The sequence below is a fragment of the Ruegeria pomeroyi DSS-3 genome (assembly GCF_000011965.2).
GTDB classification, from domain to species: domain Bacteria; phylum Pseudomonadota; class Alphaproteobacteria; order Rhodobacterales; family Rhodobacteraceae; genus Ruegeria_B; species Ruegeria_B pomeroyi.
On the sequence record NC_003911.12, the window covers coordinates 111926 to 169129 of the forward strand.

General features: G+C 63.8%; 46 protein-coding genes and 4 pseudogenes (2 of these 50 only partly in view). 31 read left to right on the forward strand and 19 right to left on the reverse strand.

Annotated elements, in window-relative coordinates; genetic code table 11:
* The 5 genes from recQ to SPO_RS00555 form a co-directional block, all read right to left on the reverse strand.
* Nucleotides 1-358, reverse strand: the 5' end (the start) of a protein-coding gene (recQ, locus tag SPO_RS00540; protein ID WP_011045880.1) for a DNA helicase RecQ. Its footprint begins 1682 nt before the window's first position; the window shows 358 of its 2040 coding nt (coding positions 1-358); its start codon is at nucleotides 356-358; the stop codon falls past the left edge of the window.
* Between the two features lie 396 nt (nucleotides 359-754).
* Nucleotides 755-1027, reverse strand: a complete 273-nt coding sequence (locus SPO_RS23475) for an integrase core domain-containing protein (RefSeq protein ID WP_011045881.1) — start codon at nucleotides 1025-1027, stop codon at nucleotides 755-757.
* 186 nt (nucleotides 1028-1213) lie between these two features.
* A complete protein-coding gene (locus SPO_RS00545; RefSeq protein WP_011045882.1) occupies nucleotides 1214-2341 on the reverse strand; it encodes an ABC transporter permease in 1128 nt (375 codons plus the stop codon).
* Between the two features lies 1 nt (nucleotide 2342).
* On the reverse strand, nucleotides 2343-5069 hold the full coding sequence (rbbA, locus tag SPO_RS00550) for a ribosome-associated ATPase/putative transporter RbbA (protein ID WP_011045883.1): 2727 nt from the start codon (nucleotides 5067-5069) through the stop codon (nucleotides 2343-2345).
* The gene (locus SPO_RS00555) at nucleotides 5066-6130 is read right to left on the reverse strand and encodes an HlyD family secretion protein (RefSeq protein ID WP_011045884.1); all 1065 of its coding nucleotides are present in this window, start codon (nucleotides 6128-6130) and stop codon (nucleotides 5066-5068) included. Before SPO_RS00555 ends, rbbA begins: the two co-directional genes overlap by 4 nt.
* 187 nt (nucleotides 6131-6317) lie before the next feature.
* On the opposite strand from SPO_RS00555, the gene SPO_RS00560 reads away from it, so the two are divergent.
* From SPO_RS00560 to SPO_RS00580, 5 genes are read left to right on the forward strand one after another with little or no spacing between them, the layout of a single operon-like run.
* Nucleotides 6318-8159, forward strand: a complete 1842-nt coding sequence (locus SPO_RS00560; protein ID WP_011045885.1) for a PHA/PHB synthase family protein — start codon at nucleotides 6318-6320, stop codon at nucleotides 8157-8159.
* A 30-nt stretch (nucleotides 8160-8189) separates the two neighbouring features.
* Nucleotides 8190-8954: an enoyl-ACP reductase FabI gene (gene fabI, locus SPO_RS00565; protein ID WP_011045886.1), complete on the forward strand. Its 765-nt coding sequence runs from the start codon at nucleotides 8190-8192 to the stop codon at nucleotides 8952-8954.
* Between the two features lie 17 nt (nucleotides 8955-8971).
* Nucleotides 8972-9172 carry a hypothetical protein gene (locus SPO_RS00570; protein WP_011045887.1) on the forward strand — a complete coding sequence of 67 codons (201 nt, stop codon included), beginning with the start codon at nucleotides 8972-8974 and terminating at the stop codon, nucleotides 9170-9172.
* 32 nt (nucleotides 9173-9204) lie between these two features.
* Entirely contained in the window at nucleotides 9205-10599 is a 1395-nt protein-coding gene (locus SPO_RS00575) for a bifunctional enoyl-CoA hydratase/phosphate acetyltransferase (protein ID WP_011045888.1), read from the forward strand.
* A complete protein-coding gene (locus SPO_RS00580; RefSeq protein WP_011045889.1) occupies nucleotides 10596-11780 on the forward strand; it encodes an acetate/propionate family kinase in 1185 nt (394 codons plus the stop codon). Before SPO_RS00575 ends, SPO_RS00580 begins: the two co-directional genes overlap by 4 nt.
* Nucleotides 11781-12093: 313 nt before the next feature.
* Here the strand turns inward: SPO_RS00580 and SPO_RS00585 are convergent.
* Nucleotides 12094-12282 (reverse strand): annotated as a pseudogene (locus SPO_RS00585) (IS3 family transposase); the annotation flags it as partial.
* 46 nt (nucleotides 12283-12328) lie between these two features.
* Here SPO_RS00585 and SPO_RS22365 point away from each other — a divergent pair.
* The 3 genes and pseudogenes from SPO_RS22365 to SPO_RS00600 all read left to right on the forward strand — a co-directional run bounded on the left by SPO_RS22365 (nucleotide 12329) and on the right by SPO_RS00600 (nucleotide 15553).
* A pseudogene (locus SPO_RS22365) lies at nucleotides 12329-13669 on the forward strand (IS30 family transposase).
* Nucleotides 13670-13730: 61 nt separating this feature from the next.
* Nucleotides 13731-14032, forward strand: a pseudogene (locus SPO_RS22370) (integrase core domain-containing protein); the annotation flags it as partial.
* 366 nt (nucleotides 14033-14398) lie between these two features.
* Entirely contained in the window at nucleotides 14399-15553 is a 1155-nt protein-coding gene (locus SPO_RS00600) for a hypothetical protein (protein WP_044027760.1), read from the forward strand.
* Between the two features lie 212 nt (nucleotides 15554-15765).
* On the opposite strand, the gene SPO_RS00605 is transcribed toward SPO_RS00600, so the two are convergent.
* Nucleotides 15766-16269: an Lrp/AsnC family transcriptional regulator gene (locus tag SPO_RS00605; protein ID WP_011045891.1), complete on the reverse strand. Its 504-nt coding sequence runs from the start codon at nucleotides 16267-16269 to the stop codon at nucleotides 15766-15768.
* A 92-nt stretch (nucleotides 16270-16361) separates the two neighbouring features.
* On the opposite strand from SPO_RS00605, the gene SPO_RS00610 reads away from it, so the two are divergent.
* Entirely contained in the window at nucleotides 16362-17276 is a 915-nt protein-coding gene (locus SPO_RS00610) for an EamA family transporter (RefSeq protein ID WP_230981757.1), read from the forward strand.
* A gap of 53 nt (nucleotides 17277-17329) precedes the next feature.
* Here SPO_RS00610 and SPO_RS22375 read toward each other — a convergent pair.
* A pseudogene (locus SPO_RS22375) lies at nucleotides 17330-18093 on the reverse strand (IS5 family transposase).
* Between the two features lie 142 nt (nucleotides 18094-18235).
* A complete protein-coding gene (locus tag SPO_RS00625) occupies nucleotides 18236-18523 on the reverse strand; it encodes a YggT family protein (RefSeq protein ID WP_011045893.1) in 288 nt (95 codons plus the stop codon).
* Between the two features lie 153 nt (nucleotides 18524-18676).
* On the opposite strand from SPO_RS00625, the gene SPO_RS00630 reads away from it, so the two are divergent.
* The 9 genes from SPO_RS00630 (at nucleotide 18677) to idi (ending at nucleotide 26285) form a co-directional block, all read left to right on the forward strand.
* Complete coding sequence (locus tag SPO_RS00630; protein WP_011045894.1) at nucleotides 18677-20041, forward strand: MFS transporter; 1365 nt, start codon at nucleotides 18677-18679, stop codon at nucleotides 20039-20041.
* Nucleotides 20042-20088: 47 nt separating this feature from the next.
* Nucleotides 20089-20922: a penicillin-insensitive murein endopeptidase gene (mepA, locus tag SPO_RS00635; RefSeq protein WP_413243709.1), complete on the forward strand. Its 834-nt coding sequence runs from the start codon at nucleotides 20089-20091 to the stop codon at nucleotides 20920-20922.
* Nucleotides 20895-21779 (forward strand): esterase-like activity of phytase family protein, encoded by an 885-nt coding sequence (locus SPO_RS00640; RefSeq protein WP_011045896.1) that lies wholly within the window; start codon nucleotides 20895-20897, stop codon nucleotides 21777-21779. Before mepA ends, SPO_RS00640 begins: the two co-directional genes overlap by 28 nt.
* Before the next feature lie 90 nt (nucleotides 21780-21869).
* Nucleotides 21870-22520: a queuosine precursor transporter gene (locus SPO_RS00645; protein WP_044027763.1), complete on the forward strand. Its 651-nt coding sequence runs from the start codon at nucleotides 21870-21872 to the stop codon at nucleotides 22518-22520.
* Between the two features lie 258 nt (nucleotides 22521-22778).
* A complete protein-coding gene (gene arfB / locus SPO_RS00650) occupies nucleotides 22779-23198 on the forward strand; it encodes an alternative ribosome rescue aminoacyl-tRNA hydrolase ArfB (protein WP_011045898.1) in 420 nt (139 codons plus the stop codon).
* A gap of 53 nt (nucleotides 23199-23251) precedes the next feature.
* The gene (locus tag SPO_RS00655; RefSeq protein ID WP_044027765.1) at nucleotides 23252-23998 is read left to right on the forward strand and encodes an SDR family oxidoreductase; all 747 of its coding nucleotides are present in this window, start codon (nucleotides 23252-23254) and stop codon (nucleotides 23996-23998) included.
* A 27-nt stretch (nucleotides 23999-24025) separates the two neighbouring features.
* Entirely contained in the window at nucleotides 24026-25033 is a 1008-nt protein-coding gene (locus SPO_RS00660; protein WP_011045900.1) for a P1 family peptidase, read from the forward strand.
* A gap of 122 nt (nucleotides 25034-25155) precedes the next feature.
* On the forward strand, nucleotides 25156-25569 hold the full coding sequence (locus tag SPO_RS00665) for a c-type cytochrome (protein ID WP_011045901.1): 414 nt from the start codon (nucleotides 25156-25158) through the stop codon (nucleotides 25567-25569).
* A 173-nt stretch (nucleotides 25570-25742) separates the two neighbouring features.
* A complete protein-coding gene (idi, locus tag SPO_RS00670; RefSeq protein WP_011045902.1) occupies nucleotides 25743-26285 on the forward strand; it encodes an isopentenyl-diphosphate Delta-isomerase in 543 nt (180 codons plus the stop codon).
* A 12-nt stretch (nucleotides 26286-26297) separates the two neighbouring features.
* Here idi and SPO_RS00675 read toward each other — a convergent pair whose 3' ends face one another.
* Nucleotides 26298-28517, reverse strand: coding sequence for a response regulator (locus SPO_RS00675; RefSeq protein ID WP_011045903.1), 2220 nt, complete (start codon nucleotides 28515-28517; stop codon nucleotides 26298-26300).
* Nucleotides 28518-28649: 132 nt separating this feature from the next.
* Here SPO_RS00675 and SPO_RS00680 point away from each other — a divergent pair, with 132 nt between their 5' ends.
* From SPO_RS00680 to pbpC, 3 genes are read left to right on the forward strand one after another with little or no spacing between them, the layout of a single operon-like run.
* A complete protein-coding gene (locus SPO_RS00680; RefSeq protein WP_011045904.1) occupies nucleotides 28650-34076 on the forward strand; it encodes an alpha-2-macroglobulin family protein in 5427 nt (1808 codons plus the stop codon).
* Complete coding sequence (locus SPO_RS00685) at nucleotides 34073-34639, forward strand: putative glycolipid-binding domain-containing protein (protein WP_011045905.1); 567 nt, start codon at nucleotides 34073-34075, stop codon at nucleotides 34637-34639. Before SPO_RS00680 ends, SPO_RS00685 begins: the two co-directional genes overlap by 4 nt.
* Entirely contained in the window at nucleotides 34629-36668 is a 2040-nt protein-coding gene (pbpC, locus tag SPO_RS00690) for a penicillin-binding protein 1C (RefSeq protein WP_011045906.1), read from the forward strand. Before SPO_RS00685 ends, pbpC begins: the two co-directional genes overlap by 11 nt.
* Nucleotides 36669-36674: 6 nt before the next feature.
* On the opposite strand, the gene SPO_RS00695 is transcribed toward pbpC, so the two are convergent.
* The 4 genes from SPO_RS00695 to SPO_RS00710 are packed head-to-tail and all read right to left on the reverse strand — an operon-like array spanning nucleotide 36675 to nucleotide 43355.
* Nucleotides 36675-38720 carry a membrane protein gene (locus SPO_RS00695; protein WP_011045907.1) on the reverse strand — a complete coding sequence of 682 codons (2046 nt, stop codon included), beginning with the start codon at nucleotides 38718-38720 and terminating at the stop codon, nucleotides 36675-36677.
* A complete protein-coding gene (locus SPO_RS00700; protein WP_011045908.1) occupies nucleotides 38717-41479 on the reverse strand; it encodes a DUF4159 domain-containing protein in 2763 nt (920 codons plus the stop codon). Before SPO_RS00700 ends, SPO_RS00695 begins: the two co-directional genes overlap by 4 nt.
* Nucleotides 41476-42351, reverse strand: a complete 876-nt coding sequence (locus SPO_RS00705; RefSeq protein WP_011045909.1) for a DUF58 domain-containing protein — start codon at nucleotides 42349-42351, stop codon at nucleotides 41476-41478. The genes SPO_RS00700 and SPO_RS00705 overlap by 4 nt, the downstream gene beginning before the upstream one ends.
* Nucleotides 42348-43355 (reverse strand): AAA family ATPase, encoded by a 1008-nt coding sequence (locus SPO_RS00710; protein WP_011045910.1) that lies wholly within the window; start codon nucleotides 43353-43355, stop codon nucleotides 42348-42350. Before SPO_RS00710 ends, SPO_RS00705 begins: the two co-directional genes overlap by 4 nt.
* Nucleotides 43356-43420: 65 nt before the next feature.
* Between SPO_RS00710 and SPO_RS00715 the strand changes: the two genes are divergently transcribed.
* Nucleotides 43421-44002 carry a DUF1285 domain-containing protein gene (locus SPO_RS00715; protein ID WP_011045911.1) on the forward strand — a complete coding sequence of 194 codons (582 nt, stop codon included), beginning with the start codon at nucleotides 43421-43423 and terminating at the stop codon, nucleotides 44000-44002.
* 18 nt (nucleotides 44003-44020) lie between these two features.
* Here SPO_RS00715 and SPO_RS00720 read toward each other — a convergent pair whose 3' ends face one another.
* Nucleotides 44021-44590, reverse strand: a complete 570-nt coding sequence (locus SPO_RS00720) for a helix-turn-helix domain-containing protein (protein ID WP_011045912.1) — start codon at nucleotides 44588-44590, stop codon at nucleotides 44021-44023.
* 136 nt (nucleotides 44591-44726) lie between these two features.
* On the opposite strand from SPO_RS00720, the gene SPO_RS00725 reads away from it, so the two are divergent.
* Both SPO_RS00725 and SPO_RS00730 read left to right on the forward strand, forming a co-directional pair.
* A complete protein-coding gene (locus tag SPO_RS00725; protein WP_230981758.1) occupies nucleotides 44727-44945 on the forward strand; it encodes a DUF6525 family protein in 219 nt (72 codons plus the stop codon).
* A 92-nt stretch (nucleotides 44946-45037) separates the two neighbouring features.
* A complete protein-coding gene (locus SPO_RS00730; protein WP_011045913.1) occupies nucleotides 45038-46213 on the forward strand; it encodes an acetyl-CoA C-acyltransferase family protein in 1176 nt (391 codons plus the stop codon).
* Nucleotides 46214-46282: 69 nt separating this feature from the next.
* Here SPO_RS00730 and SPO_RS00735 read toward each other — a convergent pair whose 3' ends face one another.
* From SPO_RS00735 to ubiE, 3 genes are read right to left on the reverse strand one after another with little or no spacing between them, the layout of a single operon-like run.
* Nucleotides 46283-47269, reverse strand: a complete 987-nt coding sequence (locus tag SPO_RS00735; protein ID WP_011045914.1) for a 4Fe-4S dicluster domain-containing protein — start codon at nucleotides 47267-47269, stop codon at nucleotides 46283-46285.
* A 38-nt stretch (nucleotides 47270-47307) separates the two neighbouring features.
* Nucleotides 47308-48837 carry a 2-polyprenylphenol 6-hydroxylase gene (gene ubiB / locus SPO_RS00740; RefSeq protein WP_011045915.1) on the reverse strand — a complete coding sequence of 510 codons (1530 nt, stop codon included), beginning with the start codon at nucleotides 48835-48837 and terminating at the stop codon, nucleotides 47308-47310.
* A gap of 3 nt (nucleotides 48838-48840) precedes the next feature.
* Complete coding sequence (gene ubiE / locus SPO_RS00745; protein ID WP_044027772.1) at nucleotides 48841-49593, reverse strand: bifunctional demethylmenaquinone methyltransferase/2-methoxy-6-polyprenyl-1,4-benzoquinol methylase UbiE; 753 nt, start codon at nucleotides 49591-49593, stop codon at nucleotides 48841-48843.
* Nucleotides 49594-49678: 85 nt separating this feature from the next.
* On the opposite strand from ubiE, the gene mutM reads away from it, so the two are divergent.
* The 7 genes from mutM to SPO_RS00780 all read left to right on the forward strand — a co-directional run bounded on the left by mutM (nucleotide 49679) and on the right by SPO_RS00780 (nucleotide 56969).
* Nucleotides 49679-50530, forward strand: coding sequence for a bifunctional DNA-formamidopyrimidine glycosylase/DNA-(apurinic or apyrimidinic site) lyase (mutM, locus tag SPO_RS00750; RefSeq protein WP_011045917.1), 852 nt, complete (start codon nucleotides 49679-49681; stop codon nucleotides 50528-50530).
* A 66-nt stretch (nucleotides 50531-50596) separates the two neighbouring features.
* Complete coding sequence (locus SPO_RS00755) at nucleotides 50597-51373, forward strand: enoyl-CoA hydratase (RefSeq protein ID WP_011045918.1); 777 nt, start codon at nucleotides 50597-50599, stop codon at nucleotides 51371-51373.
* 219 nt (nucleotides 51374-51592) lie between these two features.
* Nucleotides 51593-51856, forward strand: coding sequence for a 30S ribosomal protein S20 (rpsT, locus tag SPO_RS00760; RefSeq protein WP_011045919.1), 264 nt, complete (start codon nucleotides 51593-51595; stop codon nucleotides 51854-51856).
* Between the two features lie 549 nt (nucleotides 51857-52405).
* The gene (dnaA, locus tag SPO_RS00765) at nucleotides 52406-53812 is read left to right on the forward strand and encodes a chromosomal replication initiator protein DnaA (protein WP_011045920.1); all 1407 of its coding nucleotides are present in this window, start codon (nucleotides 52406-52408) and stop codon (nucleotides 53810-53812) included.
* Between the two features lie 261 nt (nucleotides 53813-54073).
* Complete coding sequence (gene dnaN / locus SPO_RS00770; RefSeq protein WP_011045921.1) at nucleotides 54074-55192, forward strand: DNA polymerase III subunit beta; 1119 nt, start codon at nucleotides 54074-54076, stop codon at nucleotides 55190-55192.
* Between the two features lie 59 nt (nucleotides 55193-55251).
* Nucleotides 55252-56352, forward strand: a complete 1101-nt coding sequence (gene recF, locus SPO_RS00775) for a DNA replication/repair protein RecF (protein ID WP_011045922.1) — start codon at nucleotides 55252-55254, stop codon at nucleotides 56350-56352.
* The gene (locus SPO_RS00780) at nucleotides 56349-56969 is read left to right on the forward strand and encodes a LysE family translocator (RefSeq protein WP_011045923.1); all 621 of its coding nucleotides are present in this window, start codon (nucleotides 56349-56351) and stop codon (nucleotides 56967-56969) included. The genes recF and SPO_RS00780 overlap by 4 nt, the downstream gene beginning before the upstream one ends.
* On the opposite strand, the gene SPO_RS00785 is transcribed toward SPO_RS00780, so the two are convergent.
* On the reverse strand, nucleotides 56962-57204 hold the 3' end of the coding sequence (locus SPO_RS00785; protein WP_011045924.1) for a TetR/AcrR family transcriptional regulator. The gene runs 345 nt beyond the window's last position; 243 of the gene's 588 nt are visible here — the last part of the coding sequence; its start codon lies beyond the right edge, outside the window; it ends in the stop codon at nucleotides 56962-56964. The two genes, SPO_RS00780 and SPO_RS00785, sit on opposite strands and share 8 nt — an antisense overlap.

The window sequence follows — 57204 nt, forward strand, 5'->3', positions numbered from 1 at the left end:
CCGATGCGAGCCGTTCGGGGGCCATGTAAAGCAGCTTCAGCCGCCCCGCCTCCAGCGCCTGCCAGACCGCCTCGGTCTCCTCGGGTGTGTTGCCCGAGGTCAGCGCCCCCGCCTCGACACCCGCCTCTTGCAGGCTGCGCACCTGGTCGCGCATCAGGGCGATCAGCGGCGAGATCACCACCGTCACCCCCTCGCGCATCAGCGCCGGCAGTTGGAAACACAGCGACTTGCCGCCCCCCGTCGGCATGATCGCCAGCACGTTCTCGCCCTCGGCCACGGCCTGCGCGATCTCCTCCTGCCCGGGGCGGAAGGCGTCGAATCCAAACACATCTCGCAACAGCGGTGCGGCGTCGAACATCTGGGGGTGGCCTGTCCTGATTGTACGCTCTGCTCTTTGGCGCCACCTTACACGTGCGCAGGCGTCGGAAACAATAGCGCCGGCGCCCGTCTTCTTCTGTTCGAAAACATCTGTCGTGTTGTTTTGGTCATACGATTTTCAGCAGAGCAGTCGTTTGTCTTTTGTACGGCGGATTCGACGAGAGAGCCCATCCTGTGAGTTCACTTTTTGCGCTGCGTGCGCATGCAGTATGAAGATCGGGGCTAGTGCTTGGCAAAGGACGCTGCTGTGCGGCTGAAAAACCGGTCATTCATGCTTGCTGCAGCAAGGATGGGTTGGGCAAGGATCGCGTAGCTGAAGTGGTCCCATCTTTTGGGACAGGTTTGCAGCTTTGCTAAGGTGTATCGTGTTTAGATGTCATGCTGCGTTTCGCTCGTTCAAGCCTGGCCGATATGCGTCGTCCGGTGTCTGCCGATCAAGCGCGGAATGGGGGCGGGTGTTGTAGAAAGCCATCCAGCCCTTGCTGATGCGTCGGACCTGGAAGCTGTCAGTGATTTCTTCGAGATAGATCGCCTCCTGCTTCAGGCTGCGCCAGAGTCGTTCGATGACGATGTTGTCGAGGTGTCTCCTGCACGGTCTTGTCGCCCCGCAGCGCTGCCACCGCCACCTTGGCCTTTTACTGATCTGCAAAACTCCGGAGCTTTGCCATTCTCGTATCCCCTCGAAGGTTCGGGATACACCTTAGCTGACTGTCCAGTTTTCTGGGACCTCTTCAGCCGGCGACTGCAGTTACCAAAGCGACAAGTACGATCTGAGTCAGTGTTTTCAAGGCATTACCTTTCACCGGACCTTGTTCTCTGGATCAGTCAGGTGGGTTTAGCGAACTGTGGCCATGGTCACCCTGAATCGCTTGAGCGCGATGAAGAAAAAGACCGCGCTGAGCGCGACCATGACCACCATGTCGGGCCAGACGATATCCAGTCCGGCATCGCGATAGAGAATGGCTTGAGAAAACGACACGAAATGTGTCGACGGTGACAACTGCATGACGTTCTGAAGCCAGACCGGCATGCTTTCCATCGGCGTCGTACTGCCGGACAGCAAATTCATGATCACGAGAACCGGGAGCGACAACAGACCGAATTGCGGCATCGACGTGGTGAAGGTGGCCAGCAGGATACCGAGCCCCGTGACCGAGGCAAGGTAAAGCACCGCCCCGCATACGAAGAGCGGGATCGAACCCGCGATCGGAACCGCCAACACGGTCTGCACGACGATCCAGAGCGACAGGATGGCGGCGACAACGATCACAAGGCCGTTGGCCCATATCTTGGCAACCATGATCTCGGACGGGGTGACCGGCATCACCAGCAAATGTTCGATCGTGCCATGTTCGCGCTCGCGGATCAGCGCGGCGCCGGTCAAAAGTACAGACAGGATGGTGATGTTGTTGATGATCTGCATCACGGATGAAAACCAGATGGAATTCAGGTTCGGATTGAACTTTGTCCTGACGACCAGGTCGATCAGCCGAGTGGTTGTGATGTCGTCGCCGGAAACGAACTTGGCGACTTCAGCGAGGATGATCTGCTGAAGGAACACCGAACCGTTACCGGCCTGTGCCATTGCGGTGGCATCCACGTTGAGCTGTATCTGAGGTTTGTGGCCGCTCAGCACATCCGCCTCGAAACTGGGTGGAAATGACAGGACAAACACGAACTTGCCGCTGTTCATCACGCTTTCAATCTCACCGGCCGAGATTTCCTGTGGCGGATTGAATTCGGGTGGAAGGATCGCGCCCAAAATGCGCCCCGTCAGTGCCGAACGGTCCTGGTCCACATAGGCGACAGAGGCGTTCGAGACCTCAAGCTTGGCACCGGTCGCAACCGAATAGACGGCGAAGCTGAACACATAGACGATCAGCAGAATAAGCACGGGATCGGCACGCAGGCTGTTGAGTTCCTTGAGGCCAAGCCGGAAGACATTGGTAAGCCATTGCCACATGTCATGTCTCCTGCTTGTTCAAGGCAAGGACCGACACCGCAATGAACAAGGCCGCAAAGCCCGCCAGAGCGACGTGGTTGAGCCAGAGTTCGGGGAATCCGAGGCCTTTGGTGAAGGTGCCCATACTGATCTGCTGATACCAGGACGATGGGAAGGACAGACCGATCAGACGGCCGCCACCCGAAAGCGAGGACACCGGCACCAGAAGGCCCGAGAAGTTGACAGCCGGAATGATCGAAATTACCGCGGCGGCAAAGGTTGCCGCAACCTGCGTGCGGGTAAATGTCGAGACCAACACACCAAAGCCCGTTGTCGCCAGCACGTAAAGCAATGTGCCGACAAGGAGCGCTAGGACAGAGCCTTTGATCAATACACCGAAGACGCCATAGGAAACGATGATCAGCGAGGCAAAGCTGAGCATGGCAATCGCGACATACGGCAGCTGCTTGCCCAGAATGAACTCGGTTCGCGTCACCGGCGTCGAGCGGAAATTGGCGATCGAACCGGTTTCCTTTTCCCGCACGACCCCCATCGCCGCCATCATTGCGGGGATCAGAACCAGCATCAGCATGATAACCGAAGGGATCAGCGCAAAGACGCTCTTGAACGCCTGATTGTAGCGAAACCGGGTTTCAACCGAGGCTGCCGACGGGTCGAAGGCATGGCCATAAAGCCGTTCAGTCTGATCGGACATGTAGGATGCCGCGAGCCCCTGCAGATAGCCGCGTGTCGTTTCCGCCCGGAATGGCATAGCTCCGTCAACGGCAACGCGGACTTCTGGTTGATCACCGCGCAGCAGGGATTTTCCAAACCCCGGCGGCACCTCGACAGCGATGACAAGTTCGGAGCTTCTCATGCGAATATCAAGCTCGGTCACACTGCCCGCAGCCGGCCTTTCAACGAAGTAGCGCGAGCCGGAGAAGCTCTGCATGAGGTTCCGGCTTTCTGCGCTCTTGTCACGATCGAGAACCGCATAGGGCAGTTCCTGCACATCGAATGAAATTCCATAACCGAAAGTGAGCATCAAGATGACCGGACCCAGAAACGCAAAGGCAAGGCGCATCGGGTCCCGCAATATCTCGATCGACTCGCGGCGCGCAAAGGCCCAAAGCCGGGCCAAATCGAAGAGGCGATCAGGTTTTTCCAGCCTGTCCGGCAATTTTGCCGCAGGTGTCTCGGACGCCCTGCCATCGGTATTGCCTGCCGCCTCGCGCAGATATCCGACAAATGCTTCTTCGAGGTCATCCGTATCTTTGCTTCGCGCCAGGTCTTCGGGCGTTCCCACCGCCAAAACCTTTCCCGCGTGCATCAATGAGATGCGGTCGCATCGCGCCGCTTCGTTCATGAAATGGGTCGAGACGAAGATCGTCACGCCGTCGTCGCGCGACAGCTTGATCAGGTGTCGCCAGAACCCGTCCCGTGCGACTGGATCGACGCCCGAGGTCGGCTCGTCCAGGATCAGAACCTCCGGGGAGTGGATCACCGCGACGGCAAGTTGCAGACGTTGACGGATGCCCAGCGGCAGGCCGTCCGGCCGTTTGTCCGCCTCCTCGGCCAGATCGAAATCATGCAGCATCTGTGCGACCCGCTCTGCGCGGGTCTCGATCGGCAACTGGTAGAGCCGCGCATGAAGCTCAAGGTTCTGGCGGACGGTCAATTCACCATAGAGGGAAAAGGACTGCGACATGTAGCCGACCTGCCGTCGGGTCGCCATGTCGTCCGGATTCAGCGCCTCTCCGAACAGAAGCGCCTTGCCTTCGCTGGCCTTCTGTAGCCCGGTCAGCATCTTCATGGTGGTGGTCTTGCCGCAGCCGTTCGAGCCGAGGAATCCGAAGATCTCGCCCGGCTCGATCTGGAATTCGACATGATCGACCGCGATGAAATCGCCGAAACGGCAGGTCAGGCCTTTCGCCTCGATGGCAGGTGGGCCGATGACAGGTCTGCGCGGTGGTACTTCGTCTATGCGGTGGCCTTGCCGGTCCGCCTCGGGCAGCATGGCAATGAAGGCCTTTTCCAGTGTCGGTTGCCCGGCAGCGTTCCGGATCTCGATCGGCGATCCCGTCGAGATCACCTGTCCCGCATTCATCGCGGCAAGCCAGTCAAAGCGCTCCGCCTCTTCCATGTATGCGGTGGCCACGATTACGCTCATCGCCGGGCGTTCTTCGCGGATATGGTCGATCAGATCCCAGAACTGCTGGCGTGACAGCGGATCGACCCCAGTGGTCGGTTCGTCAAGGATCACCAGGTCTGGATCGTGGATCAGTGCCGAGCAGAGCGAGAGTTTCTGCTTCATCCCGCCGGACAGCTTGCCTGCGGGCCGGTCCGGGAACGGATCAAGCCCGGTGGCGGTCAGAAGATTGTTGATGCGGGCGCGGCGTTCGGCTTCCGACTGGCCAAAGAGTCTGCCGAAAAAGTCCAGGTTTTCATAGACCGAGAGCGTCGGGTAAAGGTTCCGGCCAAGACCCTGCGGCATGTAGGCGATGCGATGGTTGCACGCCCTGAGGTGGTGGCGGTCGGTGATATCGCCGCCCAGCACGATCGCGCCGCCGGCTTGCAGTTTGCGCACGCCGGCGATCAACGCCAGCAAGGTGGATTTCCCGACCCCGTCTGGGCCGATCAGCCCTGCCATGCAGCCCGCCGGGATATCCAGCGTGACGTCGGACAGGGCCAACGTGGAGCCATAGCGGTGGGTAACCGCAGACAGGCTGGCGACAGGTGCGGGCGTCATTGCGGCAGCTTCACCGACAGCACGTCGGGCCAGGGGGCAGTGTCGTCGGTGCGGACATAGCCCACTCCGGCAACACCCGCTTTGGCCTGTTCCTGATATGCCTTCAGCAGGTCCTCGGGGATTGTCAGCTTGACGCGAAACATCAACTGATCGCGCTCATCCGCCGTCTCGACCGATTTCGGGGTGAATTGGGCTGTGCTGGCGACAAACGTGACGGTTGCCGGGATCACGTATTCTGGGATCGGATCCAGGACAATCCGCGCCTCGGAACCGATGGCCAGCAGACCGGCGTCGCGCGCGGGAAGAAAGATCGTCATGTAGATGTCGGTCAGATCGGTCAGCGTCACGACCCTGCCACCGGCGCCGACAACTTCTCCTGCCTTGGCGAGGATGTATTGAACTCGCCCATCGTGCGGAGCCACCAGATCTGCATCGGCCCGGATGCTTTGCAGTCGTTCAACTGTTGCGTCTGCCGAGGCGATCGTAGCAGTTGCAAGATCGATGCCTGCTCGGGCGGCGGCCACTCCGGCATCTGCGGTTGTCAGGGCGGATTTTCTTTGATCGACCAGTTCCTGTGGCGCGTGCCCCCTTGCGGCAAGTTGCTCGGCGCGGGCAAATTCCGCCTGCGCGAATTCCTGTTCGGACAGGCGTTGGTTCAGCAGGGCCTCGGTTTGCAGTTTCTGCTGCTCTGCCTGGGCGACGGCGGCCTTGGCTTGGCGCAACTGGGCGTCGATCTCGGCAGTATCCATATGCGCCACCAGGCTTCCTGCCTCGACCCACTGGCCCTCGGAAACGCGCACCTCGGCGATACGCCCCGGAAGCTTAGTCGCCACATCGATACGCTCTGCCTCGATCCGCCCGTTCGACCTGACGATGCCAGCCGGGAGCTCTGCGGTTTGGCTGTCCAACCAGAATACGTATGCGCCGCCCAAAAGCACGCTGAGGATGACAGCAACTGTGCCATAGCGTTTCCATTGCATTGGTCTTCTCCTCATCTCGGTGCCCGCTAAATCACCAAGGCTTCCTGAACTTAGTTTCGCTGCAGTGCCGCGTAAACACATGCTGCTGCGCAGAATTCGTATGGCCGGTATGCCAAACCGTCGGATGCGTCGGCGGGATCTCGTGCCTACCTTGAAACGAACAGTCTAGCGTCTAACGCCGCTTCAACTTTGGCGATTTGATCGAAATCAATGATCGTTTAACGGGAAACGCTAGACAGGCGCGAACCATTCAGAAGGAGCCCAAGCGATGGGCCAAGCGAGACTGAAAGCCGTCAATACGCCCCGTGAACTCGGCGCCAAGACTGGGTCGGGCGGAAAGCCTCTTACTCCACCAATTTCGCTGGATTCGCCAAAACAGAAAACTGGAAGTAAGCCATATCCGGATACCGGGTTGCCTGAGTTTCTGGACCGCGCGCTGAAAGCCCGAATGGCGAGAGTTACAAAGGGCCTGTCGCCCGCGGCGCTTGCTGGTGCCTATCTGGACTGGATCGTGCATCTGGCGACATCACCCGGCAAGCAGATCGAACTGTCGGAAAACGCGTATCGGAAATGGCTGCGGCTTTCACGCCATGCGGCGACCTGCTCTGTTAACAGCAATGACACCGCTCCGTGCATCGAGCCATTGCCGCAAGACCGGCGGTTCCGCAGCGACGCCTGGCAGAAATGGCCTTACAACCTGATCTACCAGTCTTTCCTGCTCAATCAGCAATGGTGGTACAACGCGACAACAGGCGTGCGCGGTGTAACCAGACAGCACGAAAACGTCATGGAATTCGCAACCCGGCAAATCCTCGATATGTTTTCACCGTCGAACTATCTTCTGACCAATCCGGAAGTGCAGGAAAGAACCCTGAAGGAAGGCGGGTTGAACCTGCTCCGCGGCTTTCAGAACTGGCTCGACGATCTGGATCGACTGCAAAGCGGCAAGCCCCCCGCCGGGGCCAAAGCATTCCGGCCCGGTCAGGAAGTTGCCGTGACACCCGGCAAAGTGGTCTATCGCAACCATCTGATCGAACTCATACAGTACACGCCAACCACGGACACCGTCAGGCCGGAACCGATCCTGATCGTGCCGGCGTGGATCATGAAGTACTACATCCTCGATCTTTCGCCGGAAAACTCGATGGTGAAGTTCCTGGTCGACCAAGGCTATACGGTCTTCATGATCTCGTGGCGCAACCCGAGCGCCGAGGATCGCGATCTGGGGCTGGACGACTACCGAAAGATGGGCGTCGTGGATGCAATCGGCGCGGTGCAGGGCATTGTGCCGGATCAAAAAATCCACGGCGTCGGGTATTGCCTCGGTGGCACGTTGCTTTCAATTTCCGCCGCAACCATGGGCCGCGACGGCGGCGATCCGTTCGCATCACTCAGCTATCTTGCCTCGCAAATCGACTTCACCGAGCCAGGCGAACTGCAGCTGTTCATCAACGAAAGCCAGCTTACATTCCTTGAAGACATGATGTGGGATCACGGATACCTCGATACCACCCAGATGTCCGGAGCCTTCCAGATGATCGGATCCGCCGATCTGGTCTGGTCGCGGAGTCTCCATAGCTACCTGATGGGCGACGAACCGGCGATGTTCGACCTTCTGGCCTGGAACGCGGATGGCACGCGGATGCCATACCGGATGCATTCGGAATACCTTCGGTCGCTCTACCTGAACAACGAACTGACCGAAGGGGCGTTCGTTGTCGAGGGACGTCCGATTTCGGTGACTGACATCCGGGTTCCGGTGTTTTCCGTCGGCACGGTCAAGGACCACGTGGCACCCTGGCCATCGGTCTACAAGATGCATCTCTATCTCGATACCGACCTGACCTTCGTTCTGACCAGCGGCGGGCACAACGCCGGTATCGTGTCCGAACCGGGACACAGGAACCGCAGCTATCAGATTGCCACCGCGCGGCATGGTGATCGCTATGTCGATCCCGAGACATGGGCCGCACAAACACCGAAGAAGGATGGCTCGTGGTGGCTGGAATGGATGTCCTGGCTTGGGGAACGGTCAGGCAAGCCTGTCCCCCCGCCCGCCATGGGCAACGCCTTGACCGACGCGCCGGGGACGTACGTTCACCAGAAATAGGCGCGTGCCGCACAAGGTAAGGAAAAACAGATGGGCTTGCTTGACGGAAAGCGCGGTCTCGTGGTCGGGATCGCCAACGAACGCTCGATCGCCAGCGGTTGCGCGCAAGCCTTCCATCGGGAAGGTGCCGAACTTGCGGTTACTTATCTCAACGAAAAGGCGCGGCCGTTCGTGCAACCGGTCGCCGAGGCGCTGGACGCTGAAATCTTCATGCCGCTGGATGTCACAGCCGATGCGGAGATGGATGCGCTGTTCGAGGCCATTGCCTCCTCATGGGGGCGCCTCGATTTCATCCTGCACTCGGTCGCCTACTGTCCGAAGGAAGATCTGCACGGAAATGTTCTCGATTGTTCGCGGGAAGGCTTTAGCGCGGCGATGGACATTTCGGTTCACTCGTTCATGCGGCTTGCTCGCAGGGCACGACCGCTGATGCAGAACGGCGGTTGCCTGCTGACGGTCAGCTATTACGGCGCAGAAAAGGTGGTCGACCATTACAATGTGATGGGTCCGGTCAAGGCCGCCCTGGAATCGACTGTCAAATACATGGCGGCTGAACTCGGACCGGAAGGCATCCGGGTCAATGCGCTGTCGCCGGGCCCGCTGATGACCCGTGCCGCCTCTGGCATTGCACATTTCGATGCGCTGATCGACGAGGCACGCGCGCGCGCGCCGCAGCAGCGGCTGGTGACCATCGAGGATGTCGGCAACATGGCCGCGGGCCTTGTGAGCGATGCCGCGCGCAATGTGACCGGCAACATTTCTTACGTCGACGCCGGATATCATGTCATGTCCTGAACCAAAGTAGAAAAACTATGATCAAGATGTCTTTCAACTGTACGCCGGACGCCACCTTTCCGACCGGCAAAGGCGCCACCGAACAACGTTTTACCGCGACTGTAGGTGGCGATGAGTTGGAAATCGACACGCATCCCTGGGGTGAAGCCGACCTGAAGATCAACGACAAGCTTGTTGCCCATGTCGACGGCGACCGGTCCGGCGTGAGTTCGGGATAGCGTGAGTGTGTTCCAGGCAAAGGAGTAGTCCGATGCAGTACATCGAAAACAAGACGTTCGACGAAATCAGGATTGGCGACAGTGCCGAACTGACCCGCAAGCTAAAGGCCGATGACATCGAGCTTTTCGCGGTGATGTCGGGCGATGTGAACCCGGCCCATGTCGATGAGGAATACGCCAGGTCGGACATGTTTCACGAAGTCGTCGCACACGGCATGTGGGGCGGCGCGCTGATTTCGGCGGTTCTGGGCACCGAACTTCCCGGCCCCGGCACGATCTACCTCAACCAGAACCTCAGCTTTCGCCGCCCCGTGGGGTTGGGCGATACCGTGACGGTTCGCGTGACCGTGGCCTCGAAGGATGCCGGGACCAAGCGGCTGAAGCTTGACTGCCTTTGCGTCAATCAGGACGGAGAGACCGTTATCAAAGGGCAGGCCGAGGTCATCGCGCCGTCCGAGAAGGTCCGTCGCCCCCGCGTGGTCCTGCCCGACGTGCATCTGCACGAACGGGGCGCGCGCTATCGCGACCTGATCGCGGCGACACATGCGATGGCGCCGGTGCGCACCGCCATTGTCCATCCCTGCGACGCTCTGTCACTGACCGGCGCGCTGGAGGCGGCAAGCCAGGGGCTGATCGTCCCGATCCTCGTCGCACCCAGGGTGAAACTCGAAGCCGTGGCCGAAGAGGCCGGCCTTGTCCTTGACGGTGTCGAGATCGTGGATGTCCCGCACAGCCACGCGGCCGCCGAACGGGCTGTCGCGCTGGTCCGCTGCGGCAAGGCCGAAGCGTTGATGAAAGGCAAGTTGCACACCGACGAATTGATGGATCCGGTGGTTGACCGCGACACGGGCCTGCGCAGCGAACGCCGGATGAGTCATATTTTCGCTCTCGACGTGCCGCACTATCCCAAGCCTCTTTTCGTGACCGACGCGGCGATCAACATCTTTCCCGACCTCGATACCAAGCGAGACATCGTGCAAAACGCCATCGATCTGGCGCAGGCGCTGGGGATCGACCGGCCAAAGGTCGCGATCCTTTCTGCGGTGGAAACGGTCTATCCCAAGATCCCGTCCACTATCGAGGCCGCTGCACTGTGCAAGATGTGGGACCGTGGCCAGATCACCGGCGGCGTGCTCGACGGCCCCTTGGCCTTCGACAACGCCGTGTCGAAGTCAGCGGCAAAGGCCAAGGGCATCGTCTCGGAAGTGGCGGGCGATGCCGATATCCTCGTCGTGCCTGATCTCGAGGCGGGCAACATGATCGCCAAGCAACTGATCCATCTTGCGGGTGCCGAGGCTGCAGGGATTGTCCTCGGCGCTCGCGTACCGATCATTCTGACCAGCCGGGCGGATGGCGTGATGTCGCGGCTCGCATCATCGGCAATGGCACAGCTTTACATCCACCACGCGAAAAAGGTCGTGTCATGACGGACGTAGTACTGGTTCTCAATGCCGGTTCGTCGAGTATCAAGTTCGCCGTCTACCCGAGTGGTACGAACACGGTTCCCCTGATCCGCGGCAAGGTGGCCGGTGTCGGACGTGATCCCGTCTTCTCCGCAGTTCGCGCGGACGGTACTGCAATCGACATGGTCATGCCAAAGAACATCGACGCCGCAGCCGATCATGAAGCGTTGATATCACTCCTTCTGGATTGGCTGGCAGAGCATCGCGCGGACAGAAGACTTGTCGCCGTCGGGCACAGAGTCGTTCACGGTGGACGTGATTTCCTCAAGCCGGTTATCGTCGATGACTCAGTTCTGAGCCAGTTGGAACAACTGATTCCGCTCGCACCGCTGCATCAGCCGCACAACCTTGCTGCCATCCGCGCAATATCGCGGTTGCAGCCGACAGTACCCCAGGTCGCCTGCTTCGACACGAGCTTTCACCAGACCCAGGACCGGCTTGCCCAACTATTCGCCCTGCCTCGGGATCTGAGCGATGAAGGCATTATCCGCTATGGCTTTCACGGGCTGTCCTATGAGTATATCGCAGGAATTCTGCCCGATCATCTTGGCGAAAGGGCCGAGGGCCGGGTGATCGTTGCTCATCTCGGTAACGGCGCCAGCATGTGCGCGATGAAGAACCGGCAAAGTGTCGCGACAAGCATGGGGTTTACGGCGCTTGACGGGCTGATGATGGGGCGGCGCTGTGGCGCGCTCGACGCGGGCGTCGTTCTCTACCTCATGCAAAGCAAGGGTCTGAACGCGACCGAGATCGAAACGCTGCTCTATCGACGCTGCGGCCTTCTCGGTGTCTCGGGGATCAGCAACAACATGCGGGAGCTGGAACGGAGCGACGACCCGAAGGCCCGCGAGGCGATCGAGCTATTCTGCTTCCGGGCGGCGAGCGTTCTTGGCGGCCTGGTCACGGCGCTTGGCGGGCTTGACGCGATCGTTTTCACTGCAGGGATTGGAGAGAATTCGGCGCTGGTTCGCAAATTGATTTGTGACCGGCTTGCGTGTTTTGGCGTCGATCTGGATCCAAACAGCAATGAAGGCAACTCGCCTCGCATTGGTTCGGTGCAATCTTCTATTGACGTGCTTGTTCTGCCGACCGACGAAGAAATCGTCATATCCAATGCCACGAACGAAACGGTCGCGCTCGGGTAGAAGTGCAATAGGTATCCGGGCTAGCGGACAGGACCGCCGAGCTGGTCACAGAGATATGTGGCGAACCTCTGGCTTCGTATCTTGGAGGCCCAGTCGCAAATGGCGGGAAAACCAGCGAACCGGAGACCGCCGATATTGATGATACTGCGGAATGCATGAATGATCGCTCTTGCCGCTGTGTTGTGGCTCAGTTTCCTACCGCTGCGCAGCAATAAACTTTCTGCGAGCGCAAACAGTACGATTTCGTCGCTTCTGAACCGCTCCGGGTTTTCCTGAGGCTGATTGTCATTAGTTACGCGGCCATGTTTTCAGTTTCCCGAGTCGCGTATTCCACTGCCTCGAAGCTGCGCCAAGGGCTGAGGCGAAGGATGACCTCAGCCTTGAAGAGGCCATTGATCGTTTCGGCCAAGGCATTGTCATAGCTGTCGCCAACGCTTCCCACGGACGGTTCGATGCCCGCATCCGCCCGAGGCTCGGTGTAGCGAATGGACAGATATTGGGCGGATTCAATCGGTCGTCGCAACATTCTGATTTTGGAGTTGTTGATTATGGTAGGAAGGCGGAAGTCAGAGCGTTCGACGCGGCGCAAATTGTGCTCGCCCGGTCGGCCGCCAGTCTGGCAACGTGAGCATCTATGCCGGTTCTGGCGGGAAATCGCAGCAGGGCTATCCAGCGAAGAGGCTGCTGTCGTGGCGGGTGTTTCACCACTCGTCGGAACCCGGTGGTTTCGGAGTTCTGGCGGAATGCCTCCCACACATCTTGCGCCATCGGCGGCTGCGCCGAAGGGCCGTAGTCTTTCATTCGCGGAACGCGAGGAAATAGCCCTCGAATGCGCTCGGGTACCGGCGTACGGGCAATTGCGCGGAAGCTGGGCCGTTCCCCAGCACGATCTTACGCGAGATCAGGCGTAACTCGGCGACGCGCGGCGGAGAGTTCGACTATCGCGCCATTGCCGCGCAGTGGCACGCGTATCGTGCGGTCAGACGGCCCAAGGCCAGCAAGCTGGCGCTCAACCCAGCTTTGCGTGGCTACGTGCAGGATCGGCTGTCCGGGATCATTGCCACACCGGACTGCATCGCCTTCGATGGGCCTGTTGTGGTATGGAAGGGGCGGCGGGCCGTTCACCGGCAAAGCCGACGCTGGTCATCTGCCTGGAGCCCGGAGCAGATCGCGCTACGCCTGAAGGTGGACTTCCCCGAAGCTCCGACCATGCGCATCAGCCACGAAGTCATTTACCAGGCCCTGTATATTCAGGGACGCGGGGAGCTGAGGCGAGAGCTCTCTGCCTGTCTTAGGTCCGGACGTGCGCTTAGGTTGCCCCGCGAACGCGCGCGGAGCCGGGGCAAGGCGTTCATCGCCGATGCCCTAATGATCGGTGACCGCCCGGCGGAGATCGGCGACAGGGCCGTTCCCGGCCATTGGGAGGGAGATCTCATTCTCGGCCTCGGCAGTTCGGCGATCGGCACGCTGGTCGAACGCACGACCCGCTTCAACATGCTCCTGCACCTGCGCATGGAGGGGCACGGGGCTGGCAAGTCTGTAAAAATGGACTCGCCCTTGCCGGTCATGGTGCCGAGGCTGTCCGGGATGCCACCGTAGAGACGATCAGCAGCCTGCCTGCCCATCTGCATCGCCCATTGACTTGGGACCAAGGGGCCGAGGTGGCTCAACACGCGCAGCTGCGGATCGATACCGGTCTCGAGATCTACTTCTGCGACCCTCAGAGCCCATGGCAACGTGGCAGCAACGAGAACACCAACGGCATGCTTCGCCAATACTTTCCCAAGGGCACGGATCTCAGCCAGCACGGTGCCGAAGAGCTGAGCGCCGTTGCAGATGCGCTGAACACGCGACCTCGGAAAACGCTGGTCTGGCAAACACCGGTCTAGGTTCTCGACCAGCTGCTCAAACAGGATATGGACGAAGATGTTGCGACGACCGGTTGAATCCGCCCAATATCTGTCCATTCGCTACACCGAGCGCCTGGCGGATGCGGGCATCGAACCATCCGTGGGAAGCGTTGGCGACAGCTATGACAATGCCTTGGCCGAAACATCAATGGCCTCTTCAAGGCTGAGGTCATCCATCGCCGCGGCCCTTGGCGCAACTTCGAGGCAGTGGAATACGCGACTCTGGAATGGGTCGGCTGGTTCAACAACCGCCGCCTTCCCGAGCCCATCGGGAACATCCCGGCAGCCGAAGCTGAGGCAAACTTCTACGCGACTCGGGAAACTGAAAACATGGCCGCGTAACTAATGACAATCAGCCTCAGGAAAACCCGGAGCGGTTCAAACCGCGTGGTTTTACAATCTGAGCGAAAGACCGGTATCAGAGACAGTTGAGGTTTTGCATAACTGCGTCAGCAATAGGCGGCAGAGAGCCCATTTTTGACCGATAGCGAACGAGACACAAATGTTCAGGAAACGAAAAAACCGCCTTTGAAAATGCTGCCCGGTTGAAACAGTGAGTGGGGAAGCACGGCTACATCCGACCCATTTGTCCTTCAACTCGCTTGCTTCTGGCACTACTCGGTGTCGCAGAAATATCAGCTGCAAACTCTCGCGCGATTTTCGTCGTTGGTCCTAGTTTCGTCCTATTTCCGCGGTAGGCGATTGGCCATGAAAACACTGCTGACTACCCTGTTCTCACTGTCTGCGCTCGCCGCTGCGCTATCGATCGTGGCACTATTTACAGCCGAGGCGCAGATCTCGGACTATGGTGTTGCCGCCTTCTTTTTCGCCATGACCATTGCGTTGTATCTGCTCGCGAGATGGTACCTGATCAGGTTTGGGCGCATTGGCCTGTTGAAGCCTAAACTGTTCAGAAGAGAGCCACGCGGCAATGCCCTCAAGGCTCAAACGACAATTTCATCCGCCGGTTGGATCACCGACAGCCTGAGCGCGGTGATGCGAAAGCGGAATGGGGTGGACCTTGATATTCACACTTTGGTCCGGCTGGAGATCGCTAAAATAAAAGAGGTCGGTCTTCACGGCAAAGCGCGTACATTTGAGGAGATTTTGACGGAGACGCTATTGCTTCGATTTGTTGAAACCGACAACAGAGATCGCAGCAAACCGCCAATATCGATCCTGCGACAGGTCAGGGATACCAAGGACTTTTGGCGCCTGCGCGAAATGGTGGATGAGCACTATGCAAAGAGCGCGGCGAAAGGCGCAGCCTACCGCGCTTGGGAGGATGCAGTGGGCGATGTCGATCAGAGCCACCTGCTCAAGGATGGCTGGATCCCGTTCCTCAAGTCGCTTCCCGGACCCGACATCAACCTCTGGCACGGGGTCGCGACCGATTTCCATGAAATCTCAGAAGATCGCTTGGACGCTGCATTTTGGATCGTCGAGCAAGACGCATGTGACCGCACAACCGCGTCAGAGTTCATCATGGGGTTTCTTCAGGCGCGGATGGACATCGGCATCTACGATCCCGACGGCACTAGAGGTCGTTTGCCGCCCGATCCACGCCTGGAGCGTTTTGTGGGTGTCATCAATCTGTACAATGACGGCTTCTACAAGTTTCATTCTCTAAACGCGGGTGTTTTTTCCGCGGTAAACTTGGAAGATCAGGTCGCAAATGACCTGCTGACCAATAACGAAAAGTACACCGGGCTTAGCGGCCTGCCGCGCCCTCGCAAGATCGTCAAAGAGGGTGAAAAACCGGTTCATTCGGGGCCTCGGGGCTACGATTCTCCGTATGCCTATTGGGATGAAGCCGGTCTACACTTGAAGTACCCCGGGGACGATTGGCAAAAGACGGGTTAACCGCTGCGTGTTTGCACAAGAGTATGCGGCTAAAGGTTGAACGACGACCTTTTCGACCCGAAAGCGGCCAACGTCTTCGCAGGTGCAATGTCCGCTTCGTCAGATTTACTAACGCGGGCCACATCGCCCCAACACAAACCTAACGCATTGGCCCGCATCAAAAAATCTGAGACAGAGCATTCGTTAGCAGAGCGTCTACTATCGGCGATTGCTCAGAGTTCAACCAATCGCTCTTCTACAGGTGACGATTGCACGATTGAAGAGTTCGTCGCGCCGAAGGGCACGATCCGGTCGATGACCGCTTCCATTTCCGCGACGTCACGGACGTGCGCACGCGCGACGAAGCAGTCTTCACCTGACACACGGTCGCAAGCGACAATTTGAGGCGTGTCCTGAATGGCTTCGATCATATTTGCCATTTCACCCGGCAAAGGGCGGGCACGGATCAAGATCGTCAAACCATAGCCGAGACGCGCGGGGTCGATGCGCGCCCCGTATCCGGTGATGATACCGATATCTTCGAGACGCCGCACACGGTCTCCCACACTCGGGGCAGAGAGGCCGACGCGGCGGGACAGTTCCGCGCGTGGAATACGGGCGTCAGCACAGAGTTCGCGCAGAATCGCCGCATCGATGCTGTCGAGAACGCTTTCTTTGGATCGAAGGTTTGAGGGTTCTTTTTCCTTCTTTCGGGAGTTTGATTGCGCCACATACATATCTGATCTCCATATCGAAAGTCGCAAATACCTTGGATCATGGCGGCATGTCTAATCAAGCCCGCACAAACTCTGCCAGCGCCCCCGGAACCATGTCCCGCATGTCAGAGGCCGTTCCTCCACACGCATGGTTCGGCGTCTCAGCCGTTTTCCACTATCTCGGCCCCGCTTTCGCGGTGTTGTTGTTTCCGGTGGTTGGTGTGCTTGGTGTCGCCTGGTTTCGTATCGCCTCGGCCGCCTTGATCTTCGCCCCGATCACGAAGCCCTGGCGGACCTTCAAGACATCGACGCCTCGTGAGCGTCTTCTTCTGCTGGCGCTTGGTGGTTGCCTCGCCGTGATGAACAGCTCTTTCTATCTGGCGCTCGACCGCCTGCCGATCTCTCTGGTCGCCGCCATCGAGTTCATGGGCACCATCGGTATCGCTCTTTGGGGTCTGCGCACGGGCCGCAACTATCTGGCTTTCGCCCTTGCCATCATTGGAGTGGCGCTCCTGATCGACGTAGCCTCACTTCGGGCTATGGACGGGCCGGACCCCACGTCTGACCTTCTCGGACTGTTCTGGGCGTTGCTGAACGGCTCGCTATTCGTCCTCTACATCATCCTCGGCCACAAGATTTCGGAAGGTGGCGCTTCGGGCGGTGTGGAGCGGCTAGGCGCTGCCATGACAGCGGCTTTCATCTTCGTGATGCCCCTCGGGTTCCTGCAAGCCCTCGAAGCGTTTGGTGCGCCCTTGCTGGTGCTGGCCGGGATCGGTGTCGGTATCTGTTCCTCGGTCATCCCGTATGTCTGCGACCAGCTCGCCATGGCCCGCTTGCCACGCGCCAGCTTCGCATTCCTGCTCGCTCTCTTGCCTGCGACCGCCACGATCATCGGCGCAGTCGTCCTGCGTCAAATTCCGAGCGCGATGGACGTCCTGGGCGTCGCCCTTGTCATGATCGGCGTGGCCGTTCACAAACCCGCGCCGATGGCTTCGCGTGCGGCGGCGGAGATGGGTTCGGCGTCGTGAACGTTAGGCGGCAGGCGATTTGCCTAGGGTCAGGATTCGTTCTCGCGTCATATCTAGAACATGACGGTAGCGGCGAGTGCGACGGCGGAGAGGAAGACCTTTGGGCACCTGTCGTATCGGGTAGCTACGCGTCGCCAGTCCTTCAGTCGCCCGAACATGATCTCGATCCGGTTGCGGCGTTTGTCGCGGCGCTTGTCGAGCTTCACGGGCCTGCCACGCGACTTCCGGCCCGGGATGCGTGGCTTTATGCCTTTGTCTTTACAACGCTTCTCTGAACCAGTCGGCGTCATAGCCTCGATCAGCCAGCAACCACTCCGCCTTCGGCAAGCCGCCCAGCAGGGCCGCAGCGCCGGTATAGTCGCTGACCTAGCCTGCGGTCATGAAGAAGCGGAGCGAGCGCCCATCGGCATCGGCGGCGGCATGCAGCTTGGTGTTCATGCCGCCCTTCGTTCGGCTGATCAAACGGCCGCGCTGGTCTTCGGGCCCCCTTTTTCGACCGCAGGCTGGTCGCCGCGCGGTGCGCCTTCAGGTAGGTCGCGTCGATCATCACCGTCTTCGGGGTGGCGGCCTCGGCGGCCAGGCCATCCATCATCCGGGCGAAGACCCCTTTGTCACTCCACCGCTTCCAGCGATTGTTGAGGGTCTTCGGAGGGCCGTATTCCCTCGGCGCATCGCGCCACCGCAACCCATTGCGATTGATGAAGATTATCCCGCTCAGTACACGCCGGTCATCAACGCGCGGCTTGCCATGGCTGTTAGGAAAGAAGGGCTGGAGCCGCGCCATCTGCGCCTCCGTCAGCCAGAAAAGGTTGCTCATTGCCGGTCTCCTTGCGGAGGCTGAATCGTGCCGCAACCGAATGATCAATGGGTCCTGACCCTACGGCACAGCGAAGGGCGGTTGTCGCTAAGGGGTGAATTGGCTGTCAGGTCAAAAGGGGGCAGCGCCCCCCCGGACCCGCTCAATAGAACAGTGCCGCGTTGTTGATCAGCACGATGCGCAGCGCCATGATCGCCAGCAGCACCACCAGCGGGGTCAGGTCGAGCCCGCCCATCGGCGGCAATATCCGGCGGATTGGGCCATAGATCGGCTCCAGCACCCGGTTCAGCCCGTACCAGATCTGCGCCACCAGCTGCTGGCGCATGTTCAGGACCTGAAAGTTGATCAGCCAGCTCATGATCACATGGGCCAGGATGAAGAACCAGATCACATCCAGGATCAGCATCAGGATTTGAAACAGCGACTGCATGGGGCCTCCTCGCGCACGAACCGCGATCAGACCTAAGAGCAGCGGGCCAAAGACGCAAGGGTTCAGGCGGGCCCGCGCAGGAAAGACTTGCCTCGCCCCCGAACCAGCCGCCATAACCGGAGCAAACACAAACAAATCGAAACGGGGACAGGCATGGCGGATATCTCGGCGCGCAAGCGTATCTGGGGCTGGTATTTCTTCGACTGGGCCAGCCAACCCTATCACACCCTGCTTGTGACCTTTGTGTTCAGCCCGTTCTTTGCCGCGGTGGCGGCGGATTACTTCCTGGGTCAGGGGATGGCGGACGAGGCCGCCAAGGCGCAGGCCCAGGTGGTCTGGTCGCAATGTCTGACCATCACCGGGCTGATCATCGGTTTCGGCGCACCCTTTCTGGGGGCAATGGCCGATATCTCGGGCCGGCGCATGACCTGGATCACGCTGTTCTGCGGCATGTATGTCGTCGGTGCCTGGGGCCTGTGGTACATGGATCCGACTGGTGGCAACCTGTGGTGGATGATGGCCAGTTTCGGCATCGGTTTCATCGGTGCAGAATATGCGCTGATCTTCATCAATGCACAGCTCCCCTCGCTAGGCACCAAGGAGGAGGTGGGCCAGATCTCGGGATCGGGGTTTGCCTTTGGGTATCTCGGCGGGGTGGTGGCGCTGTTCATCATGCTGCTGCTCTTTGTCGAGCAGGGCAATGGCAAGACGCTGGTCGGGCTCGACCCGGTATTGGGTCTTGATCCGGATACCCGCGAGGGGACACGCGCCGTTGGCCCGTTCACCGCGCTCTGGTTCGTGATCTTCATGATCCCCTATTTCCTGTGGGTGCGCGAACCCGCCGGCAGCGGACGGCGCGGCAGTTTTGCCGAAGCGGTTGCGATGGTGGTGCAATCGGTCAAGAACCTGCGCCACCGAGGCAGCCTGGCCAGCTATCTGGCGTCGTCGATGTTTTATCGCGATGCGCTCAACGGGCTTTACGGCTTTGGCGGGGTCTATGCCCGGCTGGTGCTGGGCTGGGAGATCACGATGATCGGCGTGTTCGGCATCATCGCGGCGATCTCGGCGGCGGCGTTCAGCTGGCTGGGCGGGCTGGCGGATCGCAGGGTGGGGCCAAAACCGGTCATCGTCGGCTCGATCCTGGTGCTGATCCTGGTCTGCGCCACCATTGTGGGCATGGACCGGACCCAGATATTCGGCATCCCGCTGGCCGAGGGCTCGGGCCTGCCCGATTTCGTCTTCTTCTTCTGCGGCGTGTTGATCGGCGGGTTCGGCGGTATCGTGCAGGCGGCCAGCCGGTCGTTGATGGTGCGCCATACCGATCCCGAAATGCCCACCGAAAGCTTTGGTCTTTACGGCCTGTCCGGCCGGGCCACCGCCTTTCTGGCGCCTGCCCTGATCGGCGCCGCGACAGCGGCGACAGGCTCGGCGCGCTTGGGGGTTTCGCCGGTCGTCGGCTTGTTTATTCTGGGCTTGATCCTGTTGATTTGGGTGAAACCGCAAGGGGACCAGAAATAGTGTTTTTTCAAGTCATTGCCGTTTTTCTGCTGGCGCTGATTCCGGTACTGGGCGCGGTACCTGCCCAAGCCGAACCGCTGGCAAAGGAGCTGTTTGGCGCGCAGAAAAGCGCCTCTCGGCAGAAACCCGCCGCTTATGGCAGCTATGCCAAGGGCTGCGCCGCCGGGCTCGAGCAACTGCCCGAAACCGGCCCCACCTGGCAGGCGATGCGCCTGAGCCGCAACCGCAACTGGGGCCACCCCGAGACCATCGACTTTATCCGTGATCTGAGCGGCTTTGCCGCCCGGCAGAAAGGCTGGAGCGGGCTCTATATCGGCGATATCAGCCAGCCGCGTGGCGGGCCGATGCTGACCGGGCATCGCAGCCACCAACTGGGGCTGGATATCGACATCTGGATGCTGCAGGCCAACAACCTGCGTTTGTCGGGTCAGCATCGCGAAAACATCTCGTCGATTTCGCTGCGCCGGGCCAAGGGGGCCTATGTCAACGACAACTGGACCCGCCAGCATCATGCGATCATGCGCGAGGCGGCGCGCGACAAGCGGGTGGCGCGCATCTTTGTCTTTCCCGGTGCCAAGGTCTGGATGTGCAACAACGAAAAGGGCGACCGCTCCTATTTGCGCAAGATCCGGCCCTGGTGGGGACATCATTACCATTTCCATGTGCGGCTGAGCTGTCCGCGTGGCTCGCGCGGCTGCGTCGATCAGACCCCGCCGCCGCAGGGGGATGGCTGTGCCGAGGCGCAGGAATGGGTCAACAACATCCTGAACCCGCCGCCCCCGAAGCCGCGTGACCCCAACGCGCCGCCACCCAAGAAACGCCGCGAATACGTGCTGGCCGACCTGCCGAAGCAATGCGCCTCCGTCTTGCGCTCGCAATAGCGGCGGCGCTGGTGCTGTCCGGTCCCGGCCTGGCCGTGGACCGGGGCGAGGCGCAGCATCTGGGCAGTTTCACCTGGCGCGGTTCGCAGCCCTGGTTCGGCGGTTTCTCGGCCATCGAGATGACGCCGGACGGCATGGGCATGACCGTACTGTCCGACCGTGCCACGATCCTGACCGCGCGGTTGCGGCGCGACGGCGACCAGATCATCGGTGTCGAGATCGACGCGGTGCACAAGGTCCGGTCGAGCAAGAACAAGGTTCTCAAGGGCCGGGTCGGCGACAGCGAGGGGCTGGCGATCGGGCCGGACGGGGTGATTTACATCTCGTTCGAGGGCGTGGCGCGGGTGGCCCGCTATGCCCGACCTGACGCCCCCGCCGTGGTACTGCCGCGCCCGGACGCGTTTCGCCACATGGCCCGCAACGGCGCCTTCGAGGGGCTGGCGATGGACGCGCGCGGGCGGCTTTATACCCTGCCCGAAAGCAGCCGCGCCGCCGATGGCTCGATCCCGGTCTATCGCTGGGATGGGCGGGCCTGGAGCACGGCGTTTCATCTGGAACAATTGGGCGGGTTCCTGCCCGTGGCCGCCGATTTCGGACCCGACGGGCGCTTCTATGTGCTGGAGCGTGATACCGGCGCCATCGGGTTCCGCTCGCGCCTGCGCCGTTGGAACGTGACTGCCAAGGGGATCACTGGCGAAGAGATTCTGTTCCAGAGCCGACTGGCGGCGCATGACAACCTCGAAGGGATGTCGGTCTGGCGCGACGGGCAAGGACGGTTGCGCGCGACGATGGTGTCTGACGACAATTTCCTGATGCTGCAACGGACCGAGCTGGTCGAATACCTGCTGCCGGATTGACAGGGCGGGGTGTTGCGGGCTAAACGCCCGGCTTGTCCGCGCTCAAGGCGGACCAAGTCGCCGCACCCTTGTCAAAACGGACCCCGAAACATGACCCGCGCATTCCTTCCCGGCATTCTCGCCATGGCCGCCATCGTGGTGGCGTCGAACATCCTCGTCCAGTTCCTGATCCTCGACGGATTGCTGACCTGGGGCGCCTTCACCTATCCGCTGGCCTTTCTGGTCACCGATGTGATGAACCGGGTCTATGGGGCCGAGGCCGCGCGGCGCGTGGTGTTTGCCGGTTTTGTGACCGGGGTGATCTGTTCGCTGATCGGCAGCCAGATCGTGCTGCAGGGCGATGGCTATACCTATGCTGCCGTGCCGCTGCGCATCGCGGTCGCCTCGGGCTCCGCGTTCCTGATCGCGCAACTGACCGATGTGGCGGTGTTCAACCGGTTCCGGGGCGGGCGCTGGTGGCGGGCGCCGCTGGTGTCGACCCTGATCGGCTCGGCGCTGGACACCGCACTGTTCTTTACCATCGCCTTTTCGGCCAGCATCACCCTGTTTGGACCCGATGCCGACACCGCCGTCAACTGGGCGTGGGAGGCGGTGCCCTTCATGAACAAGGGCGCGCCGATGCCGCTGTGGGTGACGCTGGCCTTTGCCGACTGGCTGGTCAAGCTGTCGCTGGCGCTGATCGCGCTGGTCCCGTTCCGCGTTATCGTTCAACGGCTTGCACCGGCCCGCGCGACCGCCTGAAGATTTCATTTGGCGCAAATCACTTCCTGTGGCAGGCTGAAGATGAGTTCAACAGCAAAGCAAAGGAGGTGGTCCAGTGTCGAGAAAGGGATTGGTAAGAGGTGCCGGAACCTAGGGGCAGGCGCCGGTCAAGGCAGTCCTTGGCGGGTCCCCGCCCCGGTCGAGCCTGTTGGCCCACTGGCACAGCTTCCTGAACTTTCGAAAGGCCGCCCGATGGGCGGCCTTTTTCATGTCCGCAAGGCCGGGTAAGGTGCCGCCATGCTGTATGTGACCGACGATATCGCGATCCAGGATTGGGAGCTGAGCGAAAGCTTCATGCGCGCCTCGGGGCCGGGCGGGCAGAATGTGAACAAGGTGTCCTCGGCCGTCGAATTGCGGTTCGAGGCGGCGCGCTCGCCCTCCTTGCCCGCTCCGGTCAAGGCGCGGCTGAAACGGCTGGCCGGGCGGCGCTGGACCGGCGAGGGGGCCATCGTCCTGCAATGTGACGAGACCCGCAGCCAGGCCCGCAACCGCGAGATCGTGCGCGCCCGCCTGGTCGAGCTGATCGCCCGTGCGCTGGTCGCCCCGAAACGCCGCATCGCGACCAAGCCCACGCGCGGTTCGGTGCGGCGCCGTCTCGACTCCAAAAAGGCGCGCGGCGAGGTCAAGGCCCTGCGTGGGAAGATCGGCGACGAATAGGCTGGCGTCTGTCCGCGCCGCTGCTAATCTCGGGCCAAGAGGGAGTGAACCATATGAGACTGGACGGAAAAACAGCCATCGTCACCGGTGGCGCGCAAGGGTTCGGCGCCGGGATCGTGGCGAAATTCGTGTCCGAGGGTGCCCGTGTCATGGTGGCCGATATCAACCTCGACACCGCGCGCGAGACTGCCGCGCAGATGGATGGCGATGCGTTTGCCCATCAGGTTGATGTGTCCGACGGCAACTCGGTCGACGCGATGGCGGCGGCGGCGCTGCGCAGGTTCGGCCATGTGGATATTCTGGTCAACAATGCCGGTGTCACCCATCTGCCGACCGCGATGGAAGATGTCAGCGAGGCGGATTTCGACCGGGTCTACCGTGTCAACATGAAGTCGGTCTATCTGACCGCCCGGGCGCTGGTGCCGCATATGAAGGATCGCGGCAAGGGCGCGATCCTGAATGTCGCCTCGACCGCCGGAGTTTCTCCGCGACCCCGGCTGAACTGGTACAACGCCTCCAAGGGCTGGATGATCACCGCGACCCGCACCATGGCGGTAGAGCTTGCGCCAAATGGTATCCGCGTCAACGCGCTCAACCCCGTGGCGGGCGAGACCCCGCTGTTGAAATCCTTCATGGGCGAGGACACGCCCGAGATGCGCGCCAAGTTCCTGTCCACCATCCCGCTGGGCCGGTTCTCGACCCCGCAGGACATGGGCAATGCCGCCTGTTTCCTGTGTTCGGACGAGGCCTCGATGATCACCGGCGTCGCGATGGAGGTGGATGGCGGCCGCTGTATCTGAGCGCCCGCCTCTGAAGAAAGGCAAGCCATGGTTCCCGGCCCCCGCAACCTGATCACCGATGTGCCCGGCCTGTTGGTCGGCAATGCGCAGGACGATGCGTTGAAATCCGGCGCCACCGTGCTGAGCGCCGAGGCGCCCTTCATGGCCTCGGTGCATGTGATGGGCGGGGCACCCGGCACGCGCGAGACCGATCTGCTGGCGCCTGACAAATCGGTGGCGCGGATCGATGCGCTGGTGCTGTCGGGCGGGTCTGCCTATGGGCTGGATGCCTGTTCGGGCGTCTCCGATGCGCTGCGGGCCGCTGGGCGCGGCTATCGCATCGCCGATGCGGTCATTCCCATTGTACCTGGCGCCATCATTTTTGACCTGCTCAATGGCGGGGACAAGGACTGGGCCGACAACCCTTATCGCGCGCTGGGCCGTGCCGCGTTCGATGCGGCGGGCAGGGATTTCGCGCTGGGCACCACCGGGGCGGGCACCGGGGCGCTGACCGCGATGCTCAAGGGTGGGCTTGGTTCGGCCTCGCTGGTGCTGCCCGACGGAACCACGGTGGGCGCGCTGGTTGCCGCCAATCCGATGGGCAGTGTCACCACCCCCGGAGATCGCCATTTCTGGGCTGCCCCGTTCGAGATCGACGGCGAGTTCGGCGGGCTGGGTCCCGACCCCAGCGGCGGGTTGGGCCGGCAGCTTGAAAGCCGCAAGATACGGATGATGTCCGCCCAGGCGCAGGACCGCGCCAATACCACCATCGCCATCGTTGCCACCGATGCCGACCTGACCAAGGCGCAATGCCAGCGGATGGCGGTGGCCGCCCATGACGGCATCGCCCGCGCCACGGTTCCGGCCCATTCGCCGGGCGATGGCGATCTGGTTTTCTCGGTTTCGACCGGCGCCCGCCCGATGGCCGCGCCCGAGCGTGACCTGACCTTGCTGGGTCACGCTGCCGCGCTGTGCCTGGCCCGCGCCATTGCCCGCGCCATCTATCTGGCGCGCCCGGCGCCCGGTGATCTGCTGCCCTGCTGGCATCAGGCGTGATCCTGCTGACAAGGCCGTGAGAAGGTGCGACACAGTGCCTGAATCCGACGATGGTGGTGTTGACTCCGGCGCGCTCTGCCTTCTCATTTGGCACAGCTAAGAAATCTCGTGGAGCTCCCAACATGAACCGATTTGTCGCCGCCGCCTTTGCCTGCGTTCTTGCCGTTCCCGCCCTCGCCGAGGGTGACGCCGCCAAGGGTGAGAAGGGTTTCAACAAGTGCAAGTCCTGCCACATGATCGAGAGCCCCGCGGGCGAGACCATCGTCAAGGGCGGCAAGACCGGGCCGAACCTGTATGGCGTCGTGGGCCGGGCCGCCGGCACCTATGAAGGGTACAAATACGGTGACAGCCTGGTTGCTGCCGGCGAAAAGGGTCTGGTCTGGGACGAAGAGAGCTTTGTCGCCTTCACCCAGGACCCCAAAAGCTTCCTGAACACCTATCTGGGTGAAACGGCGGCCAAGTCGAAAATGACCTTCAAGCTTAAATCGGGTGGCGAGGACGTGTTCGCCTATCTGCAAAGCGTCGCCGCCGAATAAGCCGCGCGATCAGGTACAAAGGTACCAGCAAGGCCGCAGTGTAGACTGCGGCCTTTTACACGCTTGATTGCCGGACCAAACGCGCACAGGTTTGTCCGGCAAGTCGGCAAGAGACCGGCAGGGCGGCCGCCCCTTGGCGCCGCGGTCACGGGAGAACACGACATGAGGATGGTATGGGCATCCTGATTCCGGCTTGGGTCGACGATAGGCTTGTTCCGGTGGACAAGCTCGAAGCGCATGAGAAGGGTCTGAAACACAAGGCGGTTTCGGTCTTTGCGGTGCGTGACATGGACATCCTGATCCAGCGCCGGGCGCTGGGCAAATACCACACGCCCGGCCTGTGGGCGAATACCTGCTGCACCCATCCCGACTGGGACGAGAGCGCCTCGACCTGTGCGGTGCGGCGCCTGCGCGAGGAGCTGGGGATCACCGGGCTTTATCCCGAGTACCGGCACCGGCTTGAGTACCACGCGGACGTTGGCAATGGCATGGTCGAAAACGAGGTGGTGGATGTCTTCCTCGCCCATGTGCGTGGCCCGTTGCAGGTGGTGCCCAATCCCGACGAGGTGATGGAGATCCGCTGGATCGGCTATCACGACCTGCTCGCCGAGGTGCAGCGCTATCCCGAGCGGTTCACGCCCTGGCTCAAGATTTATCTGCACCACCATGCCGACACCATCTTTGGCCCCGATCTGATCATCTCGGCCAAGGCCTGAGCCGGGGTCGGCTCACTCTCCGCTTTCGGGTTCGACCGGCAGCGCGCCCGCCGGGCAGGCTTCGGCGATGTGCTGGTGAATCAGCGCCTTGCGCAGGGGTTTGGTCAGATACTGGTCCAGCCCGGCGGCCAGGATGCCTTCGGCATCGCCGGCCATGGCATGCGCGGTCAGTGCAACGATCGGAACATGACGGCCGGTTCCGGCCTCGAGCCTGCGAATTTCGCCAGTGGCCTGTTTGCCGTCCATCTTGGGCATCGAGATATCCATGAAGATCAGGTCGGGCTGGAAGTCCTGCCAGATCTCCACCGCCTCGAGCCCGTTGTTGGCAAAGCGCAGGTCGATATCCAGCGTCTTGACCATCTTGCGGAACACCAGCTGGTTGGTGCGATTGTCCTCGGCGGCAAGAACCCGCATCTGCCGGCGCTCGGTCGGTTCGCCGGGGGCGTCCTGGGCGGGTTTGGTCACGGGTGCCGAAACGGCCGCCGGGTCCTGCACCGATGTGATCTCGGTCCTCATGTCGGACAATCGCGCGAACAATTCGGCCCGTGGGATCGGTTTTTGCAAAATACCCTGCACATGACGTTTGGCCGGGTCGGCATGGGCCATGCCGGGATTGGACGACAACAGAAAGATCGGCAGATCGCTCCAGCCCGCGCCGCGCAGCGCCTCGGCCAGTTCCAGCCCGTCCATCTCGGGCATGTTGTGATCGCTGAGAACCAGATCGACGCAATCGCTCATCTTTTCCAGCGCCTGGGCGCCCGAGGCGCAGCAGGTTACCCGGACACCCAACTGGGCCAACTGCTTTTCCAGGATCGCACGGTTCACCGCCAGGTCATCGACAATCAGGACATGTTGCAGGCGGCCCGGCAGGTTGGGTAGAACCGGTTGCGCTTCCTCGCTCATCGGCAGGGTGACGCGAAAGCCGAAGCACGATCCGCGCCCCTCTTCGCTTTCGACCCAGACGGTGCCACCCATCATCTGGATCAGCCGCTGCGAGATCGCCAGACCCAGTCCGGTGCCGTCGAACTGGCGGTTGCGTTCGTTCTCGACCTGATTGAACTCGCCAAAGATATGCGCCAGCTTTTCCCTGGGGATGCCGATCCCGGTATCCTCGATCGCCACATGGATGGCGCAGCGGCCAGTGGCCGGATCGGGCACACCGGTGACGCGGATCAGGATGTGACCCTTGGTCGTGAACTTGACCGCATTGCCCAGAAGATTGGTCAGCACCTGCCGCACCCGACCGGGATCGCCGACAAACAGGGTGGGCAGGAACAGGTCGTAATCCACCAGCAGGGTCAGCCCCTTGTCGCGCACGATGGGTTGCATCAGCATCGCGACCTCGTGAATGCAACGTTCCAGGTCAAAGGGCTCGGGATGCAGCATCATCTTCTCGGCTTCGATCTTGGAATAGTCGAGAACATCGTTGATGATCACCAGCAGCGCTTCGCCCGAATTCTTGATCGTGCTGGCATAAAGCTGCTGTTCCTCGTCCAGGGCGGTATCGCAGAGCAGTTCGGCCATCCCGACCACGCCATTCATCGGCGTGCGAATCTCGTGGCTCATATTGGCGAGAAAGGCGGATTTGGCGCGATTGGCGGCTTCGGCCTTCTCGCGCGCGGCGCGCAGCTCGGCCTCGTAGCGGACGGTCGAGGTGATGTTGAGCGCCAGGCTGACCACATCGCCGCCATGGCCGCGCTGGTCGATCATCTTGACATATTGATCGTTCCACATGCGGATCACCACCGGTTCGGGGGTGGGAGAGATCCAGCGCTCATGCATCATCTGGCGCCATTCCTCTGCCGCCAGTTCGCCGGTGTCGATGATGCCTTCCTCGGTCATCAGTTGCAGGATCCGCATGTACGAGATGCCCGGTGCCACCTCGTCCAGCCCGTCAAACACGTTGAGATAGGCGGTATTGGCGCCGATCAGCTTGCTGTCGGAATCGAAAAAGGCAAATCCGTCCTGAATGGTCTGGATCGAATGCCACAGGCGGCGTTCGGCCACCTCGATCTTGGCATTGGCGACGGTCAGGTCCGATTTGACCTTCTCGTTTTCGTCGCGAACGGTGGCCACCTCGGCCTGTTTCTCGCCGATCTGCTTGGTCAGCGCGAGCGCATGGCGCCCCAGCTTGCGATTGGCCGCCGACAGTTCGGCCTGCTTCAGTTCCAGCAGTCTTTCCGCGGCCAAACGCGCGCGCCGCTCTTCGGCAAGCTTGTTTACCAGGCTCATTCGTAACAGTCCCCAACGCTCAGTGGCGTCAGCATCCGGCAGATCGGTGAAAAAGAGCTTAAGCTCGCCGGGCCTGAATCCTTGCAATGGGTCAGGTGCCCATGCGACCCTTGACCCAAACAGGAGGTCGGCATGCGACGTTTTGGATTTCTTGCAATTCTTTCTCTTCAGTTGGCTTTTTTCGGGGTGTCGGGCCTCTCGGCACAAGAGGCCGCGCCCGGTTTTCGCTATCTCGCCACCCGCGACATGGATTTTTATGGCGAGGATCTGGACGCGCTGTTCGATACCGATCTGCAATCCTGCATCCGGGCCTGCTCGGCAAACAACGCTTGTAACGCTTTCACCTTCAACGCGCGCTCGAACGCCTGTTTCCCCAAACGCGGCGTCAGCGAGCAGACGCCTTATCAGGGGGCGCTGTCGGCGGTGAAACTGCCCAGCCCGGCGGCGGTGCGTGACCGGGCGCGTCAACAAGCGGCGCGGCTGGCTTTCCTCCCGGACCGCGACCTGACCCGCGCTGTCGCGCAGGCGCGCGATCTGGGACTGCGCTATGCCGCCGGCGGGATGGAGTTGGATCAGGTCATCGCTGCGATGCGCAACGCGGGCGAGGGGGCGCAGGCCGCCGGATGGGCCGGGCTGGCGGTGTCGCTGTCGGATCGTGCCGATCTGTGGGCCGAATACGCCCGCCTGCTGCTGAGTGTTCGCAGCGATGACAGCAGCATTAAACGCGACCATGCGCGCCGGGCGGTTTCGGCTGCGATCAACGCCTATTTGCGGGCGGATCGTCCCGGCGCCGAAGTTTCGGCGCTGGCCCTGCTGGCGCAGGCACTGGAACGGGACGGGCGCGGCCGTGACATGGTGCCGGTGCTGCGGCTGGCCAGTGACATCCAGCCGCGCGAGGACGTGCTGGCGGCGCTGGATAGGGCAATTGGCAAATACGGGTTCCGCGTGGTCGAGACCACGGTCGAAAGCGACAGCGCCCAGCCGCGCATCTGCGCCCAGTTCTCGGACCCGTTGGCGCGCAGCGGTGTCGATTACGAGCCCTTCGTTCACTCGCCCGAGGGGGATCTGGTCGTGCAGGCCGATGGCAACCAGCTGTGTCTTGACGGTGTCGAACATGGCAAACGCTATCGCATCACCCTGCGTGCGGGGCTGCCGGCTGGATCCGGTGAGGCGCTCTGGAAGGACGTGACGCTGACCCATTACGTGCGAGACCGCAGCCCGGCGGTGCGTTTCCCGGGTCGGTCCTATGTGCTGCCGAAATCGGCGGATGCGGCGATACCGGTCGAGACGGTGAACGCCACCACGCTTGATCTGATCTTGCGGCGGGTCAGCGACCGCAACCTGCTGCGCGCGGTGCAGGAGGGGTATTTCGCGCGCCCGCTGTCCTATTGGGAAGACGAGCATTTCGCTTCCGATATCGCGCAAGAGGTCTGGACCGGCAGTGCCGAAGTGGCCAGCACGCTCAACCGCGACATGACCACCCGCTTGCCATTGGCAGAGGCGATCTCGGGCCAGGCGGCCGGTATCTATACGCTGACGGCGCGGGTGCCGGGGGCTGACCCCTATGACAATCCCGGTGCCACCCAATGGTTCGTGCTGTCCGATCTGGGCCTGTCCTCGATCTCAGGCAATGACGGGCTGCATGTTTCTGTGCGCGGTCTTTCCGACGCGGCGCCCCGCGCAGCGGTTGACCTGACGCTGATCTCGCGTGCCAATGCGGTGCTGGGCCGGGTCCAGACCGATGCACAGGGGCTGGCGCGGTTCGAACCGGGGCTGACGCGGGGCACGGGCGCGGCGGCGCCAGCGTTGATCCTGGCAACGGCGGGCGACACCGATCTGGGGTTCCTGTCGCTGATCGACCCGGCCTTTGACCTGTCCGACCGGGGCGTCGAGGGGCGCAAGCCCGCGGGCCCCGTCGATGTGTTCCTGACCACCGACCGGGGCGCCTATCGTGCGGGCGAGACCATTCATGCCACAGCCCTCAGCCGCGATGGCACCGCGCGCGCCATCGACGGCCTGCCACTGACCGCGATCCTGACCCGGCCCGACGGGGTGGAATATGGCCGCAAGGTCTCGGATGGTGGCGTTGCAGGGGGGCATGTCTTTGCGCTGACCACCGGTGCCAGCGCCCCGCGCGGCACTTGGCGGTTGGATATCAAGGCCGATCCCGACGGGCCAGCGCTGGCCAGCCAGACCCTGCTGGTCGAGGATTTCCTGCCCGAGCGGATCGATTTTGACCTGGCGCTGCCCGATGCGCCGATCCTGCCCGGCGACAGCCCGCCGCTGAGCATCGAGGCGCGCTATCTGTTCGGGGCGCCGGGCGCCGATCTGAGCATCGAGGGACAGGTGCAATTGCGCGCCGCCGACCAGATCGCGGGCTGGCCCGGATACCGGTTTGGCCGCCATGACGCCGGGCTTCAGACCCGCACCAGCCATTTCGGCGATGCCCGCACCGATGCGGCGGGCAATGCCCGGCTGGCGGTCGAGATCCCGCAGATCGACGCCGAGGGCAAACCGCTCGAGGCAGTGGTGACGGCGCGGCTGGCCGATGGCGCCGCCCGCCCGGTCGAACGCCGGATCTCGGTGCCGGTCTCGCCGGCCACCCCCGTTATCGGCATCAAGCCGCTGTTCGAGGATGTGGTGAGCGAGGGTACCGAGGCTGGATTCCAGGTGATCGGCCTGACCCCGGACCTGACGCCCCAGCCCATGCGGATCAAATGGACGCTGAACCGGGTCGAGACGCGGTATCAGTGGTACCAGCTTTACGGCAACTGGAACTGGGAGCCGGTGACCCGCCGCACCCGCATCGCTACCGGCGAGGCCGATCTGGGCAGCGATCCGCTGTCCCTGTCGCAGCCGGTGGAATGGGGTGAATACGAACTCCTCGTCGAGCGGCTGGATGGGGCCTATGTCGCCTCCTCTGCCGATTTCTATGCCGGCTGGTATCAGGCCGCCGATGCGGCGGCGACGCCCGATCGGCTGGAGCTTTCGCTGGACAAGGACAGCTATCGCCCGGGCGACACCGCGCGGCTGCGGATCGTGCCGCGCATGGCGGGCACCGCGCTGGTCACGGTGCTGTCGGACCGGGTGATCGCGCGGCAGGCGGTCGAGGTGGCAGCGGGCGAAAGCGTGATCCCACTTACGGTGACCGAGGATTGGGGCACCGGCGCCTATGTCACCGCAACGGTGATCCGGCCGATGGACGTGGCCGCCGGGCAGAACCCGGCGCGTGCACTGGGTCTGGCCCATGCAACGATAGAACCGGTGGGCAAGGCGCTGACGGTTGCGATCGACGCGCCCGAGGTGGCCAAACCGCGCGCCACCCAGCCCGTGCGCCTGACGGTTGCGGGCGCGCAGGCGGGTGACGAGGTCTGGCTGACGCTGGCGGCAGTCGATCTGGGCATCCTGAACCTCACCGGCTTCCAGAGTCCCGATCCGCAGGGTCACTATTTTGGCCAGCGGCGGCTGGGGGTCGAGATGCGCGATGTCTATGGCCGGTTGATCGACGGCATGAACGGCGCCATGGGGATCGTGCGCTCGGGCGGGGATGCCGATAATGGCCTGCGGATGCAATCGCCGCCGCCGACCCAGGACCTGATGGCGGTGTTCAGTGGCCCGGTGCAGGTGGGTGCCGATGGCGGCGTTTCGGTCGATGTGCCCTTGCCCGCCTTCAACGGCACTGTGCGTCTGATGGCGGTGGCCTGGTCAGACCAAGCGGTCGGACAGGCCGAGCGGGACATGATCGTGCGCGATCCGGTGGTGGTGACGGCGACGGTGCCGCGCTTCCTTGCGCCCGGCGACAGCAGCCGGTTGCGGCTGGAGGTGGTGCATGCCGATGGCCCGCCGGGCGAGATGGCGCTGAAACTGGCCAGTGCCCCGGGCCTGCAATTGGGCGCCGCGCCCGACCGGTTCACCTTGACCGAGGGTGGCAAGGCCGTGTTCGAGGTGCCGGTCACCGCCACCGCGCTGGGCGATCCAGTGTTGACGGTCGAATTGGAGACGCCGGGCGGGCAAGAGCTGCGCCAGGTGCTAAGGCTGCCGGTGCGCGCCAATGATCCGGTGGTGGCCCAGACCCGGCGCTTTGCGTTGGGGGCAGGCGACAGTTTCCTGTTCTCGCGCGATGTCTTCACCGGGCTCAGGCCCGGATCGGCCCGCGCCATCCTGTCGGCCGGGCCGCTGGCGCGGTTTGATGCGCCGGGCCTGTTGGGGGTGCTCGACCGGTATCCCTATGGCTGCACCGAACAGGTGACCTCGCAGGCGATGCCGCTGCTTTACCTTGGTGCGGTGGCACAGGCGGCGGGGCTGGGCACCGGGCCGCAGGTGGCCGAGCGGATCGACGCCGCGATCCGGCGCATCCTGACCCGGCAAAGCGCCAATGGCGCCTTTGGCCTGTGGCGTGCCGAGAGCGGTGATTTCTGGCTCGACGCCTATGCCTCGGACTTTCTCAGCCGGGCCCGGGCCGAAGGCTATGCCCTACCGGACCGCGCCTTTGCCATGGCGATGGACAACCTGCGCAATCGGTTGAACTATGCCCCCGATTTCGACGAAGGGGGCGAGGATATCGCTTATGCCCTGATGGTGCTGGCGCGCGAGGGCGCGGCGGCGATGGGCGATCTGCGCTATTACGCCGACGTCAAGGCGGATGCCTTTACCACGCCGCTGGGCGCGGCACAGCTGGGGTCGGCGCTGGCCATGTATGGCGACCAGACGCGGGCCGACGCGATGTTTGCCCGCGCCGCGCGCATGGTCGCGGGGCAGCGGCCTGAGGCACCCGTCTGGCGGGCCGATTACGGTACCAGCCTGCGCGATGCGGCGGGCCTGTTGACGCTGGCCGCCGAGGCGGGCAGTGCGGTGATCGACCGGGATTCCCTGATCAGCCGCATCAGCCAGCCTGCGGGTGAGATGTCGACCCAGGAAGCGGCCTGGAGCCTGCTTGCGGCGCAGGCCCTGGTGAAACAGCCCGAACAATCGGGCCTGCGGGTGAATGGCGCGGCGGTGGATGGGCCCTTTGTGCAGGTGCTTGCAGGGACCAGCGACGAGGTGCTCAACATCACCGCCGTCGATGGTGGCGCCACCGATATCACCCTGACCATGCTGGGTGTACCCGAGGTTCCGCTGCCCGCCGGTGGTACCGGCTACACCATCACCCGCGCCCGCTACACGATGGACGGGGCGCCCATCCAGCGCGACGCTTTCGCCATTGGCGAACGGTTCGTGACGGTGCTGACCGTGACCCCGTTCGAGGCCTCGGGCGGGCGGCTGATGGTGAACGATCCGCTGCCCGCAGGGTTCGAGATCGATAACCCCTCGCTGTTGCGTTCGGGCGATGTGCGGGCGCTGGACTGGCTGTCGCTGGACGAGGCCAGCCATACCGAGTTCCGCAGCGACCGCTTCCTGGCGGCGGTCGATCTGTACGGCACCCGGCCCGTCACGCTGGCCTATGTCACCCGCGCGGTGAGCCCGGGCGCGTTCCACCACCCGGCGGCCTCGGTCGAGGACATGTACCGCCCCCGCTATCGTGCCCGCACCGACACGGGCCGCATCCGTGTCGGGCAATGAGCGGGCGCGAGGCGGTGGCCACCGCCCATTGGCGGCGGCTGGATGGCGAAGGCTCCGACCGCTGCACCCTTTCGCGGGTGGCGCAGGGCTGGATCATGGTGGGCCACGCCCATTGGCGCGACGAGGGCTGTGATACCACGCTCAGCTATGACATCCGCTGCGCACCCGACTGGCGCAGCCTGTCGGCGGATGTGGCCGGAGAGCGTGGTGGTCGCCCCCTGTCGATGCGGATCGAGGCGACGCCGATGGGCTGGCGGATGGACGACGTGCTGCAACCGGGCACCGAGGATTGCAGCGATCTGGACCTCAGCTTTACCCCGGCGACCAACCTGATGCCGATACGGCGGCTGGGGGCCTTTGCGGGCGACGAGTTGCGCGTTGCCGCCGCCTGGCTTATGCCCGACCTGGATTGCGTGGCGCGGCTGGATCAGATCTATACCCGGTTGCCGGATGGTCGGGTGCATTATGCCTCGGCCGGGTTTGCGGCGGATCTCGACCTGCATGGCAGCGGTTTTACCACCCTTTATCCCGGGCTCTGGCAGGGTTGGGTCGATGATGCCTAGGCCTGCGCGCTGGCTGATGGTGCTGGCGCTGGTCCTGTGGGCGGGCGCGGCGCTGCGTGATGGGGCAAATCGCTGGATCGACGCCACCCAACTGCCGCCGGTCCTGACTGAAACGGGCGTCGAGATACGCGACCGCAACGGCGCCCTGCTGCGGGCCTATCAGGTCGGGGACGGCATCTGGCGGCTGGCGCCGGGTGCGGTGGATTCAGGCTTTACCCGCATGCTGATCCGTTACGAGGACAAGCGCTTTGCCGATCATGCCGGGGTCGATCCGCTGGCGATGCTGCGCGCCGCCGGGCAAGCGCTGTGGTATCGCCGCCCCGTCTCGGGCGGGTCGACCCTGACGATGCAGGTGGCGCGGCTGATCGAGGATGGTCCTACCGGGCGCTGGGCGGGCAAGCTGCGCCAGATCCGGGTGGCGCTGGCGTTGGAGAGGCGGCTGGACAAGCAGCGGATCCTGGCGCTCTACCTGACGCATGCGCCCTATGGCGGCAATCTCGAAGGCGTTCGCGCCGCCGCGCTGGCCTGGTTCGGCAAGGAGCCGCATCGCCTGACCCCGGCGCAATCGGCGCTGTTGGTAGCACTGCCGCAGGCGCCCGAGGCGCGCCGCCCCGACCGCCACCCGCGCGCGGCGCGGGCGGCTCGCGACCGGGTGTTGCATCGGATGTTGGCGCAGGGCGTGCTGAGCGGCGAGGCGATGCAGGCTGCGCTGGGCGAAGCAATTCCACAGGCACAGCGCCCCTTCCCGCTGTTGGCGCCGCATCTGGCCGACCGCCTGCGCGCGGCCGATCCGGCGGCGCGGCGTCACGACGTCACGCTGGATGCCGGTTTGCAATCTCGGTTCGAAGATTTGCTGGCCAAGGCGGCGCTGGAGGCCGGAGGGCGCCTGTCGGCGGCGCTGATGGTGGTCGATCACCGCAGCGGAGAGATCTTCGCCTCGGTCGGCTCGGCGGGCTACAGCGCCGAGCGGCAGGGTTTCGTTGACATGACCCGCGCATTGCGCTCGCCCGGCTCGACCCTGAAACCTTTTGTCTATGGTCTGGCCTTCGATCAGGGGCTGGCGCATCCCGATACCCTGATCCTGGACAGTCCGGTGATGTTCGGCCGCTATGCGCCGCGCAATTTCGACGGCGAATTCCGCGGAGAGTTGCGGGTGCGTGAGGCGTTGCAGCTGTCGCTGAACATCCCGGTGGTGCGGCTGACCGACGATCTGGGTCCCGTGCGGCTGATGGCGGCGCTGCGGCGGGGCGGTGCCACGCCGCGCCTGCCCGGCGGCACGCCGGGTCTGGCGATTGCGCTGGGCGGGGTCGGTCTGACGTTGCAGGATCTGGTCCAACTCTATGCCGGTTTGGCGCAGGGCGGGCAGGGGCCGCTGCTGCGCCATGCTCTGGGTGAGGCAGCCCAACCGGCGGGGCGGCTGTTTTCCCCGTCTGCTGCGTGGCAGGTGGGCGATATCCTTGCGGGACTGGCGCCACCACCCGGGGCGCGGCGTGGTGTGCTGGCCTATAAGACCGGCACCTCATATGGCCATCGCGATGCCTGGGCGGTGGGGTTCGACGGCGCCCATGTGATCGGCGTCTGGCTGGGCCGGGCCGATGGCACTCCGGTGCCGGGCGCCTTTGGCGGCGATCTGGCCGCGCCGGTCCTGTTCGAGGCGTTCGGGCGGCTGAAACCCGCCTTTGACCCGCTGCCGCCGCCACCGCCCGACACGCTGATCCTGCCCACGGCAGAATTGCCGCTGCCGCTGCAACGCTATCGTCCGAGGGGCGCGGTATTCGAGGTCGAGCCGGATGCGCCTCAGCTGCTGTTTCCGCCCGATGGTGCGGTGCTGACCACCGACGGCGGGCCGGTCACGGTCAAGCTGCGCGGCGGTCAGGCACCCTTTACCCTGTTGGCCAATGGCAGGCCGCTGGCCACAGGCATCTTTGTGCGCGAATTCGACGTCCCCTCGCCCGGCAGCGGGTTTGCCACGCTGATCGTACTGGATGCGCGGGGCCGGGCCAGCCGGGCAGAGCTGCGGCTGGAGTGAGGGCTGTTAGCGACGCCCTTCGCGCAGCCAGCCGGCTATGACAAAGCCCGAGGCCAGCAACAGCACCAGCCAGGCCGGGGCCAGCGGAGTCTGCCGCACGTCGCGGGTTTCATAGGCGCCGCGCGGGGTCAGGCCCAGCCAGCCGCGCCCGGCGGCGGGCCGCCCCTCGCGCACGTTGCGGATGGTGGGCAAGCCGTCCTCCAGCCGGAAGATACCACTCTTGAGCGGGGTGATCAGCGGCTCCATCAGGGCGGCGGTGGCGATGGTCGCCTCGAACTCGCGCGGGGCCGCCGGACCCAGGCCGATGACCGCGCTCTGATCGCCTTCGCGCAGCCGGTAAAGGCCGATCTCAGGTCCCTGATACAGCGCCTCGAACCGGCCCGGAGACACCTCCTCCATCGGCAGCACATCCTCACCGCCATCGGGGCGGGTGATCGTGACCGAGCCGACCGAAGTGTCCAGCGTCCGCCGGATGATCCGCATGGTCTGGCCCTGCGCCTCGGCCCAGAGCGCGTCTTCCTCCAGTTCGGGTTCCTTCATCATCCAATGCGCCAGGCGGCGCAGCAGCTCCAGCTGCGGGCCGCCGCCCTCGTAACCACGCCCCCAGAGCCAGGCGTGATCGGTGGCCAGCAGCGCCACCCGCCCCTCGCCCACCCGGTCGAGCACCAGCAGCGGCCGGCCCTCGACCCCGCTCATCAGCACATGGCCTGAATCCTGCGTGACCTCGATCTGACGCAGCCAGCGGCCCCATTCCCCGGCGCTGTCCAGTTGGGCGGTGACCGGGTGGCGGGCGCCCTCTTCGGTGACTTGTGCGCGATAGGCCTCTTCGATCACCCGGGCGGTGGGGCGCGCGGGCAGGACCGGCGACAAGGGCGTGCGGTAGATGCTGTCGGCGGTGGCGAAATCCGGCCCCGCCGCCACCAGAACGGCGCCGCCCCGGTTCACGTAATTGGCGACATTGTCCAGATAGATCGCCGGCAGGATGCCGCGCCGCTTGTAGCGGTCAAAGATGATCAGGTCGAAATCGTCGATCTTTTCCAGAAACAGCTCGCGGGTGGGAAAGGCGATCAGGCTCAGTTCATCCACTGGCACGCCGTCCTGTTTCTCGGGCGGGCGCAGGATGGTGAAATGTACCAGATCGACCGAACTGTCCGATTTGAGCAGGTTACGCCAGGTGCGTCCGCCCGGATGCGGCTGACCCGAAACCAGCAGCACCCGCAGACGGTCGCGCACGCCGTTCATCTGGATCAGCGCGGTGTTGTTGCGGTCGGTCAGCTCGCCCTCGGCCACGGGGACCGAGAACTGCACCACGTTGCGCCCGCCATGGGGCAGGGTGACCGGCAGTTCCAGGTCTTGGCCGACCGGCAGGGTCAGCCGCTCGGGCGGGCCGCCATCGACCGAGATCTGCAACTCGGCCAGCGCCCCCTGCCCGGCGGGCACCGCGCCGGAATCCTCGATCCTGAGGCTCAGGGTCACCGGCTCGCCGATGATGGCAAAGGCGGGGGCGTTGCGCACGATCAGGCGGCGGTCCCAGTCGGTCGCCCGGCCCGAAAGCAGCAGATGCATCGGCGCCGGCAGGGCGGGCGCGCGGTCCAGATCGTGCACCTGACCGTCCGACAGGGCGAGGATACCCGCGATCCGGGCGCGCGGCTCTTCGTTCAGCGCCTCGTTCAGCGCCGCCATCAGCTGGGTGCCGGTATCGCCCTCGCCATCGCCGACAATGATGCGGCGCAGCTCGGTATTGGGGCGGCTCTCGATGCTGGCGGCCAGTTGGTCGGCGGCGCTTGTGGTCTGGTCCGGTCGGTCGGACAGGCCCTGGCTGGCGCTCTGATCTTCGACCATCAGCACGATGTCGGAAAGGGGCGCGCGGTCTTCGACCTGCCAGACCGGACCGGCGAGCGCGGCCAGCAGCACCAGCGCCGCCAGCCCGCGCAGGGCCCAGCCCGACAGACCCCGCCACAGCGCCAATGCGATACCGGCCAGCGACAGGGCGGCCAGCGCGATCAGCAGCGGCAGCGGAACAAGCGGATCGAGCAGGAGGTCTCCGGTCATTGTCCCAACCTGTCAAGCAGCGCAGGCACATGGACCTGATCGGATTTGTAATTGCCGGTCAGCACATGCATGACCAGATTGACGCCAAAGCGATAGGCAAGCTCGCGTTGCCGCTCGCCACCATACCCGCGCCCCACCGGCAGCATGGCGCGGCCATTGTCATCGACCGCCCAGGCGGCGGCCCAATCGTTGCCGCCGATCACCACCGGAGTGACCCCGTCATTGAGATTACGAAAGGGCATGCCCTCGATCTGTTCGGCATCGAGCGGGGCGGCCTCGACCCAGATATCGGCGCTGGCGTGACGGCCAGGGAAATCCTGAAGCAGGTAGAATGTGCGGGTCAGCACATGATCGCCCGGCACCGGCTCCAGCGGTGGAATGTCCAAAGGCGCCGCCAGTTGTTGCAGCTTGCGCCCGTTCGGGCTGCTGGCGCCAAAGCGGGCGATATCGGCGTCGCGGGTGTCGAACAGGATCATGCCGCCCAGCCGCAGATAGGTGTTGAGCCGGGCATAGGCCGCATCCGAAGGCTGCGGCTGATCGGGGGTGACCGGCCAATAGAGCAGCGGGAAAAAGGCCAGCTCGTCGCGTTCGAGATCGACGCTGAACGGCGCTGCGGGTTCGACCGAGGTGCGAAAGAACAACGTGTCCGACAGGCCGCGCAGCCCGGCCAGCGCCAGGTCGTCCACAGCGCGATTGCCGGTCAGCACATGTGCGAGCACCATCTCGCGGGTGGCGTCGCGGGCGAACATGTCGGCCTCGGTCAGTTGCGCCTCGGCCACGGGGGCGTGCAGCAGCAGGGCCAGCAGGGCTGCGGCGCGGCCAAGCGGGCCGAGGCGGCCCGATAGGGCCAAGGAGGCCGCCACATCCAGCGCCAGCAACACCAGCGCCAACGACAGTAGCCAGCCGCCCAGCGGTTGCTCGGCCGCGATGCTCAGACCCAGCACCGGAACCGATGCGGGCCACGTCGCCGGGGTCAGCACGCTGTCGGCGCCCAAGACGTTGCGCGCCAGCCGGCGAGAGTCATTGGCATAGACACCCGGGCGCATCTCGGGCCCGATCGGTGCCGTGGCCAGGGCGGTGCCGTCGATGCCGGGCAGGTTGCCGGCATCGTCCAACTGCCCGAACCCGTCCATCACCCGCAGGGGGCTCCATACCGTGCCTTCCATGTTGATGGCATCGGCGCTCTTGGCGGCCGAGGAGACGGCCAGACGATCCAGCATCTCGACATAAAGGCCTGACAGCGGCAGGCTTGACCATTCCGCGTCGGCGGTGACATGGAACAGCACCACCTGTCCCAGCCCCAGTGCCTTGCGGGTGACCAGCGGTGTGCCGTCGCTGAGCGCGGCGATCACCCGATCGGCCAGATCGGGGTCGGGCTGGGCCATGACCTGGGTCGACACGGTGACATCGTCAGGAATCGTGAGCCCGTAAAAGGGCGAGGTATCACCAAAGGGAGCCAGCGTCTTGGCCTCGCCCCAGCTCATGGCGCCGCCGACGGTTCGGCCGCCGCTGCGCAGGCGGACCGGCAGCAGCGGATCGGCATTGTCGCGGCCGATATCGCTGGCCGCCATGCGGGGACCGGCAAAGCGGACCAGAATGCCGCCCTGTTCCACCCATTCGGTTAGCGCGCTTCGTTCCAGCGTGGCCAGTGTCACCACATCGGCCAGCACCACGATATCGGGATTGGCGGGCAGCACATCCAGCAGAGCGCCGTCGATGAAATCGGAATTGGGCGCCAGCACCTGAGTCAGGTAATGCAGCGGCGAGAGCAGCTCCAGCCCCTCGCGATCTTGCCGCCCGGCATAAAGCGCGACCTCGTGCCGGGCCAGGCTGTCATCGGTCAGCGCCACCGCGCCGGCGGCGCGCTGTCCTTCAAGCTCGAACCGGGTGATGCGCGCCCGCAATTCCGAGGGGAGCGCCAGCGCCAGCTGCGCCTCGGTCTCGCCACTGGCAAAGCGCGCCTCGCTGCGATTGAGTACCCGCACCGTTCCGGCGGGATCGGGGCCCAGCGCCAACACCGGCTGGATGCGCTCCTCGCCCGCCTCGGCCCGCAGCAGCGTCAGCTGCACCGCGCCATCGGCGAAACTGGCCGGGCGCAGACCCAGTACCGGGTTAGGCGATTGATAGACGGTGACCGCGCCGCGCGCGCCCAGCGTGTCGAGCAGTTCGGCCCGCCCCGCGTAGTCCAACCCGTCGCTGAGCCAGAGCGTGTCGAACCCGCCCGTCTGTGCCGCGATCGCCTGTGTGGCGGCGGCCAGTTCCGCCGCGCCCGGTTGCCAGGGCATCGGCGACAGGCCGGGCAGCCGGCTGCGCCAGGCGGCGGCGGATTGAAACACCAGATCCTCAGGCGCGCCCAGCCGCAGCACCGCAACCGGGCGGCTGGCCCGGCCCGCTTCGGTCAGCCGCGCCTCGAGCAGGTCGATCTGTTGCGTCCAGCGCGCCGCCCCGGCCCAGCTGGCCTCCATCACCATCAGCAGGGGCTGGTCGCCCTCGGCCTGTTGCCGGGGATTGAGGACCGGTCCGGCCAGGCCAAGGATCACCGCCGCCACCGCCAGGACCCGCAGCAAGAGCAGCCACCAGGGGGTTCTGTCAGACACGCTTTCGTCGTCTCGCAGGCCCAGAAGCAGGCTGACCGCCGGGAACAGCCGACGGATCGGCGCCGGTGGCACCGCGCGCAGGATCAGCCAGAGGATCGGCAATGCCACCAGCGCCAGCAGCAGCCAGGGCGCGGTAAAGCCGATGCCGCCCAGAACCGTCATCGCACTCTCCCATCCAGGGCGCGCCACAGCCACAACAGTGCCGATTGCGCGCTGTCGCCGGTGTGGTGCAGGCCCAGTTGCCAGCCGGTCGCTCGGGTCAGCGCCATCAACGCGTCGCGGCGCTCGGCCAGCCGAACCAGGTACCGCTCGCGCAGCTCTCCGGCCTTGAGGGTTTCATGGCGCAGCGTGCCGCCGACGCTTTCGAACAGGGTACGCCCGCGATAGGGAAAGCTTTCCTCGGCGGGGTCGAGCACCTGCATCAACACCCCGCGCACCCCCCGGTCGGCGGCCTTGGACAGGGCCAGCTCGACCTCTTTGAGATCACCCAGAAAGTCGGAAACAAACAGGGCGCGGGCGTGCGGGATCATGGCCCGGTGCTCGGGCGGGGCATAGTCGGCCTCGGCATCGCGTGACCAGGCCTCGGCCAGACGGTGCACCTGGGCATTGCCGCGGCGTGGCGGCAGGGTGGTGCCAGTCAGGCCGACCCGCTCGCCGCCCCGGACCAGCAGGATTGCCACCGCCAGCGCCAGCAGGCGGGCGCGGTCGGCCTTGGCCTCCAGCCGCTTGTCCGAACTGAAACGCATCGAGGCGCCCTGATCGACCCAGAGCATCACCGATTGCGCGATCTGCCATTCGCGCTCGCGCACATATTGCAGGTCGCCCCGGGCCGATCGGCGGTGGTCGATCATGCGGCGGCTGTCGCCCGGCTGGGCCGGGCGGTATTGCCAGAAATCATCGCCCAGCCCGGCGCGGCGGCGCCCGTGATCGCCCAACAGCACGGTGCCCGCCAGATACTCGGCCCGCGCCAGCAGCGGCGGCAGCGGGGCGGCGGCGGTCTCGGCGCGATGCCTGAGGGCGGGGGCAGCGCTCACGCGGCGGCCTCGGTCCGGGTCAGGCTGGCGGCGGTCTCGTCGATCAGGCCGGCCAGGGTGTCACCGCGCGCCCGGGCGGCAAAGTTCAGCGCCATCCTATGGCTGAGAACCGGGCGGGCCATGTCCAGAACATCCTCGGGGCTAGGGGCAAGCCGCCCTTGCAGCAGCGCCCGCGCCCGCACCGTCAGCATCAGCGCCTGCGCCGCGCGCGGACCGGGACCCCAGGCCACGGTGTCGCGCACACGGTCGCTGACCCCCGGCTCGTCCGGACGGAAGGCGCGCACCAGATCGAGGATCATCTCGACCACCGACTCGCCGACCGGCATCCGTCGCAGCAGCACCTGTGCGCCCAGCAGATCGGCCTGGCTCATCACCTGATGCGCCTCGGCCTCTTCGACACCGGTGGTGGCAAGCAGAATCTCGCGTTCGGTCGCGCGGTCGGGATAATCGACGTCGATCTGCACCAGGAACCGGTCCAGCTGGGCCTCGGGCAGGGGATAGGTGCCCTCCTGCTCGATCGGGTTCTGGGTCGCCAGCACGTGAAACGGGGTGCCCAGCGGGCGGTTCTCGCCCGCCACGGTGACCGTCTTTTCCTGCATCGCCTGCAATAGCGCCGACTGGGTGCGGGGGCTGGCGCGGTTGATTTCGTCCGCCATCAGAAGCTGGCAGAAGATAGGGCCGGGAATGAAGCGGAACCGGCGGCTGCCATCCTCGGCGGTGTCCAGCACTTCGGAGCCGAGAATATCGGCGGGCATCAGGTCGGGCGTGAACTGGATGCGGTTGCCATGCAGGCCCATGACAGTCGACAATGTTTCGACCAATCGGGTCTTTCCCAGGCCCGGCAGGCCGATCAGCAGAGCATGCCCACCGCACAAAAGCGCGGTCAGGGTCAGGTCCACCACCCGCTCCTGGCCAATGAACCGGCGGGTGATCGAGGCCCGCGCTTCTTGCAGCTTGATGCCAAGCGCGTCGATTTCCCCGATCAGGTCGGCAGGTTCGGACATGGTTTTCCCTCCGCGGCAACTATATGGGTATGAGTGTATCGCGCTGACAGCAAATGGCAAAAACAATGAGCGGACAAAAGCCTGTGAAACCTTCGGCGGACGGCCTTCTTGCCTCGGCCCGGGCGATTAAATCCAAGGGGCCGGCGCCCGTGCATCTGTGGAACCCGCCTTTCAACGGGGATATCGACATGCGCATCGCGCGGGACGGGACGTGGTTCTATCAGGGCACGCCGATCAACCGGCCCGCGATGGTGCGGCTGTTCTCGTCGATCCTGAAACGTGAAGAGGACCGGTTCTATCTGGTCACCCCGGTCGAAAAGGTCGGGATTCGCGTCGATGACGCGCCATTTGTCGCCGTGGATGTCGAGGTTGCGGGCCAGGGGCGCAAGCAGGTGCTGACCTTTACCACCCATGTGGGCGACAGCGCGGTGGCGGGGGAGGGCAATCCGATCCGGATGGCACAGGACCCCGCAACCGGGGAACCCGCGCCCTATGTTCATGTCCGCGCGGGGCTTGAGGCGCTGATCGACCGCAAGAGCTTCTATCGGCTGATGGATCTGGGTGAGATCGAGGACGGCTGGTTCGGCCTGTGGTCTTCGGGCAGCTTCTTTCCCCTGATGACGGTCGAGGAGCTGGAGCGCGGCTGACCCGCGCCTGCGTGGCGCTCAGGCGGTCTTGACGATCAGGAACACCCGCGCCGGTCCGTCGCCGGAGGCAGAGATCTTGTGTGGAATGTCGGCGGCATAGCGCGCGGTATCGCCCGGCCCCAGGTCCTGCGCGGCGGCGCCCGATGTCACACGTACCGCACCGTCAAGCACGGTCAGCTGTTCTCGGGTGCCACGCGCATGGGGTTGGCTGTTCAGCGTGCCGCCCGGTTTGAAGCTGATGTCATAGACCTCGTGCCCACCCGCGTCTTCGGGCGGGGACAGGATGCGGATGCGGCAACCCTGGCCCATATTGTCGATGCTGGGCACCTCGGAGGCGCGCAAGGTGTCGATACGGTCGGCGGCCTCGGCGGCCTCGAGCAGGCCCGCGAAATCGACCTGAAGCGCGCGCGTCAGGTTCCACAGCGTGGCGATGGTTGGGCTGCTTTCACCTCGTTCGATCTGGCTGACCATGGAGCGTGAGACGCCGCTGAGATTGGCCACCGCCTCGAGCGAGAGGCCCTGCGCGCGGCGCGCCTCTTTCAGGCGGGCGGGCAGGCGGTTCAGGATATCGTCGGAGTTTTCCGTCATGACGGAATCTCTGCGCCTGCGGTTGCGGATTGTCAATGCGGTGGTGAGGTCGTAAGGAATGTAATGTTATTACATTACATGATAAACTATGCGCCGAAACACCAACTCTTCACTTCGCCGCCGCCGGGCGGCTCCGATGCACCGCTTCGACAGCTTGCCCCCCGAGCTGCGCTGCTGGTTGCGCAAGGCTGCGCTTTGCTGGTCGGTCCGATCGGCCGAGCGGGTCTGGGCCAAAGCATTGGCCCGTCATGGCGGCGACATCGAAGCTGCCCTGCACCGCCTGGACGAGATCGAGCGGCGCCTGCTGGAAAAGGACGCCCCGCGCCAGTGGGGGCATGGCTATCCTGGTCCGTGAACCGGCCCTGCGGACGCGACAATATGACGACACGTCTCAGGCGACAAACCATGCTGCGGGTGCATAATGGGCGAAACCCTGAGGAGGATGACATGACCGATATCGTGATTCTGGACGGTGCCCGCACCGCCATAGGCACTTTTGGCGGGGCGCTGGCCTCGACCGCGCCCATCGACCTGGCCACCGTGGTGACCGAGGCGGCGCTGGAACGTTCGGGCGTCGAAGGCGGCCAGATCGGCCATGTGGTGTTCGGCCATGTGATCAATACCGAACCCCGCGACATGTATCTGAGCCGCGTTGCCGCCATGCAGGCGGGCATCCCGAACGGCACCCCCGCGATGAACGTGAACCGCCTGTGCGGCTCGGGTGCGCAGGCCATCGTCTCGGCGGTGCAATCGCTGATGCTGGGGGATGCCGAATTCGCGGTGGCCGGTGGTGCCGAAAGCATGTCGCGCAGCCCGTTCATCATGACCCAGGCCCGCTGGGGCGCCAAGATGGGCGATGTCAAATCGCTCGACATGATGCTGGGCGCGTTGAATTGCCCGTTTGGCACCGGGCACATGGGTGTGACCGCCGAAAATGTCGCCGACGAGCACCAGATCAGCCGTGAACAGATGGACCAGTTCGCCATGACCTCGCAGGAACGCGCGGCGGCGGCCATCGCGGCGGGGCACTTCGACGGCCAGATCACGCCCGTACAGGTCAAGGTCAAGCGCGACATGGTCGATTTCAAGGTCGACGAGCACCCCAAGGCAACCTCGGTCGAGGTACTGGCCGGGCTGAAGCCGGTGTTCAAGAAGGATGGCCGGGTGACAGCAGGTAACGCCAGCGGCATCAACGATGGTGCGGCGGCGATGGTGCTGGCCACGGCGGATGCGGCCGAAAAGGCCGGGCTGAAGCCCAAGGCGCGCATTCTGGGTTATGCCCATGCCGGCGTGCGCCCCGAGGTGATGGGGATCGGCCCGGTTCCCGCGGTGCAGAATCTGTTGGCGCGTACCGGGCTGAGCATCGGCGATTTCGACGTGATCGAAAGCAACGAGGCCTTTGCCGCGCAGGCACTGGCGGTGAACAAGGAGCTGGGCCTGGATGCGGCCAAGGTGAATCCCAATGGCGGCGCGATTGCCCTTGGCCACCCGGTCGGCGCAACCGGTGCGATCATCACGCTGAAAACGCTTTATGAACTGGAGCGCACCGGCGGATCCAAGGGTCTGATCACCATGTGCATCGGTGGCGGACAGGGCATCGCCATCGCCATCGAGCTGCTCTGAGCCGAGAGGCTGGGGGCGCTGCCCCCAGACCCCCGGAGTATTTCAGACCAGAAAGAAGCAGGGGCGCGATCAGCCGGTCGCGTCCCTGTTGCGTTTGCGGGCCAGTTTGGCGGCCAGGTTCGGGCCGATGCCGGGGCGGGACCAGGGGCATTCGGCGATGCAGATGGCGCAGCCGTGGGTCTGGTTGAAGAAGGGCAGGCATTTGTCAAAATCGACATACCACTTGCGGGCGCCGCGCACGGTCTGCTTTTGAGCAAACAGCGCCTCGGGCGGGCAGGCGTCCTGACAGATGTGGCAGTTCTGGCAGAAACCGTCGATGCCGTGATCCTGCGCCGGCGTCGGGGCAAAAGGCGCATCGCTCAGCACCGCCGACAGGCGAAACGAGGCACCAAGGTCCGGGTTGATGATGGACCCGTGCTTGCCCAGCTCGCCAAAGCCGCAGGCCAGCGCCGGCGGGATCATCGCCAATGCGCCGGTCATCGGGCCGGTCAAAGGCTCGGCCTGCCAACCCTGCTGGCGCAGCCATCCGGCGATGGTCTTGGCGGCCTGGGCGGCGCGGGTGTATTGGGTCATCACCTCAAGCCCGGCGCTTGGCTTGGGCGCGGTGGCGATGACGTTGTAGTCATGGGCCACGCCGATCATGATGACGCGGGATTGAGGAATCTCGTGGCCTTCGAAGACCCAGTCGGGGTTCATTTCGGCGACCCCGGTCAGATCGCATAAGCCGCTGTCCACGAATTGGGTCAGCGCGGCAGTCCAGTCCGCGGGGTCGCGAATGACGACGGTGTCGGCCAGTAAAGGCAGGGGTGCGTCCAGTACCGCCTGGCGGGCAGCGCGTCTGCTGGCAAAGTCAGGTTCTTTCGCAGATTGCCGGTAGAAATAGCGTTGCAGGGATCCATGCGGGATGTCGTCCGGATCGGGCGCCCAATAGACCATGCGCGGGCGGCGAAACGCTGTTTCGCCCAGCCCGTTGATGTCATTGCCGCTGACCCCGGGCGCAAGGGCTGCCTGTTCGGGATCGGGCACGAAGGGGCGATGTGGATTGGTGCGAGCCATGGGCGCAGCCTAGCACGAAGGCGGCGCCTGTCACCGGTTCAGATGAAAAGGCTCGCCAGCAGAACCACACCGCCACCGATCAGCGCGCCACCCAGGGCGGGCCAGAACGCCGCGCTGCGGCCCGGTTTCTCGACCAGACCCGGTTGCGACTGCGCCACCAGCGCCCGTTCGACCAGATCGGGCAGCCGCGGGCCGAAGCGGGCCACCACCAGCGCCGTCTTGCCCAGATCGGCCAGCACCGCGCGCGGGCCGATGGACTGCTTGATATAATCCTCGACCACCGGGCGGGCGACCTGCCAGATGTTGATATGTGGATCAAGCGAGCGGGCCACGCCCTCGACCACCACCATGGTGCGTTGCAGCAGGATCAGCTCGGTCCGGGTCTCCATGCCAAAGCGTTCGGTGACCTCGAACAGATAGCTCAGCAGCCGGCCCATCGAGATATGGGTCGCATCCATGCCAAAGATCGGCTCACCGACGGCACGCAGGGCGCGGGCAAACTCGTCGACATCCTGGGTGGCGGGCACGTAACCGGCCTCGAAATGTACCTCGGCCACGCGCTTGTAATCGCGGCGGATGAAGCCGAAGAGAATCTCGGCATAGACCCGGCGGGTATATTCGTCGATATGGCCCATGATGCCGAAGTCATAGGCGATGATATCGCCATCGGCGGCGACCTTCAGGTTGCCCTGATGCATGTCGGCATGGAAAAAGCCATCGCGCAGCGCGTGCAGCAGGAACAGGCGCAGCACCCGTTCGCCCAGATCGCGCCGGTTGTGCCCGGCAGCGTCCAGCGCGGCATTGTCGCCCAGCGGCACGCCATCGGCCCAGCCCAGCGTCATTACCCGCCGCGCCGACAGCGACCAGCGCACCGGCGGCAGGCGGAACCCGGCATCCTCCTTGGTATTGTCGGCGAATTCCGAAGCGGCCGCACTTTCCAGCCGCAGGTCAAGCTCGCCGCGCACCACGCCGTCGAAATGCTCGATCACCTCCATCGGACGCAGGCGGCGGGCACCGGGGGCAAACAGGTCGACGATGCGGGCGGCGAAATAGAACGCGTCCACATCCTTGCGAAAGGCACGCTCGATGCCGGGGCGCAGCACCTTGACCGCCACATCTTCGCCGCTGTCGGCCAGACGCGCCCGGTGTACCTGGGCGATCGAGGCGGCGGCGATCGGCTCGCTGAACTCGCTGAACATCTCGGGCAGCGGGCGGCCCAGCTCCTTTTCCACCTCGCGCATGGCAACGGCGCGGGGAAAGGGTGGCAGCTGGTCCTGCAACACGCGCAGCTGGTCGGCCAGATCCTGGCCCACAACGTCGGGCCGGGTCGAAAGCACCTGACCGAACTTGATATAGGCCGGTCCCATCGCCATCAGCGCGCGGGTGGCGGGCGGCAGGCTGGGGTCGCCCTTGAAACCCAGCCACTGGAACGGCTTGCCCAGCGCGCGGGCCAGAATGCGCAGCGGGCGCGGCGCGTCAAACGCATCCAGCACCGCAGCCATGGCGCCGTTGCGCTCCAGCGTGGCGCCCGTGCGGATCAGGCGGATGATATTGTGGGGGCCGCGCATGGATCAGATCTTCCAGCCGGAATGCAGCGCGGCGATGCCCATGCTCAGGTTGCGGTATTTGGCATTGCCAAAGCCCGCCGCCTGGACCATGCCCAGGAACGTTTCCTGATTGGGGAAGTTGCGGATCGATTCCACCAGATACTGATAGCTGGCGCTGTCATTGGCGATCAGCTGGCCCATGCGCGGGATCACGTTGAAACTGTAAAGATCATAGAGCTTTTGCAGCCCGTCATTAGGCAATTGGCTGAACTCGAGCACCATCAGGCGGCCACCGGGGCGCAGCACGCGGTAGGCTTCGTTCAGGGCCTCTTGCGGGCGGGTCACGTTCCGGATGCCGAAAGAGATTGTGTAGACGTCGAACGTGTTATCCTCGAACGGCAGCGCCATGGCGTCGCCCACCACCCAGTCGAGACTGTCGGCCATACGCTCGGCCTCGGCCCGCTTGCGGCCTTCGACCAGCATCGGCTCGGTCAGGTCCAGAACGGTGGCATGGCCATGGCCCGCGCGTTTCAGGAACCGGAACGAGATATCGCCGGTCCCCCCCGCCACATCCAGCAGGCGCTGGCCCGGGCGCGGCGCCAGCCAATCCATCATCGCGTCTTTCCAGACCCGGTGGATGCCCATCGACATCACATCGTTCATGACATCGTATTTCGAGGCGACCGACCCGAACACGCCCTGCACCCGGCCCGCCTTTTCATGCTCGGGCACGGTTTCAAAGCCGAAATGGGTGGTCTTGTCGGATCTGTCGGACATGGGTCTTGCCGTTCCTCGCATTTCGCCCCTGTTATAGGGTGCTGAGACCGGGGCACAATGCGGCCCTTTGGATGAGGAGCGTCTAATGCCTGAATTGCCCGAGGTCGAGACCGTGCGGCGCGGATTGGCCCCCGCGATGGAGGGGGCGGTGATCGCGCGGGCCGAAGTCAATCGGCCCGACCTGCGCTGGCCTTTCCCCGATCGCATGGCCGAGCGGCTGACAGGCCAGCGGGTCGAACGGCTGCGGCGGCGGTCGAAATACATCCTGGCCGATCTGTCGGGGGGCGAGACGCTGTTGATCCATCTGGGCATGTCGGGGCGGATGACCGTGTCGGGTGACCCGCTGGGGCAGTTCGTGCATGACCACCCGGCGGCGCAGAAACATGACCATGTGGTGTTTCACATGGACAACGGCGCCCGCATCACCTTCAACGACCCGCGCCGGTTCGGTGCGATGGACCTGATGGCCACCGCAACCGCGGATGAACACAAGCTGTTGATGGTGCTGGGCCCCGAGCCGCTGGGCAACGATTTTCACGAGGATTACCTGGTTGCCGCCCTCAAGGGCCGCAACACGCCGGTGAAATCTGCGCTGCTGGATCAGGGAATCGTGGCGGGGCTGGGCAATATCTATGTCTGCGAGGCGCTGTTCCGGGCCGGGGTGTCGCCGCGTCGCAAGGCGGGACAGATCGCCGCCGCGCGGGTCTCTGCGCTGGTTCCGATCATTCGCCAGGTCCTGTCCGAGGCGATCGAGGCGGGTGGATCCTCGCTCAAGGATTTCCGCCAAGCCGATGGAGAACTTGGGTATTTTCAGCACAGCTTCGATGTCTACGGGCGCGAGGGGGAACCCTGCCGCCGCGCGGGCTGTGACGGCACGGTGCAGAGAATCACCCAGTCCGGACGCTCATCCTTCTATTGCGCGCAATGCCAAAGATAACTTGAACCAGTTTTCGCCCGTGATAAGGAATCGTCCCGAAACGGAACAACCGAGAGCGAAAGCCCCATGGCCTTTGAGACGATCATCGTCGAAGTTGAAGACCACGTAGCCCTGATCAGGCTGAACCGTCCCGATGCGCTCAATGCGCTCAACACCCAGTTGCTGGGCGAGTTGTGTACCGCGCTGGAAGAGGCCGACGGCAATGACAAGGTGCGCTGCATCGTCATCACCGGCAGCGACAAGGCATTTGCCGCCGGGGCCGATATCCGCGAGATGTCCCAAAAGACCTATGTCGAGGTGTATAGCGAGAACCTGTTCGCGGCCGCCAACGACCGTGTCAGCGCCATCCGCAAGCCGATCATCGCCGCAGTGGCGGGCTATGCGCTGGGCGGTGGCTGTGAACTGGCGATGCTGTGCGATTTCATCATCGCGGCGGACACCGCAAAGTTCGGCCAGCCCGAGATCAACCTGGGCGTGATCGCCGGTATCGGCGGCACCCAGCGTCTGACCCGGCTGGTGGGCAAGTCCAAGTCGATGGACCTGAACCTGACCGGGCGGTTCATGGATGCCGAAGAGGCCGAGCGCGCCGGGCTGGTCAGCCGCGTGGTTCCGGCCAAGAAGCTGGTCGAAGAGGCGCTGAGCGCAGCCCAGAAGATCGCCGAGAAATCGATGATCTCGGCCTATGCGGTCAAGGAGGCGGTCAACCGCTCTTACGAGACCACGCTGAGCGAGGGGCTGCTGTTCGAGCGCCGGGTGTTCCATTCGATGTTCGCCACCGAAGATCAGAAGGAAGGCATGGCCGCTTTCCTCGAGAAGCGGGCGGCACAGTTCCGCGACAAGTGACGTCGCGTCAGGGAATCAGTGCGGCAGGCGGGCCTTGGCCCGCCTGTTTGCGTTTCGGCGGATGGGGGCTTGGCTTTTGCCGCCGATTTCGCTACATGCCGCGGTCATACATGCGCGTGGGGCCCGCTCTGGCTAGAATCACACCGGTGAGACTGATCCGGGAGAGGGGCGTCATTGCGTGACATGAACAGAACCGAACCCGAGTAAAGGTCAGAAAACATGGCAAATTCGCCCCAGGCAGCAAAGCGCGCCCGCCAGAACGAAAAGCGTTTCGCAATCAACAAAGCCCGCCGTTCGCGGATCCGCACCTTCCTGCGCAAAGTCGAAGAGGCCATCGCCTCGGGCGACAAGGACGCGGCAACCGCAGCTCTGCGCGCGGCGCAACCCGAACTGATGCGTGGCGTCAGCAAGGGCGTGTTCCACAAGAACACCGCATCCCGGAAAATGTCCCGCCTGTCGTCGCGCGTCAAAGCGCTGGGCTAAGACGGACCCGAATCCCTAAAAGGGGTTTTGCAAAAAGGCGTTGCGTCTGCAGCGCCTTTTTTCGTGTCTGTTGCAGCAAGGCCCCGGTGCCGCAACCGCGAGAGATTCTTTGCAGGTGAATCCCGAGTCAACATCATAGTTTCGTTGCCGCTCCGCAGACCGACTTGCTACCACTGTTCCAGCGATTCACTCGCTTGGGGGGACAGGCATCCTTCACAGCGGTCCGACGGGCATCGGGCCAAGTGAAAGGAAGGCGAAAGCGGACGTTTTGCCATCGCTTTCGATTTCTGTGGGACCGGGCTGCTCGGGCTTCCACCCTGTCTATTTGAGTGTGTTTTGTTTTTGTAACAGGTTTTCATGTCGTGCCCTGACAGGGCAGGTGTGACCTGTTGCCGAAGCATGACCGTTGTCTGTCTGGCAGCTTGCACCCGTCAGGGGCTGCAAGGTCTGTCATGCACCTTGTGAGTGGATCGAGGCCTGCCACTGGCCAACAAACTGATGGGTAATAAGGCCGAAATCGGCCAGATAACGGGACGCGTGAGGCGCTGGATGACACAAGAAAAATGGGGACTGCTATGTCAGAAATTGCTCAAGACGGTGGGGCAGAACAATTTCACGACCTGGATCGAGCCGCTTGAGTTTCAGGCTCTTGAGAATGGGGTCGCGGTCTTTACGGTTCCGACCAATTTCATGGGGAACTATGTCAGCCAGAACTTCTCGGACCTGATCCTCTATGAATTGAACAATGCCGGAGAGGCGGTTCAGAGACTCGCCTTTCGGGTGGCTGCGAATTCTCCCATGCGGCCAGCCCGCGCGGCCAGACCCGCTGCCGCTGCCGCTGCCGCTGCCGCGGCGGTGGAGGCGCCGCAAGTCTCGGCCCCGCGTGCGACCGATACAAGCGACGTGCTGGACGGCCTCCAGGCGGCGCCGCTGGACCCGCGCTTTACCTTTGACAGTTTTGTCGTGGGCAAACCCAACGAGCTGGCCCATGCCGCTGCGCGTCGGGTGTCCGAGGGAGGGCCGGTCACCTTCAATCCACTGGTCCTTTATGGTGGCGTCGGTCTGGGTAAGACCCACCTGATGCATGCCATCGCCTGGGAATTGAAGGTCAAGCGCCCCGAGCTGAACGTGCTTTACCTGTCGGCGGAACAGTTCATGTACCGGTTCGTGCAGGCGCTGCGCGAGCGCCGGATGATGGATTTCAAGCATCTGTTCCGCTCGGTCGATGTGCTGATGGTGGATGATGTGCAGTTCATCGCCGGCAAGGACAGCACCCAGGAAGAGTTCTTTCACACCTTCAATGCGCTGGTGGACCAGAACAAGCAGATCATCATTTCGGCCGACCGCGCGCCGGGCGAGATCAAGGATCTCGAGGACCGGGTGAAATCGCGCCTGCAATGCGGTCTGGTGGTGGATCTGCATCCCACCGATTACGAACTGCGCCTGGGTATCCTGCAAACCAAGGTGCAGATGTACCGCACCACCTATCCCGATCTGGTCATCGCGGATGGGGTGCTGGAATTCCTGGCGCATCGGATCTCGACCAATGTGCGCGTGCTTGAAGGGGCGCTGACCCGTCTCTTTGCCTTTGCCTCGCTGGTCGGGCGCGAGATCGACATGGAACTGACCCAGGATTGCCTGGCCGATGTCCTGCGCGCCTCGGAGCGCAAGATCACGGTCGAGGAGATCCAGCGCAAGGTTTCGGATTACTACAACATCCGCCTGAGCGATATCATCGGTCCGAAACGTCTGCGTTCCTACGCGCGGCCGCGGCAGGTGGCGATGTATCTGTGCAAGCAGCTGACCAGCCGGTCGCTGCCTGAGATTGGGCGACGGTTCGGCGGGCGTGACCACACCACGGTGATGCATGGGGTCAAGCGGATCGAAGAACTGAAGCTGACTGACGGCCAGATTGCCGAAGATGTCGAAATGCTGCGCCGCGCGCTGGAGGCGTGAGGCCAGGCGGGGTGGCCGGAAGGCCATCCCGCGTTTTTCGGTGCGCTCATCGGCCCTGGCGGGCCTCTTCGCGAGGAAAGCCCGCAGGGCTTGAGGAGCGCGAGCCGACTTCCCGGATTGCAACCATGCCATAATCGCGTCTCATCTGGGGACGCCCCCTTGACGCTGTTGGCGTTAGGCCCGAGAAAACCAAAAAAGCCTTGTGTCGAAGGGGGAACCCGCTAGTTTGCCCTTCCCGGCCCATTCGGAGGATGAAGGGACATGAAGATCAGCATCGAACGCGGCGCCCTGCTCAAGGCTGTTGCGCAAGCGCAATCCGTTGTCGAGCGCCGGAACACGATCCCGATCCTCGCCAATGTGCTGATCGAGGCCGAGGGCGAAGGCGCGCAATTCCGCGCCACCGACCTGGATATCGAAGTGGTCGACAAGGCGCCCGCGATGATCGAGCGGGCAGGTGCCACCACGGTATCGGCCACCACGCTGCACGAGATCGTGCGCAAGCTGCCGGACGGCGCGCTGGTCACCCTGACGGCGGATGCGGCGGCCGGGCGGTTGACGGTCGAGGCCGGGCGCTCGAACTTCTCGCTGGCCACCCTCCCGCGCGAGGATTTTCCGGTCATGGCTTCGTCGGAATATCAGTCGAATTTCACCGCCAATGCCGCGGTTCTGCGGCGTCTGTTCGACAAGTCGAAATTCGCCATCTCGACCGAAGAGACCCGCTATTACCTGAACGGTGTCTACATGCATGTGGCCGATGGCGATGGCGGCAAGGTTCTGCGCTGCGTGGCTACCGATGGTCACCGTCTGGCCCGGATCGACGCGGACCTGCCGGCGGGGGCCACCGATATGCCAGGCGTGATCGTGCCCCGCAAGACCGTGGGTGAGCTGCGCAAGCTGCTAGACGATGACGAGATGGATATCGCGGTGTCAGTGAGCGAGACCAAGGTCCGCTTTGCCACGCCCGATATCACGCTTACCTCAAAGGTAATCGACGGCACCTTCCCCGATTATACCCGCGTGATCCCGCAGGCGAATACACGGCGGCTCGAGGTGGATGCCTCGGAATTCGCCAAGGCGGTGGACCGGGTCGCCACCGTCAGCTCGGAGCGCTCGCGCGCGGTCAAGCTGCAGCTGGACGAGGACAAGCTGGTCCTGTCGGTCAATGCACCCGACAGCGGAGCCGCCGAAGAGGAACTGGCCGTCGCCTATAGCGATGAACGGCTGGAGATCGGGTTCAATGCGAAATATCTGCTGGAGATTGCCAGCCAGGTGGATCGCGAAAACGCGGTGTTCCTGTTCAACTCTTCGGGGGATCCGACCCTGATGCGCGAAGGCAATGATCAGAGCGCGGTCTACGTGGTCATGCCGATGCGCGTCTGATCGCGCTGACGCGCGATGCCTCCGGCGGAGGTATTTTCGAACAGAAGAAGGGAGGGGTCATGGCACTGGCCCTGACCGCAATCACGATCTCGCATTTCCGGTCGCACCGGTTGCTGCGGCTCAGCCTGGACGAGCGGCCCGTGGCAATCCATGGGCCCAACGGGGCGGGCAAGACCAACATCCTTGAGGCGGTCTCGATGTTCTCGCCGGGGCGTGGCATGCGCCGGGCCAGCGCGGCCGAGATGACCCGGCGCCCCGAGGTGCTGGGTTGGAAGCTGAGCGCCGAGCTTGTCGCGGGGCATCAACGCCACGAGATCGAAACCTGGTCCGAGGGCGGCGCGGCGCGGCAGGTGCGGATCGACGACAAGGCGGCCAGCCAGGTGGCGCTGGGGCGGTTGGTGCGGATGGTCTGGCTGGTACCCTCGATGGACCGGCTGTGGATCGAGGGGCCCGAGGGGCGGCGGCGGTTTCTCGACCGGATGACCATGAGTTTCGAGCCCGATCATGCCGAGGCGGTTCTGGTCTATGAAAAGGCCATGCGCGAGCGCAACCGCCTGCTGCGCGAACAGGTGCGCGATGCCCATTGGTATCTGGCACTGGAAACCCAGATGGCAGCCGCGGGACACCGGATTCATGCCGCGCGCCAGAGCACCCTGACCGCGCTGGCCGCTGCACAGACCCAGGCCGAAACCAGCTTTCCCACCGCCGAGCTGGAGTTGATCCAGACCGAGGGCGCCCTGCCCGAAAGCGAGGGTGACCTGCGCGAGGCGCTGGCCGAGAGCCGGTTTCGCGATCTGGCCGCGGGGCGGACATTGGTGGGGCCGCATCGCAGCGACCTGTACGGTGTCTATGCCGCCAAGGGCGTGCCCGCCAGCGACTGTTCGACCGGTGAGCAGAAGGCGTTGCTGGTCTCGCTGATCCTGGCCAATGCGCGCGCGCTGGCCCGACAGGTGGGGGCGCCGCCGGTGCTGCTTTTGGACGAGATCGCGGCGCATCTGGATGCGGGGCGCCGCGCGGCGCTTTATGACGAGATCTGTGCGCTGGGCGCGCAGGCCTGGATGACGGGCACCGGGCCTGAACTGTTTTCCGAACTCGGTGCTCGGGCGCAAACCATCGCCCTGTGCGAGCGCGATGGTCAATCAGAGGTGGTAGAAACATGACCCTGTCGGCGGTTGATCTGGCGCTATATGCCGGGGCGGTTTTTGTGCTGTTCCTGACGCCGGGGCCAGTCTGGCTGGCGCTGACGGCGCGCACTCTGTCTGGTGGGTTTCAGGCTGCCTGGCCGCTAACGCTGGGCGTGGTGGTGGGCGACAGCCTGTGGCCGGTTCTGGCAGTTCTGGGTATCGGCTGGATCACGGCTGCCTCGACCCAGATCGCGCTGGCGCTCAAGGTGGTTGCGGTGCTGGTCTTTGTCACTTTGGGGATCGTCACGATCCGAAACGCCGACCGCACCATCGCCAGTGACAGCCGGTTGACCCGGCCCGGTATCTGGGCCGGGTTTCTGGCGGGGCTGGTGGTGATCCTGGGCAATCCCAAGGCGGTGTTGTTCTATATGGGGATCTTGCCGGGTTTCTTCGATCTATCCGATATCACCACCATCGACCTTGTCGCCATCGTGGCCGTGTCGCAGGTGGTACCGCTGGTGGGCAATCTGATGCTGGCCGCCTTTGTCGATCGGGTGCGGCGGGTGCTGAGTTCGCCCCGCGCGCTCAGGCGGATGAACCTGACGGCGGGTGGTATGTTGATCGTGGTCGGGTTGATCCTGCCCTTTACGTGATCAGCCAGGCGGCCAGAAAGGGATAGAGCGCCCCGGCTGGTGTGCCGGTGGCCTGACCGCCCTGACAGAAGCGGATCGCAATGATCTGGTTGAGGAAGGCCTGAATGCCCTCGGCCAACAGGGCCGGGGGATGATCGCCGCGAACGGTGCCCGCCGCCTGCATGCCCGCGATCCAACCCGCCCAAAGGTCGATCTGACGGTAGAACCCATCGGCCACAACCTCGTTCCGTTCGGC

What these genes read in the sequence shown, in the direction of transcription:
- SPO_RS00545 (WP_011045882.1), bottom strand. Translation starts at nt 2,341, where the DNA reads ATGTGGCAATGGCTTACCAATGTCTTCCGGCTTGGCCTCAAGGAACTC.
- rbbA (WP_011045883.1), bottom strand. Translation starts at nt 5,069, where the DNA reads ATGACGCCCGCACCTGTCGCCAGCCTGTCTGCGGTTACCCACCGCTAT.
- SPO_RS00555 (WP_011045884.1), bottom strand. Translation starts at nt 6,130, where the DNA reads ATGTGTTTACGCGGCACTGCAGCGAAACTAAGTTCAGGAAGCCTTGGT.
- SPO_RS00560 (WP_011045885.1), top strand. Translation starts at nt 6,318, where the DNA reads ATGGGCCAAGCGAGACTGAAAGCCGTCAATACGCCCCGTGAACTCGGC.
- fabI (WP_011045886.1), top strand. Translation starts at nt 8,190, where the DNA reads ATGGGCTTGCTTGACGGAAAGCGCGGTCTCGTGGTCGGGATCGCCAAC.
- SPO_RS00570 (WP_011045887.1), top strand. Translation starts at nt 8,972, where the DNA reads ATGATCAAGATGTCTTTCAACTGTACGCCGGACGCCACCTTTCCGACC.
- SPO_RS00575 (WP_011045888.1), top strand. Translation starts at nt 9,205, where the DNA reads ATGCAGTACATCGAAAACAAGACGTTCGACGAAATCAGGATTGGCGAC.
- SPO_RS00580 (WP_011045889.1), top strand. Translation starts at nt 10,596, where the DNA reads ATGACGGACGTAGTACTGGTTCTCAATGCCGGTTCGTCGAGTATCAAG.
- SPO_RS00600 (WP_044027760.1), top strand. Translation starts at nt 14,399, where the DNA reads ATGAAAACACTGCTGACTACCCTGTTCTCACTGTCTGCGCTCGCCGCT.
- SPO_RS00605 (WP_011045891.1), bottom strand. Translation starts at nt 16,269, where the DNA reads ATGTATGTGGCGCAATCAAACTCCCGAAAGAAGGAAAAAGAACCCTCA.
- SPO_RS00610 (WP_230981757.1), top strand. Translation starts at nt 16,362, where the DNA reads ATGTCCCGCATGTCAGAGGCCGTTCCTCCACACGCATGGTTCGGCGTC.
- SPO_RS00625 (WP_011045893.1), bottom strand. Translation starts at nt 18,523, where the DNA reads ATGCAGTCGCTGTTTCAAATCCTGATGCTGATCCTGGATGTGATCTGG.
- SPO_RS00630 (WP_011045894.1), top strand. Translation starts at nt 18,677, where the DNA reads ATGGCGGATATCTCGGCGCGCAAGCGTATCTGGGGCTGGTATTTCTTC.
- SPO_RS00640 (WP_011045896.1), top strand. Translation starts at nt 20,895, where the DNA reads ATGCGCCTCCGTCTTGCGCTCGCAATAGCGGCGGCGCTGGTGCTGTCC.
- SPO_RS00645 (WP_044027763.1), top strand. Translation starts at nt 21,870, where the DNA reads ATGACCCGCGCATTCCTTCCCGGCATTCTCGCCATGGCCGCCATCGTG.
- arfB (WP_011045898.1), top strand. Translation starts at nt 22,779, where the DNA reads ATGCTGTATGTGACCGACGATATCGCGATCCAGGATTGGGAGCTGAGC.
- SPO_RS00655 (WP_044027765.1), top strand. Translation starts at nt 23,252, where the DNA reads ATGAGACTGGACGGAAAAACAGCCATCGTCACCGGTGGCGCGCAAGGG.
- SPO_RS00660 (WP_011045900.1), top strand. Translation starts at nt 24,026, where the DNA reads ATGGTTCCCGGCCCCCGCAACCTGATCACCGATGTGCCCGGCCTGTTG.
- SPO_RS00665 (WP_011045901.1), top strand. Translation starts at nt 25,156, where the DNA reads ATGAACCGATTTGTCGCCGCCGCCTTTGCCTGCGTTCTTGCCGTTCCC.
- idi (WP_011045902.1), top strand. Translation starts at nt 25,743, where the DNA reads ATGGGCATCCTGATTCCGGCTTGGGTCGACGATAGGCTTGTTCCGGTG.
- SPO_RS00675 (WP_011045903.1), bottom strand. Translation starts at nt 28,517, where the DNA reads ATGAGCCTGGTAAACAAGCTTGCCGAAGAGCGGCGCGCGCGTTTGGCC.
- SPO_RS00680 (WP_011045904.1), top strand. Translation starts at nt 28,650, where the DNA reads ATGCGACGTTTTGGATTTCTTGCAATTCTTTCTCTTCAGTTGGCTTTT.
- SPO_RS00685 (WP_011045905.1), top strand. Translation starts at nt 34,073, where the DNA reads ATGAGCGGGCGCGAGGCGGTGGCCACCGCCCATTGGCGGCGGCTGGAT.
- pbpC (WP_011045906.1), top strand. Translation starts at nt 34,629, where the DNA reads ATGATGCCTAGGCCTGCGCGCTGGCTGATGGTGCTGGCGCTGGTCCTG.
- SPO_RS00695 (WP_011045907.1), bottom strand. Translation starts at nt 38,720, where the DNA reads ATGACCGGAGACCTCCTGCTCGATCCGCTTGTTCCGCTGCCGCTGCTG.
- SPO_RS00700 (WP_011045908.1), bottom strand. Translation starts at nt 41,479, where the DNA reads ATGACGGTTCTGGGCGGCATCGGCTTTACCGCGCCCTGGCTGCTGCTG.
- SPO_RS00710 (WP_011045910.1), bottom strand. Translation starts at nt 43,355, where the DNA reads ATGTCCGAACCTGCCGACCTGATCGGGGAAATCGACGCGCTTGGCATC.
- SPO_RS00715 (WP_011045911.1), top strand. Translation starts at nt 43,421, where the DNA reads ATGAGCGGACAAAAGCCTGTGAAACCTTCGGCGGACGGCCTTCTTGCC.
- SPO_RS00720 (WP_011045912.1), bottom strand. Translation starts at nt 44,590, where the DNA reads ATGACGGAAAACTCCGACGATATCCTGAACCGCCTGCCCGCCCGCCTG.
- SPO_RS00725 (WP_230981758.1), top strand. Translation starts at nt 44,727, where the DNA reads ATGCACCGCTTCGACAGCTTGCCCCCCGAGCTGCGCTGCTGGTTGCGC.
- SPO_RS00730 (WP_011045913.1), top strand. Translation starts at nt 45,038, where the DNA reads ATGACCGATATCGTGATTCTGGACGGTGCCCGCACCGCCATAGGCACT.
- SPO_RS00735 (WP_011045914.1), bottom strand. Translation starts at nt 47,269, where the DNA reads ATGGCTCGCACCAATCCACATCGCCCCTTCGTGCCCGATCCCGAACAG.
- ubiB (WP_011045915.1), bottom strand. Translation starts at nt 48,837, where the DNA reads ATGCGCGGCCCCCACAATATCATCCGCCTGATCCGCACGGGCGCCACG.
- ubiE (WP_044027772.1), bottom strand. Translation starts at nt 49,593, where the DNA reads ATGTCCGACAGATCCGACAAGACCACCCATTTCGGCTTTGAAACCGTG.
- mutM (WP_011045917.1), top strand. Translation starts at nt 49,679, where the DNA reads ATGCCTGAATTGCCCGAGGTCGAGACCGTGCGGCGCGGATTGGCCCCC.
- SPO_RS00755 (WP_011045918.1), top strand. Translation starts at nt 50,597, where the DNA reads ATGGCCTTTGAGACGATCATCGTCGAAGTTGAAGACCACGTAGCCCTG.
- rpsT (WP_011045919.1), top strand. Translation starts at nt 51,593, where the DNA reads ATGGCAAATTCGCCCCAGGCAGCAAAGCGCGCCCGCCAGAACGAAAAG.
- dnaA (WP_011045920.1), top strand. Translation starts at nt 52,406, where the DNA reads ATGACACAAGAAAAATGGGGACTGCTATGTCAGAAATTGCTCAAGACG.
- dnaN (WP_011045921.1), top strand. Translation starts at nt 54,074, where the DNA reads ATGAAGATCAGCATCGAACGCGGCGCCCTGCTCAAGGCTGTTGCGCAA.
- recF (WP_011045922.1), top strand. Translation starts at nt 55,252, where the DNA reads ATGGCACTGGCCCTGACCGCAATCACGATCTCGCATTTCCGGTCGCAC.
- SPO_RS00780 (WP_011045923.1), top strand. Translation starts at nt 56,349, where the DNA reads ATGACCCTGTCGGCGGTTGATCTGGCGCTATATGCCGGGGCGGTTTTT.